Consider the following 57457-nt stretch of genomic DNA (forward strand, 5'->3'; position numbering starts at 1 on the left):
TACTTCGTAACGCCATTCTGCTCCGATTGGCGGTGACGAAGTTAAGACCGGCTGCATGGTAAACGCCATGCGCTATGATGTGCCGGAGGCTTTTTTTCTAGTTGTTTTTTGTTTTTTATCTCCGGCTCCTTTCGGTTCAGCGGCTTGTGCAGGTGCGGCAGCCGGTGTCTCCCGGTTCGGCCTTCTGGTTCTGTCGATGCTGGCTTGCAGAGCGCTTACCAGGTCAATGACATCTTCACGAGGTGGCGCTTTATCAGGAGTGACAGCCGTTTCTTTATTTTCTAGCTTGTCGTTGACTCTTTGCAGCAGCGCCTGTCGGTACGTGTCTTCATATTTCTCAGGCTCAAACTTAGCAGTCAGTTCATCTATTAATGTGATAGCAGTTTGCAGTTCCTTATCGTTTACATTCGATTGATCAGGTACACCTGGGACTTGAGCGGCGCTTCTGACCTCATCGGGATAATGGATAGACTCCATGACGATACAATTTTCATAAACGCGGAGAATCGCCAGCTGCTGCTTTGACCTGATTGTCATATTGGCGATACCGATCTTTCCGGTTGAGCGCAGCGCCTCACGCAGCAGGGTATAGGCCTTCGTCCCATTATCCCCGGGGCCGACAAAGTAGGAGCGGTTAAAATAAATCGGATCAATTTCCTGAAGCTGAACAAAGTCAACAATCTCAACTGCTTTCTCCTCATGCTCCTGTTTTAAGCTTTTTAAATCTTCGTCTGTCAGCACTACATATTTTCCTTTTACATATTCATATCCCTTCACAATTTCATCAGGACTAAGAGTTTTTTCGCAATTTGTGCAAACTTTCTCGTATTTGATTGGTGCGTGATCCTCTTTATGGAGGCTGCGCAGTTTAATATCTTTATCTTCTGTGGCCGCATATAGCTTGATGGGGATGTTTACTAATCCGAAGCTGATCGATCCCTTCCACATTGTATGCATATCGATAAACCCCTTTTTTTCTTTAGTGTGAAGAGAAGGAGTACGATTCATGTGTAGTAACTTATGGGTGAAAAAAAGCCGGCGCTGTTATTGCGACGGCTGTTCAATAATGAATTGTTCGAATTGTTCCGGAGGTATTGGCCTGCTGAAAAAGAAGCCCTGCAAATGGTCGCAGCCTTTTTCAAAAAGAAGCTGCTTTTGAGCTGCATTTTCCACACCTTCGGCAATCACCTGCAAAGACAGCTGATGCCCCATGGCAATAATAGCTCCGGTAATTTGCTCTGATTTAGGATGGGTCTGAATATCGTCAATAAATGATTTGTCAATCTTCAGCCTGTGAATCGGGAAGTCCTTCAAATAGCTAAGAGAGCTGTGACCAGTACCGAAATCGTCAATACTGATTCTGATTCCTAATTCTGTTAGGGATGACAAAACCTTTTTGGAGTGATTGAGATTGTCCATTGTCATGCTTTCCGTCACCTCCACTTCAAGAAGCTGCGGAGGAAGCTGGTACTTATTAAGCGTATCCTTGATGAGGGGAATCAGATCTTTAGATTGAAACTGTCTGGCGGAAATATTAATGGCGACAGAAAGATCATAGCCTTTGTCATGCCAAATCCTTGCCTGCTTGCATGCTTCATCTATAATCCACTTTCCGATATCAATAATAAGTCCCGTTTCTTCTGCAACACCGATGAATTCTCCGGGCGGACGCAGTTGCCCGTCTGGTGTCACAAGGCGTATCAGTGCTTCTGCTCCTGTCATTTTTTGTTTTTTCACACTGAATTGCGGCTGATAATGCAAGACAAATCTATCGTTTTCGATTGCTTCTCTGAGTACCATCTCTTGGTTAAGCTTAACGGTTTCTTTGTTGCCGATTGAAAAAGAATAGTATCTGTATTTGCTTTTGTTTCGTTCTTTAGCCGCATACATCGCCATATCAGCCTTTTTCATCAATTCAAGGCCATCCGTCCCGTCTTTTGGAGATATCGCAATCCCGATACTGACAGATGTGACAAGGGTGTGATCTTGAATTTTGAAAGGTTTTTTGAATTTTTGGATAATTTTTCTTGCTAAAACATCTGCTTCGCCTGTTCCTGTATTGGCGTCTGTTAATATAATAATAAATTCATCACCGCCAAGACGGGCGATAAATCCGTTATCAGGGACTACAGATGACAGGCGTTTAGCTGCAAACTGAAGCAATTGATCACCGACATTATGCCCTAATGCATCGTTAATCACTTTAAACCGGTTTAAGTCAAGAAAGAATACAACAGTGTTATAATGCAAGGAATGCTCGCGATTCAGCACCTTTGTTAGATGAGAGATGGCATGCCTTCTGTTAGGTAAGTCTGTAAGCGAATCATAATGAGCCATTCTATGGATTTCTTTTTCTGCTTTGTACTGCTTCGTCATGTCTTTACAAATGACATAAATGCTGTCTAGTTCCTGATTGACCTCAACAGGTATAAGCGTAATATTTAAGTGAAACTGGCCTTTTTCAGTGATAAGATCGCTATCGCTGTTCATCGCTTGTTTATCTTTTTTAACTTGCTCAAAAAGGCGCTTAACCTTCAGTGATGTGTAATTCCTCCAGTCATGCATGCTGAAGCCAAATTTGCTGATCATTTCCTCACCAGCGTGATTGGAAGATATTATGTCTCCTTCTAATGATAAAATAAAAATTGCATCAATATTGTGGACGATTAAAGACTGAAATCGCTGTTCGTTATCCTTTATGCGTTCGCTCTGTTTAATAAACTTTCGATCTGCATGGGAACTGAATAACAATAACGTTTGGATACAAAAAATAATTAAAGTAACAAAAATTGACCAATGAAACGTTTGCACCTCCATATGGCTTCCGGGCGGAGCCATGTCCTTATGGAAAGTTGCCGCAAGCATCCCTGTGTAGTGCATGCCCGAAATCCCAATGCCCATTACAATTGAACTGACGCCTTTATAGAATATAAGATGCTCAGAATGTTTTTTTACGGCCAAGTCAAAGAATATTTTTAACGAGACGAAAGAGGCTGCAATCGCAATGATAATTGAAACTGTAAATAAAATAGGTTCGTAAATAATCATTACCCGGGAAATGGCAGACATTCCGATATAGTGCATAGAAGCAATAGATGCGCCAAGCACAACTGATCCGGTAAGCAGTCTGTAATATGTAAGAATGTGCCGGCTGACAAAATATAATGACACAAATGATCCCGAAACAGATGCGCCAATGGCTGCCATTAAAGGCATGAATTCATATTCCATCGGCATTTCCATATGGACGGCCATCATCCCTACAAAATGCATTGACCAAATACCGAATCCCATAATAAGTGAGCCGCCGATCAGCCAAATTTTACTTTTTAAGCCTGTATTGATGGTGACTTTCCTTGAAAGTTCAAGGGAAATATACGAGGCGGTACAGGCAATTAGAATAGATAAACATATGAGAGTCGTATTATATGTAACGTGTATTTCCAAATGGAGATTCCCCCCGTATCGTGTGTTCCAGTCTTGTTGACTCTCTTTATTATCGGCTGCTTAACCGCAGAGTTTCAGCCTTCAAAACGATAGAAATACGAGGGAGATCTATTTTTAGTTCAACTGACCGTGAAAAATGTGTTAAAATCATCTTGATGTTTTCCGAAAAGAGAAAAATGTATGATACATAAACATGAAACAAGGGAGTTGGTGGCTATCGAAGAGCTGGTTATGTCATGGATTGAAGCATTTAAAAGCTTATCTTATTTTGGAATATTTCTAGCGCTCAGCATTGAGTTTATTCCGGCCGAAGTCGTCTTGCCGCTTGCGGGCTATTGGGTATCTAAAGGCGATATGACACTTGCTGGCGTTGTTTTGGCAGGATCGCTTGGAGGAGTGGCCGGTCCGCTTACGCTGTATTGGATAGGCCGGTACGGAGGAAGGCCGTTTCTTGAACGTTTTGGGAAGTATCTCTTTATTAAACCTGAAGCGCTTGATAAGTCAGATAATTTTTTCAAAAAACATGGGGGCTTTGTCGCCTTCAGCGGCCGTTTCTTGCCTGGTATCAGGACATTGATTTCCATACCGTGCGGAATTGCAAAAATGAATGTTTGGGTGTTTTCGCTTTATACATTCATTGCTATGCTTCCGATTACATTTGTATATGTTTATCTCGGTGTGAAGCTCGGTGAAAATTGGAAGGCAGTCGGCTCTATTCTTGATCAATATATGCTTCCGATCGGGATAGCGATTTTGGCGCTGTTCCTGCTCTACTTACTGATGAAAAAGAGGAAGAAACGCACGCACTCCGAACAATTATCTGTATTTTTGAAAAATAAACGTTGACAAATCACTGCGCTGCGCATATTATTGACGTATAAAATCATATTTCTTGAAATCCCAAAGGGGAGTAGCGTCCGGAATGTATTCCGGAAACAAAGTCGTCATTTCATGGATTGTATCCATCGGCTTTGTTGGCATGCCTGAATTCATGTCTAGCAAGACCTTTGCCTTATGTCGGCAAAGGTCTTTTTTGCATGGTCCGGCCGGCATAAGATCGGATGAAGAGAAAGAAAACAACTTTTTTGGGAGGGTATCATTTATGGATGCAGCATTATTATTAGAGTATGGTTGGGTTCTTCTCGTCTTGATCGGGCTGGAAGGGATTTTAGCCGCCGATAACGCGCTGGTTATGGCGGTAATGGTAAAACATTTGCCGGAGGAAAAAAGAAAAAAAGCGTTATTTTATGGATTGGCAGGGGCTTTTGTTCTGCGATTTGGCTCTTTATTTGCAATTTCTTTCTTGGTCAACGTATGGCAGGTTCAAGCGATTGGCGCGATCTATTTGCTGTATATCTCAGCAAGCCACTTATTGAAAAGATATGTATTTAAGAAAGAAGACACACATAAAGAGACGAAGCAAAGCGGTTTTTGGCCGACTGTTTTAAAAGTTGAACTGGCAGATATCGCGTTTGCTGTTGATTCCATCTTAGCAGCAGTAGCGCTGGCGGTTACACTTCCTGGGACATCACTCCCGAAGATCGGCGGACTTGACGGAGGACAATTTCTCGTCATTTTGGCCGGCGGTATCATCGGACTGGTGATCATGCGGTTTGCGGCTTCCATGTTTGTGAAGTTATTAAAGGAACGTCCAAGCCTAGAAACAGCAGCCTTTGTGATTGTCGGCTGGGTCGGAGTGAAGCTTGCTTTATATACGCTTGCCCATCGCGACATAGCGGTTGTTTCTGAGCACTTTATCCATTCTGGAACATGGAAGCTGATATTCTGGGGTGTCTTAGCAGCAATCGCGGTTTGCGGCTGGTTTATGTCAGGTGGGAAAAAACAGCCGGAGGGTGCACAAAACGAACAAAAAAACAGCACCCGTGAACGGGCGTAATCTGAAAGACTCTGCTTAAAAGCAGAGTCTTTTTGTGTTTGAAGCGTTTTCATAAGCGAAATAAAATAACATTTTTATAACATCTTTGTTACAAAAAACACGCATAAAACCCCCTTAATTCTTTAGAAAGGCACGAAATCATGTATAGAACGTCAGAATGGTTTGTCATAATTGAGACATTGGAAATCAATATTTCTTTTTCTCCTTTGCGAATCCCTATCAAATTAGCTATCATTAATGAGTAGTTATAGGGAGGAACTGAGGTGAAACCAGTGCTTAGCCTTTTGTTTAAATTGGGAAAAAAGAAGCAAACACTTGAAAAAGCTGTTGAGAGTATACAAAAAGGCAATAAAGATCTGCAAAATGAATTAATACAGCAATATAAGCCATTTATCGCAAAGACGGTTTCATCCGTTTGTAAACGATATATAGATGAAAAAGACGATGAGTTCAGTATTGGACTGATCGCGTTTAATGAAGCTATAGAAAAATATTCACCTGAAAAAGGAAATTCTCTGCTCGCATTTGCTGAGCTTATTATAAAAAGAAAAGTCATTGATTACATTAGAAAAGAAGCCAGAAGCGCACAAAATATAAATATCGATTTACAGGAAGGAGACGATCAGGAGTCATCACAAAGCCTGATTGAAGCCGAGCTTTCCATTGATGAATACCGCCGTCAGATTGAACAGGAGCAGAGGCGGGAGGAAATCCTCTATTTTCAAAAGCAGCTCAAGGATTATGGTTTATCGTTTAAAGAACTGCTTGAAAATTCTCCAAAACACACGGATGCAAGGCAAAACGCCATAAAGGTGGCAATGACGCTTGTTGAACATGAAGAATTGGCCGCTATCCTGTATACAAAGAAGCAGCTTCCGGTCAAACAGCTTGAACAGCTTGTCTCTGTAAGCCGAAAAACGATTGAGAGAAACAGAAAATATATTATTGCGATGTGTATTATCATTACGGGTGATTATATTTATTTAAAAGATTATCTTAAAGGGGTGCTGCACTCATGAGAAGAGGGATTATAGTAGAGAAAAATAAAAAATTCGTCACGTTGCTGACCCCTGACGGACAATTTTTAAAAGCCAAAAATGATCGACACAGCTATGAAATCGGAGAAGAAATCATGCTTCCGAGTGAAACACGCATGGGCAGAAGGGCCAGCTTTTTTGATTTTTTTAAACTGCGCCCTTTCAAAATGGGGATTTTTACGATGACTGCTATTATGCTCTTTATTTTTATAGTTCTCCCCGTTTTTTCTAATAATAAGGCCTATGCGTATATGACAATCGATATCAATCCAAGCGTCGAAATGGCGTTAAACAGCGATTATGAAGTGATTGAACTGACGCCTCTAAACGATGAGGGACAGAAAGTCGTGAATGATATAGATGATTGGGAGAAGACTGATTTTAAAAAGGTGATTGACGATATTATAACCGACTGCAGTGAACACGGGTATGTAAAAAAATCGAAAGAAATATTGATTTCCACTGTTTATGAAAACACAGAAGACAATACATATAAAAAGGCTGTGAAAAAACAGCTGAATGATGTGACTGAAAAATATAAAACGACATACCGCATGGAATCTCTCGAGTCAGATATGCAAACGAGGGAAAAAGCGAAGAAAGAAGGCGTCTCAACAGGCAGCTACATCAAATCAAATGAAAAGAATGACAATAAAGATATAAAAGATGACTCCAGCAAACCATCCGGGGAAGAGGATCAAAAGAGTGATGAAAATGAGGATGAAAACACCGATCAAACTGACACCCAGGACAGCAAGCAAGGAGATAATGAACAGCTGAATGATGCGGATTCCGGAGACCAGAAAGAAGAGAAAGCGGATGACCAGATTGATGATAGTGACAAAGATAAAAAAATAAAGGAATCAGATGAAAACACAAATACCGAAAAAGATGGGGACCATGAGCAAACCCCAATACAAGATCCTCAAGATAAAGGAAATGAAAATAACGGCGCTGACAAGGGCCAAAGCCAATATCACAGGGACTGGAACAATGGTGAACAAGGCAAGAACCGTTCTTCGTCCAGAAGGGATAACGCTTCAGACCGACGTAATCCAAACGGCTACAGCAGTGATAATCATTCAGCTAAAAATGAAGATTCGCCGAGTGCCCCCGGCGAATAAAGACCTGAATTTATTTAGTTGTGCCATTTAATTGTGATTGTGCTTGCTGTACCAGCCGCTTTGTCATTTCTCCGCCTACAGAGCCGTTAGCGCGTGCGACTGTATCAGAACCAAGGTTCACACCGAATTCTTGAGCCACTTCGAGTTTAAATTGGTCTAGTGCCTGCTCCACCCCTGGAACAACGAGTTTATTTCTGCTCGCCATCTTTTTCATCTCCTTTTTCGATAAAGAAATTCTTAACGCGTATTTAGTTTGAAATATACGGGGTTTATTTATGCTGGCAATTGTTGTGGAGAAAAATAAAACCCCGGCCTCTGAGCCGGGGTGGCGCAGACTATAGAATGTCTGCTGTCATTTTATGTGCGGTTGCCTGAATATGGAATGTCAAAATGGAGAGGACTGTAATGGCGATAATCTGTCTGATTTTAAGCCATTGGCTGTCATTCAGTTCTTCAAAACGGTGACGGAGACGCTCTGTCTCCTGTTCGGCGATCTCCTGCAGATTTGATTCTTTCATAGAAGGAGTATCTTGGTGATGGATGGCATCAAGCACATATGCGCAGCTTTCATAATAAGCAATCGGGCTGATGACATCATCAGATCTGTCTGAGATTGTGTTAAAGGCCACTTTTAAAATAGCCCGTATGTGTTCAAAGTCATAAATGGATTTTAAATCACGTACAATTAAAAGAATAACTGCCTGTTCAATTGAGTATTTTTTGCCCAGCTCAGGGTGTCCGATCAGATCTTTGATATCACGCTTTACCCAGTTTTGAATCGCGGTTGACTTTAACGAAGTCAGCTCGCATAAGTTGCCAAGCTCTACGATTTCATTTGTAGACAGACCGTATTCTTTTTTCTGTTTTTTTCGTTCGTATCTTGTAAGAAATTCAGGAATTTCTAGATGATTGGCTGCTTTTTCTGCTGACATGTTCGCTGATTGGACGAGAATGTCGAGCGGGCTATGTTCTCCTTGTCCTTTTAGGGAATAGAGCAGCCGCACCATATCGGTTCGAGAGAGTTTAAAAATGTTCATTGTTCACCTCTTTAAACAATTTGACGCGGATATAGGTCTATGTATAAGTTCAAAATTCAAGCGTCAGCAAATTACATTAACATCATACGTCGAATTCCTTGCATTTTCAAATGGATGTTTTATAATTTAAATATACGGGTTCTTTTGAACTTAAAATAACGGAGGTTGTTATGGCGAAAAGAATTTTTCTGTTTATTCTAACGAATATTTTGGTGCTTACAACAATCGGGATCGTTTTGTCTGTTTTAAGCTCTGTTACAGGAGTCGGGACGTACTTTACAGCTGATGGCGGTATCGATCCAATGGCGCTTCTTGTGTTCAGTTTAGTCGTTGGATTTGTCGGTTCCTTTACGTCTCTTGCGATATCCAGATGGATGGCAAAGACGATGATGGGCGTCAGAGTGCTGAATCCGAAAAAACACTCGCTCAGCTATGAGGAACAGCAATTGGTTGATCGTGTTCACAGATTAAGCCGCTCTGCCGGTTTAACGAAAATGCCGGAAGTCGGGATTTACCGTTCACCTGAAGTAAACGCGTTTGCGACTGGACCGTCAAAACGCCGTTCACTTGTCGCAGTATCGTCAGGGCTGCTGGAGCAGATGGATGACGCAGCAGTTGAAGGTGTGCTTGCCCACGAGGTCGCGCATATCACAAATGGTGATATGGTAACAATGACGCTTTTACAAGGTATCGTTAATACCTTTGTCGTCTTTTTATCGCGTATCGCCGCTTGGATAGCAAGCCGTTTTGTCAAAGAAGATCTAGCGCCGATCGTTCATTTTATTGCAATGATTATTTTTCAGATTGTCTTTTCGATACTTGGCAGCCTGGTTGTGTTTGCGTATTCACGCCATCGTGAATTCCATGCTGACAGGGGAGGAGCGGATCTTGCCGGCAAGGACAAGATGATTCATGCGCTGCGGACGCTTAAAAGCTATTCTTCCCGGATTTTGGAAGACGATCAGACAGCTGTCCAAACGTTAAAGATTAATGGCAAGAAGCGCTCTTCACTTTTCTCTACTCATCCTGATTTAGATGAGCGAATCAGACGGCTGGAAGCTAAATAATACAAACACATTGTTCCTCTGAGAGAATTCTCAGAGGTTTTTTATTTTATCCATTGACTAAAATCATAAAAAAATAAGCAAGTTAAGAAAATGTTTCGTAAAAGCCTTTAAAAATGGACCTAATATCTTTAGAATAATTACCGTACTTAAAAAGAGAGGCAGAAGGATTTTACATGAGATTAAAGTTTGGAAAATTGATACAGGCCTTGTCACCGGCCCAGCTGATCGCATTATATTATTTTCTTGCAGTTACTGTGGCCGTTATATTGCTGAGTTTGCCGGCGGCCCATAAACCGGGGGCGGATTGGACGTTTATTGATGCGCTTTTTACAGCTGTCAGTTCAGTCAGTGTAACGGGGCTGACAGTTGTTGATACAGCTGATACATTCAGCACAATAGGGATTTTTATATTAGCATTTGTTCTGCAATTTGGCGGAATCGGAATTATGACGCTCGGAACGTTCATTTGGCTGATCATGGGAAAACGAATCGGGCTGAAAGAACGGAAGCTGATTATGGTTGATCAAAACCAATCCCAGTTTTCAGGAATTGTCAATCTGATGAAGCAGGTACTGTTTCTGATCTTGTGGATTGAATTTTTTGGCGGGCTGATACTCGGCACATATTTCTTAACCTACTATGACTCCTATCAGGAAGCCTATTTACACGGATTTTTTGCCAGTATCAGTGCAACGACAAACGGCGGATTTGATATTACCGGTAATTCGATGATTCCATTTCGCCACGATTACTTTGTGCAGTTTATTACAATGCTTTTAATTATATTTGGAGCGATTGGATTTCCCGTGCTTGTTGAAGTAAAGGATTTCCTGTTTTCAAAGCATCGGCGTTATCCATTTACGCTTTTTACAAAGATCACGACGATTACGTTCGGCTCACTTGTCTTGTTTGGAGCCATTGGCATCTTTGCCCTGGAAGCAAACCATGCGTTCGCAGGAAAATCATGGCATGATATTTTGTTTTTGTCCCTGTTTCAATCAACGGCAACCCGAAGCGGGGGGCTGGCAACAATCGATATCAGCCAATTATCAGATTCCACACTCTTTTTTATTTGTGCGCTGATGTTTATTGGAGCGTCGCCAAGCTCAGTCGGGGGAGGCATAAGGACAACGACTTTTGCTTTGAACCTTCTTGCGCTGTTTCATTTTGCCCGCGGCAATAAGGCCGTAAAGGTATTCAAACGGGAGCTTCACCCTGCTGACTTGATGAAGTCGCTTGTTGTCACGATGATGGCGATCCTGCTCGTTTTTGGCGCGACACTCATTCTGACCATTACAGAAAAACATTCCCTGCTGGAGCTTTTGTTTGAAGTGTGCTCGGCATTCGGTACAACCGGCCTATCGCTTGGAATTACGGCAGATTTGAGCAGTGTTGGAAAATGCGTCATTATGATTGTCATGTTTATCGGGCGAATCGGCATCTTGACCTTCCTGTATCTGATCGGAAGAAAGGAAATTGAAGCGAATTATCACTATCCGAAGGAAAGAGTGATTATCGGATAGGCAAAACACCGCATATTTTGCGGTGTTTTTTGATTACCAAAAAAAAGATGTGTGCCTCCTGTTCAGTTGGAGAACCTAACTCCGACAGGTGCAATTTACGCTCCTGCATCTTAAAATGTCTGAAAATTGGCGAGGAGGATTCGTATGAAGCGTAAAGCTGAAGTGAATGAAGCCATTAAAAATAACAATACACCTACCGAGAGCATGGACCCCAATTCATATAAGACACAATATCATGACGACCCCAATTTTAGAGGGGCAAACCGCAATTCCAAACAGGGCCAGCAGGGAGGCATGTAATTGTGAAGAAAAACCGTCATAGCAGAGACATGCAAAATCATAAAAAGCCTATGAATAAAAAGGTGCTGGAGGAAGAATTCTCAAGTGAACTCGGGGATTACAATGCCGGAAAGATCATCGAAACGCTGGAAGTCACCAAGCCTGAAAAGAAAAAAGAAAAAAACAAAAAACAACAATAAAAAAGACCTCTTAGGCGGCGTCCCGCTTAAGAGGTGCTTTTTCTATTTTAAATAAGCATTTTTGCCCGTTCCTCTGACAAATTGCAATAAGCTTGTCATCCTCAGCTCAATGAATGGCTGAGCGACTGTCTTAACAAAGTTGCTGGAGAGGACTGATGTCAGGGCTGCTGTTAAAAGCAAGAGGATCACTAAGCTTTGATAGTCAGTAAGCCAATCCTCAAGCCCGACCTGCCGTAATGTCTTAATAATAAACCCGTGAAGCAGATACACGTAAAATGTCCGGGTTCCCCATTTGGTAAAGAAATACCGTTTTTGCGGAACGAGCGCTAAAAAGCTGAAGGTTGCCCCAAAGGCGAGTACATACCAGCCGATTCGGGATAGTCCGCTTACCAGGGTAACGTCTCCAAATGAAGAATACGGTTTTGAACCAAACAGAAAAGAATAGTCAAAATCGATGCCCCAGCAGATGACGAATACTGCGGCAAGCACTCCGAGCGCAATTTGTTTGCCGCGTTTTGATCTCAATAAATCAAAATGATGTTTATTTAAATAAAAACCGACAAGGAACATCGGTAAGAATACGAATGTCCGTGACAAGCTCAGCGTGCTGCTGACAAAGTCCAGATAACCGATCAGCACGGCGATTCCGCAGCTGACAAACAGCGCCCACTGCTTTGAAAGCTTTGAAAAAGGATATAGGAGCAGGTTCCAAAAGAATAAGCTTACAAGAAACCATAACGACCATTGCGGATCAATCGGGTTCACATTTGCCATGCTTTCATCTTGCATAATGTAATAAAAGACGGAATAAATAATTTGGAAAATCAAATACGGAATAATCAGCTTGACCGCCAGCTTTTTTACATATCCCGCCCGTTTAAAGCCTTTCGCGAAATAACCGGATACAAGAATAAATGCAGGCATATGGAATGTGTAAATGAACTTGTAGAGGTAGAGCATAAAATGATTATCATTAATAAAGGAACGAAGGATATGACCGAATACAACAAGGAATATCAATAAAAATTTTGCGTTATCGAAATAACTGTCCCGCGATTTACTCATAGCATCACCTTCTCTTTCATCAGTCACTAAGAGATTATTCCCTGCTGGTACATATTTTAAAATAAAAGATGAAAAAGGAATCTAAAAAAATGCTGATTGTTAGGTCGATGTAAAGTGACGGTAAGGATCGTAGAAAATGTCTTCGTAATGTAATGACGCTGAAATTTTCTGAAATTTATAGGGCAAATGAAGGAAGTTCCCGCATTTTGTAGAAATATTGAGGGATAGGTTTTGAAGAAGGAGTGTACATGCATGGAAACTCTTGGTGTCCAGACAAACTCGGAGCTGCGAGAGGAACTGAATCGCCTCAAAGAAGAAAACGCGCGACTGAAAAAGGAATTGAATCAGCATCAAGTGATTGTCAACAATACGCTCGATGCTATTTTTATTTGTGATAACGAAATGCGGATTGTTCAGGCAAATGAAGCAACAGAAAGGATGCTTCAAGTTGACTCGGAAGATTTGAAAAAGCGTTCTGTTTTGGATTTTTTGTTTTCAATCCCAAAGGATGAACTGAATCTTTCCGTAAAGAAGTTTTTTAAAAAAGGCTTTCTGTGGAAGGAGGTTCCGATCAGGCTTGATTGCGGGGCAACAAAATACATAGAGTTTCTGGCCAAAAGAGGTATTGGTGAGGATTTCTTTTTTGTTGTCATGAGGGACATATCTTCTAAGAAGATTCTGGAGCGGGAATTCTCTATGAATGAACAGCTTTTTAAGGACTTGTTTGACAGAGCAGTTGACGGAATCGTCCTGTTTGATAAAGATGGCGGTTTTATTGATGCAAATTTGTCCTTTTGTAAAAGCTTTGAAATCAATCATAATGAGCTGTCTCATTTATCTTTGTATGAGTTCATAGACAGCGGCTCACGAAAAGATTTCGACAATATCTGGAAGGCGCTCAACCGCAAGGGAAAAGCGAAGGGGGAGCTGCCTGTCAAGCTTCGTTCAGGAGTTCAAAAACTATTTGAATTCACGATTACATCAAACATCATCAGCGGTTTTTATATGTCCATTATGAGGGATATCACAGAGAAGCGGTCTATGGAGCTGCAGCTCTTTAAAAGTGAGGAGCGCTTCAGAGAAATCTTTGAAAATGCAATGGACGCCATCATCATCTGGTCGAATGACGGAAGAATCGTAAAAGCGAATCAATCAGCCTGTAAAATTTTTGAGCTGCCGATGAATTTGCTGTTGAAAAGAAAGCTGTGTGATTTTCTCGTTGACTCGCAGCAGAAATACAGCATAACGAAGAGGAAATACGCAAAATACGGAGAGATCAGAGAAGAGCTGCTGTTTCAAATGGGGAACGGCCAATTCAAAGAGCTTGAATTTACTTCAAAACGGACAATCCTTGAAAATCAGCATTTGACGATCTTAAGAAATGTAAGCGACAGAAAGCGGATGGAAAAGGAGCTTCGGGAAAGCGAGCTGAAATTCAGAAAAGTGTTCAACGGATCAATGGACGGCAATGTATTGTTCGACAATCAATACAGGATCATCGACGCCAACCCGTTAGCAAGCCATATTTTGGGCCTGTCACATGAAGAGATCAAACAGCACAGCCTGTTAGATATTATTTCTGCTTATGAAATAGAAAATTTGGCATCACCGGCAAGGCAGATTAATTTTGATGAAATGGACAACGAAATTCCATTTTTGCTGAGCAGCGGTGATAACAGAAAACTCGAATTCTCATTTAAACGGAATATTATTCAAAATATGAACTTGGCTATCTTTAAAGACGTAACAGAGCGAAAAGAATTGGAGGAGCGCCTGCGCAAATCAGATACCCTTCATGTTGTCGGCGAACTCGCAGCCGGTATTGCTCATGAAATCAGAAATCCGATGACTGCTCTTAAAGGCTTCATTCAGCTTCTGAAAGGGAGTGTCGAGGGAGACTACGCCCTTTACTTCAACGTGATCACCTCAGAACTAAAGCGCATCGAATCCATCATCACCGAATTCTTGATTTTAGCCAAGCCCCAGGCCATTATGTATGAGGAAAAACATGTTACCCAAATTATGAGGGACACGATAGACCTTCTAAATGCGCAAGCCAATCTCAGCAATGTACAAATGCAACTTGATTTAATTGACGACATTCCCCCGATTTACTGTGAACCGAATCAGCTGAAACAGGTTTTTATCAATATATTAAAAAACGCCATCGAAGTGATGCCTGACGGCGGAAATATTTTTGTAACGATAAAGGCATTGGATCAAGATCATGTTCTAATCTCCTTAAAAGACGAGGGAATCGGAATGACAGAAGATAAATTAAAGCGACTTGGTGAACCGTTTTATACGACAAAGGAACGGGGAACTGGACTTGGGCTTATGGTAAGCTATAAAATTATTGAAGAACATCAAGGCGAGATTATGGTAGAAAGTGAAGAAGGGAAGGGCACCGTTTTCCATATTACGCTTCCTGTCAGACAGAATGCTGAAGAAAGAAGGAATGATGAATGAACTACTATACGACAGCCGAAACGCCGCTCGGTGAACTTATCATTGCCGAAGAGGAGGACCGGATCACTCGTCTATTTCTCAGTCAGGAAGATTGGGTGGATTGGAAAGAAACGGTTCAGAATACTGAGCATAAGGAAACACCTAATCTTGCAGAAGCGAAACAACAGCTTCAAGAATATTTCGCAGGCGAAAGGAAGACATTCTCCCTGCCGCTCAGCCAAAAGGGCACTCCTTTTCAGCAAAAAGTGTGGCAAGCGCTGGAGAGGATTCCATATGGCGAATCCCGAAGCTATGCGGATATTGCCGCTGCTGTCGGCAGTCCGAAAGCGGTGCGCGCTGTCGGGCAGGCTAATAAACGTAACGACCTGCCGATTTTTGTCCCGTGCCACAGAGTGATCGGCAAAAACAGTGCGTTAACAGGATACGCCGGAAGCAAAACGGAGATCAAAGCATTTTTGCTAAACATCGAGCGAATCTCCTATAAAGAAAAATAAAACATATGGCACGTTCCCTTTTTTCACGGCCGACATATCATTTTATTAAGTTAAAAAAGTTGGTCTGATGAAAAAGGAGGACAAAGCAATTGAAGCCGAGCCGCTCTGAGAAACTTGCCGTTTTTGCCGAACTGTTTGTGAAACTGCATATCTTATCAAGCGCTCAAAAAGATGAAATCATCAATGTTAACAAAAAGAAACAAAAAAACCGCTGACTCGGCTCCAAATGAGCAAAGTCCAGCGGTTTTTTAATGCACCTTTTCTCCTTTAAACAGCTGTTCAATCTCTTCTTCATAGTTTCCGGTCATAATCCCTTTTTCTGTGATGATTCCTGAAATGAGATCATGAGGTGTAATGTCGAAAGCGGGATTAAAGACAGGCACATTGGATGGAGCGGTCCGAACTCCGGAAATCTGCCTGACTTCCTCGGGATCTCGTTCCTCTATCGGGATATCAGCGCCGCATTTGACCTTTGTATCAAATGTAGATAAAGGTGCGGCGACAAAAAACGGAATATCAAAGGCGTTTGCTAAAATAGCAAGACCGTATGTGCCGATTTTATTTGCCGTATCACCGTTCTTTGCAATTCGGTCGGCTCCGACGATAACAGCGGAAATTTGTTTTTCCTTCATCGTATGGGCGGCCATGCTGTCTGTGATCAGAGTGACATCAATGCCCCCCTGCATCAGCTCCCAAGCAGTAAGGCGTGAACCTTGCAGGACAGGCCTTGTTTCACAGGCATAAATGTGTAATCCCAAATCTTTTTGTTTGGCCAAGTAAAACGGAGCTAGCGCCGTTCCATAGCGGCTTGTCGCGATTGAGCCGGCATTGCAGATCGTCATGATCCTGTCGCCTTTTTTGAAAAGCTGCAGGGCGTTTTGGCCGATCAACCGGCACGTTTCCTCATCCTCGACCTGAATCTGAATGGCTTCATGGACAAGGTTTGTTTTTGCTTCATTTACGGAAATCGCGTTTTCGACCGAATGACTCAGTCTCTCAAGCGCCCATGACAAATTAATGGCGGTAGGCCGTGAGCTGTTTAAATATTGTTTGATGTCTTCCAGTCTGCGGCGGAATTCCGTGACATTGTCTGTTTCAATGTCTTTGGCAGCAAGCGCCAGTCCGAAGGCAGCTGTAATGCCGATCGCCGGAGCGCCCCTTACTTTGAGCGTGACAATCGCATCAAATACATCCTCTTTCGTCGTCAGCTCCAAATATTCCGTCTCATCAGGAAGCTTTTGCTGATTTAAAATGGTAATAGCTGTTTCTTTCCATTCAACAGAACGTGGAACAGCAAATGAATGGGTCATGAATAGATCATTCCTTTACAAGTAACTTAAATAATTCAATAACATCTGTTATCGTTTTGAATTCCGAACGTTTTTCGATAAAGGCTGTGCCGGTTTCGAGCGCCAAGCGTTTTCTGCCGATTCGTTTATCAAACGGCACGATCGTATCCAGGTCAGCTACATGGGCAAGGCCGATCGTGCGTCGTATCAGCTCACAGCCCGCAAATCCGATTGCTTCTTCAAAAATATGGCTGAGCGTATCAGTGAGGTAACCGTCGATGTTGGCGTAAACATCCAGACTGTCCTTCTGCCAGGCTTCACTAAACGTCTCTTCAAACGTTTCCCAGACCTGGTTGACATGTTCATATAACGGCTCTCTGTCAGCCCCGTCACGGCTGAGTGCGTTCAAAAATAAGTTGGCGATAAATTGCCCTACATCAAAGCCGATCGGTCCGTAAAAAGCAAACTCAGGATCAATCACCTTTGTTTCGTGCTCACTTGCGAAAATGCTTCCTGTATGCAAATCACCATGAATCAACGTTTCTGCAGACGTTAAAAATGACTTTTTCAGCTTAGCGGCTTCGATTTTAACGCTGTCATTATTCCAAAGCTTTTCGACAAAAGGACGAAGCTCTTCTTCAAAATCATTTGTGTCATGGTCGAAGAAAGGATCTGTAAAAACAAGTCTTTCCGTAATGTCGCATAGCTCTGGATTTGTAAACTGTTTAACAAGCTGTTTTTTCACCTTAGGTTCAAGCGCGTAATCTGATGAGTAGAAAAGTGTTTTTCCTAAAAATTCACCGATGTGCTGCGACAGATGAGGATAGTTTTCACCCTCAATGAGTCCTTTTCTTGCGATCTTGAGGTGAGAGAGATCCTCCATGACGGTAACCGCCATTTCCGTATCAGAATAAAACACTCTTGGAACCAGGTGAGGCACATGCTCGCCCTGACGGATGAGAGCGCTGCTTTCGATTCTTGCACGGTCGATTGTCAGCGGCCAGCTTTCTCCCACCACTTTTGCATACGGAACCGCCTGTTTAATGATCAATGCTCTGTCATGTTCTTGATCATAAATATGAAAAACGTAATTTAAGTTGCCGTCTCCGATCTCCTGGCATGTCAGCGTGCTTTTGCTTGGAAATAGGCCAAGCTTCACCGCCAACGCCACAGCGGAGCTTTCATTTAACGTTTCGTATAAAGGTGTTTTTGTGACTCCCATCATCATAACCTCCAATTATGTAATTAATTAATATGTGGCCGTAAAAAAGCCTCCTTCTCAGAGAGAAGGAGGCTTAACATCTATGTCCGCCTCTCTTATCTCTCAGATCAGATCTGAATGGAATTAGCACCGTGCCTTAAGAGACCAGCGTCTCGGCGCGAAAAAAATGCGCCCCATTTCACAATGGAATTACGGTCGGTTGCTGTTGGGGTCAAAAGGCCAAATCCCTCGCCCAACTCTCGATAAGAGAATATATTCACTTGTTTGACAATTCTAATTTATCAGTTGATGAACATGGTAACAGGTAATTTAGTTAGTTGTCAATATATTTTTTAATATAAATCTTTTCTGATATCATCGAAAACAGGAATGCTCTCCCGAACTTCTGCGCTTTCTTGAAGGTCGATTTCCGCTCGGACTATGCCTTCTTCCCGGCCGCCTTCAGCAAGTACACGTCCCCATGGATCAATAATCAGGCTATGTCCTGCAAATTCATTATCCGGATTTGAACCGGTACAATTGCAGGCTGCGACAAAGCATTGGTTTTCAATGGCCCGCGCAATAAGCAGGCTTTTCCAATGATCAAGGCGGGGAAGAGGCCATTCCGCAGAAATAAACAGCACGTTGGCGCCTTTTGTCGTATGTTTTCTGATCCATTCCGGAAAACGGATATCGTAACAGATCAATCCAGAGCTTTTGACGCCGTCAAGCTCAAAGTATCCGTCTTCGGAACCGGCTGATAAATACAGATGCTCATCCATCAGCTGAAAAAGATGGGCTTTTCTGTACTCTTTAATGATTTGCCCTTCCTTATCCGCGATGTACATTGTATTATAAACATCAGAATTCTTCCTGACAGCGACCGATCCGGCGACAATATGAACACCATGTTTTTTTGCCGTTTTCTTCAGCCAGCTCTGAGCGGAGCGGCCGTCTTCGTCAGCGAGTTCATCAAGATTGGCCAGATCATATCCGGTCGTCCATAATTCAGGCAGAACAAGAACATCAGCATGTTTGCTTTCTTTTTCGATGAAAAATTCAGCCTTTTTTATATTTTCCGAAGGTTTTCCGTATGAAATATCAAATTGAAGACAAGATATCGTCCATTTCATCTTTTTAACACCCCAAATTTTTCTTTACTTTTTTCATTTAACCATATATGATGATGGACTATCATTTCAAGATTTTTTTAGAAGGTGAGAATAGATGAAATTTGAACAGTCTCATGTATTGAAGGAATTGCCTAAACAATTCTTCGCTTCTCTGGTGCAGAAAGTGAACCGAAAGCTTGCAGAAGGACATGACGTTATCAATCTGGGACAGGGAAATCCAGATCAGCCGACTCCTGAGCATATTGTTGAGGAGATGAAACGAGCTGTCGCTGATCCTGAGAATCATAAATATTCGTCTTTTCGCGGCTCATACCGTCTGAAGTCAGCGGCTGCTGCATTTTACAAAAGAGAATACGGCATTGATCTGGATCCGGAAACCGAAGTCGCTGTATTATTCGGCGGAAAAGCCGGTCTAGTCGAGCTCCCGCAATGCTTGTTGAATCCCGGTGATACGATTTTAGTTCCCGATCCGGGTTATCCTGATTACTGGTCGGGTGTCACACTTGCAAAAGCAAAGATGGAAATGATGCCGCTCGTAAAGGACAGAGCGTTTCTCCCTGATTACAGCAGCATAACCGCTGAAATAAGGGAACAGGCGAAATTGATGTATTTGAATTATCCGAATAATCCGACTGGAGCTGTTGCTACTTCCGAGTTCTTTGAAGATACCGTGCGTTTTGCGGCTGAAAACGGAATCTGCGTCGTTCACGATTTTGCTTACGGCGCTGTAGGATTTGACGGCTGCAAGCCTTTAAGCTTTTTGCAGACTGAAGGTGCGAAGGATATCGGAATTGAAATTTACACGCTGTCAAAAACGTATAATATGGCAGGATGGCGGGTTGGCTTTGCCGTCGGAAACGCTTCGGTCATTGAAGCGATCAATCTTTATCAAGACCATATGTTTGTCAGTCTTTTCAGAGCGACTCAGGAGGCTGCAGCAGAGGCACTGTTAGCCGATCAGACGTGTGTGGCAGAGCAAAATGCCAGGTATGAGAGCAGGAGAAACGCTTGGATCACGGCATGCCGGGAAATCGGCTGGGATGTAACAGCTCCCGCAGGTTCTTTTTTTGCATGGCTGCCTGTGCCTGAAGGCTATACTTCTGAGCAGTTCTCAGATCTTTTGCTGGAAAAAGCGAATGTGGCAGTTGCGGCTGGAAACGGCTTCGGTGAATATGGCGAGGGCTACGTCAGAGTCGGACTTTTAACAAGTGAAGAAAGACTTAAGGAAGCCGCTTATCGAATTGGCAAACTGAACCTGTTTACCCAAAAAAGCATTGACAAGACCTTATAACGATGGGATAATTCAAAATAATTTATAAAATCTATATTTTCTTATCAAGAGCAGGCAGAGGGACGAGCCCGATGAAGCCCGGCAACCGACTTATAAAGCACGGTGCTAATTCTTGCAGCTAGCGGCTGAGAGATAAGATTCGGACGAGAAACGAAACCTCTTTAGACGCGATTGCAGTTTGAAGAGGTTTTTTGATATGGATGAAAATGAAAGGAGCTCTGGCATGAGTGAGTTATTAGCGACATATCTCCTGACCGAACCGGGAGCCGATACAGAGAAGAAAGCAGAACAAATCGCAACAGGATTGACAGTAGGCTCCTGGACTGATCTGCCCCTTGTAAAACAGGAGCAAATGCAAAAGCACAAGGGGCGGGTGATAAAAGTTGAGGAGAGAGAGGGAACTGCTGCATCAGAAAAACAAGCGGTCATCACAATTGCCTATCCTGAAATCAATTTCTCTCAGGATATTCCGGCTTTGCTGACAACAGTGTTTGGCAAGCTGTCCCTGGACGGAAAAATCAAATTAATCGATCTTCACTTCTCTGAAGCATTTAAGCGTGCACTGCCGGGACCGAAGTTTGGCGTATACGGCATCCGGAAGCTGCTGGGAGAGTTTGAGAGACCGCTGTTAATGAGCATATTTAAAGGCGTAATCGGAAGGGACCTGAGTGATATTAAAGAACAGCTCCGGCAGCAGGCGCTTGGCGGAGTTGACTTGATTAAAGACGATGAAATTTTCTTTGAGACTGGTCTAGCGCCTTTTGAAACAAGAATTGCAGAAGGAAAGCAAATATTGAAAGAAACGTATGAACAAACCGGACATAAAACGCTGTATGCGGTGAATTTGACCGGACGTACGGCTGATCTGAAAGACAAAGCGAGACGCGCCGCCGAGTTGGGAGCGGATGCGCTTTTGTTTAATGTCTTCGCTTACGGCTTGGACGTTATGCAAGGCCTTGCGGAAGATCCTGAAATCCCAGTTCCGATTATGGCGCATCCAGCAGTGAGCGGAGCGTTTACGTCTTCTCCGTTTTACGGTTTTTCTCACGCTCTTTTACTCGGAAAATTAAACCGATATTGCGGTGCTGACTTCAGCCTCTTTCCGTCTCCATATGGTTCGGTTGCGCTTCCAAGAGCAGATGCACTGGCGATTCATGAAGAATGTGTGAGAGAGGATGCTTTTAACCAAACATTTGCTGTTCCGTCAGCAGGCATTCATCCCGGCATGGTTCCGCTATTAATGCGTGATTTCGGCATAGACCACATTATTAACGCCGGAGGAGGCGTACATGGACATCCGAACGGTGCCCAAGGCGGGGGGCGAGCGTTCAGAGCCATTATTGATGCGGTCCTAGAGGCCCAGCCGATTGATGAAAAAGCCGAACAATGCAAGGATCTTAAGCTTGCGCTAGATAAATGGGGAAAGGCTGAAGCCGTATGACGACTCGAAAACCTTTTATTATTTGTGATTTTGACGGAACAATCACGATGAACGACAACATTATAAATATCATGAAAACATTTGCTCCCCCAGAGTGGGTGGCATTAAAAGACGGCGTACTTTCCAAAACGCTGTCGATCAAGGAAGGTGTCGGGCGGATGTTCGGCCTTCTGCCCAGCCGTTTAAAAGAAGAGATTACAAGTTTTGTATTGGAAGATGCAAAAATCAGGGAAGGCTTTCGGGAATTTGTAGCATTTATCAATGAGCACGAGATTCCGTTTTATGTCATAAGCGGTGGAATGGACTTTTTTGTATATCCTTTGCTTGAAGGCATTGTGGAGAAAGACCGCATTTATTGCAACCATGCTTCATTTGACAATGACTATATCCATATTGACTGGCCTCATTCCTGCAAGGGCACATGCAGCAATCAATGCGGGTGCTGTAAGCCGTCGGTCATCCATGAACTTTCTGAACCGAACCAATATATCATCATGATCGGTGATTCGGTTACAGATGTGGAGGCAGCAAAGCTGTCTGACCTATGCTTTGCAAGGGATTATTTATTAAACGAATGCCGGGAGCAAAACCTCAATCATCTTCCGTATCAAGATTTTTATGAGATCAGAAAGGAAATTGAGAATGTAAAGGAGGTACAGGAATGGCTGCAAAACAAGAACGCTGGCGAGAGCTCGCTGAAGTAAAACGGGAATTGGCAGAGAGAGATTGGTTTCCGGCGACTAGCGGTAATCTGTCAATTAAGGTTACAGATGAGCCTTTAACATTTCTCGTCACTGCAAGCGGAAAAGATAAACGCAAAGAGACGGTTGAAGATTTTCTGCTGGTCGATCAAAACGGAGAGCCTGCTGAAAGCGGGCATTCTCTGAAACCGTCAGCAGAAACGCTTTTGCATACACATTTGTACAATAAAACCAATGCCGGATGCTGCCTGCATGTCCATACGGTAAACAATAATGTGATTTCAGAGTTATACGGAGACCAAAAGAAAATCACATTCAAAGGCCAGGAAATTATAAAAGCACTCGGCTTGTGGGAAGAGAACGCAGAAGTGACCGTTCCGATTATAGAAAATCCGGCACATATCCCGACGCTAGCGGCACTGTTTGCGGAAGAGATTTCAGAAGATTCAGGAGCTGTTCTGATCCGAAATCATGGTATTACGGCTTGGGGGAAAACAGCATTTGAGGCAAAAAGAGGGCTTGAAGCGTATGAATTTTTGTTCAGCTACCATTTGAAATTGAAAACACTCCAGCATCAGCTGGTTAAATAAAAGGAGGAATTGAAATGGCTACAATTCGAATTCATGATGAGGCAAATACAACGATTGAAAATCAAGAGGAAGTGGCAAGCTTTCTGGACAGTCAAGAGGTTATTTATGAGCAATGGGATATCACGAGGCTTCCGGAACATCTCTCAGAGAAATATGACCTGACAGAAGAAGAAAAACAGCAAATTCTTGATACCTTCGAAACTGAAATTAAAGATATCTCAACCCGCCGCGGCTATAAAGCACAGGATGTTATTTCATTGTCAGACAGCAATCCGAAACTTGATGAACTGCTTGAAAACTTTAAAAGAGAGCATCACCATACAGACGATGAAGTTCGTTTTATTGTAAGCGGACACGGTATTTTTGTCATTCAAGGCAAGGACGGCACGTTTTTTGATGTCCGTTTAAACCCTGGAGATTTAATCTCCGTGCCTGAGAATATCCGCCATTACTTCACGCTTCAGGAGGACCGCAAAGTTGTCGCGGTGAGAATTTTTGTCACAACTGAAGGCTGGGTTCCTATTTATGAAAAAGACAGCGTGAATCAATAAGCGTGAGATAGCCCCGTTCATCGAACGGGGCTTTTTATATTTATTGCAAACGCCACTTTTCATATTGTGACAGTTCTTTTTTAATCAGTGTCCAAATCAAACCTAAAACAGCTGCATCGTCAATGAATCCAAGACCGAGGATTACGTCTGGAATGATATCGAGCGGCATGACGATATACAGGATTGCGGCAGTTAACAGCAAAAGTGTTTTAACCTGTGAACGAGGGTAGTCGCCATTTCGCCAATCGCGAAGCATCTGAAAAAAAGTAGTGATGTGCTGGATACATTTTTTTCGGTTTTTCCTCTTTAAAATCGCTTTTCCGCCTGCCGCTCCGAGCATTATTGCTTTCTTTTTCTTCATTGGGCATACCTCCTGCCTGGCGGCGTGTTTAAGATATTCTTCACCTGGGTATTGTTCTTCTAATCCTATCAATATATCTATTATACCTGAAAAATTAACTTATTTAATGAAAATATGTTTACAAATAAAGTATAATCTGTAATAATGCACAATAACCCAATCAAACTTGTTTCCTATTTCTTAGCGGCGAGGGGTGAAGTGAATGGGCGGTTCTTCTGAACAAGAAAGATTGTTGGTGTCTATTGATGAAAAAAGAAAGTTAATGATAGATGCCGCTAGAAAGCAGGGATTTACAGGGCATGACACGATCAGGCACAGTCAGGAGCTGGATTGTTTAATAAATGAATATCATCAGCTTATGCAAGAAAACGAACATTCCCAAGGGATTCAAGGCCTTGTAAAGAAATTAGGCTTGTGGCCCCGCAGAGATGTTATGCCAGCATATGATGCAAATAAATAGCGGCCTATCAGATGCATATATAAAGAGAGAGCTTTTCGGAAGCGCTCTTTTTTTCTGGAAAAAATTCATATGAAAGAGGGAACTAATGAAGGAACTGGCGATTCTCATTACCGAAATGGTCAATCAATTTCATGATGCTTTTATTTCCTTATGCGGAATATTTGGCATTCATTTAACTGACAAAGAAATGCATTTTTGGGTGATCGGCATTTTTGGCATATTCTTTTTCGGCGTCACTCACGCTGTGTTTACATGGCTTTCTAAATGGAGTATGACAGCCTTGTCCTTTATCTATACTGTTACAGTCATCATTGTCATCGTATTTGCGATTGAGATTCAGCAAAAGGTGACGGGTAGAGGGAATATGGAGTTTTTAGATGCCACGGAAGGTATAAAGGGTTTTTTAGTATTTTTTATGTTTTTTTTGCTTTTGAAAATGCTGTTGCGTTTCATCAAAATCCTTTTTTCTGGAAGACCAGCAAGCAAATCGAATGGCAATGCCCGATCACGAAGATAAAAAACCCTCCTGACATGGTCAGGGGGGCTATGATGCGGATACGGGGAGGGTGATTGTCACCTCTGTGCCTCTTCGCACTTCACTTTCAATATGAATAGAGCCTCCGTACATCAGCACGATCCGTTTACAAACAACAAGGCCGAGACCGGTTCCTTTTTCTTTAGAAGTAACAAAGGGAAGGAAGATGTGATCCAGCATTTCCTGAGAAATCCCTTCACCGTTATCCACAACTTTGATTATGGCTTTTTTATCTAAAGCTCCTAGGGAGATCGTCAGTTTGCCTCCTTCAGGCATTGACTCGAGGCCATTTTTTGCTACATTTAAAATCACTTGTTTAATATGATCTTTTGTACATTTTACGAGTAAGGGCTGCTCGGTTAAATACTGTAATTCGACTTCAACATTGTATAGATTGCCCTCAGAATAAATGATCGGCATAATTTCTCCGATAATGTCCTGAAGTGAGTTCAGCTCCCATTTTTCAGCTGTCGGCTTGCCGAGAACGAGAAACTCACTCACTATTTGATTGATGCGCTTTATCTCCTGTTCGATAATGGAGAAGTAAAGCTGATCTTCCTCACCTTTATATTTCTTTTGCAACAGCTGAATAAAGCCGCTTATCCCGGTGAGGGGGTTACGGATTTCATGGGCTGTGCTGGCAGCAAGCGTCCCGATCAGCTCTAATTTTTGCGCCTCGTTTTCTGAGCGCTCCAGCTGGGTCTGCCGCTTCAGCAAATAATACAGCACGAGAATAAAAAGGATATTCAGCAGAACAATAATACATGAAAGCGGAAGCACAAGGCTTTTCGACAGTTCTTCTATTGTGACCGGGTTCGGATAGACTTTCATATTCCAGCTGATATCATCCAGATATCCGCTGACAGGTTTCTGATCCTCTGCATGAGAGGCTTGTCCGCTCGCAAAAATCATTTTCCCGTCTTGGTTCACAACTTCAATATAAACATCAGGGCTCAGCAAGTTAATGAGATTTTTCAAATAATCAATTTGAATAGCTGCGACAAGATAATCTGTCACATTTCGTTTTGAGTCCAAAACAGGCACACAAATTGTGAAAATTGGCTGACCAGTAATTCTGCTCGAATAACTATCTGAAATGACTGTCTTTTTAGTTTCCTTTGCTTTTGTAAAAAAAGATCTGTCGGCCAGGTTTACTTTCGTTTTTAATTCGGTTGTGCTTGCGGTGACGTCTCCTTTGGCATTGAGAAAATAGAGACCGGAAAATCTCGGCTCTGAATCAAAGGTCTTTTCCAAAATTGACTGCATTTTCTTTATATCAACCGGTCTGTCGATGGCGATGGACAAGGAGGTCATTCTCGCCATTGTTTCTCCGATTAAATAATTGATTTTGTTGCGGTGAAGGTTTAGCAGGACACTTGCTTCTTGTTTATGTTCTGCAGCTATTGTATCTTTTTCTTTTTCATATACGAAAAAGCTGATGACGATTGCCGGAATCACGACCAGTATGATATAAAGTTTGACTCTCCCGCAGGCGCCTTTTAGTATTTTCAATTTGCATCGCTCCAACATACACCTGATTAGAGGTATTATATCATTGTTTCTTCTTCTTTAATAAGAAAAAATAACCAAAAAAATTAGAAAAAGGTGTTGGCAAGCTTACATTTTAAAAAAGAAGAGAAATATTGGAAAGATTTTTATTGACATTTTGGTCTTTGTTTATTAATGTTTCTCTGTAACGGTTTCTAAAAGGATGATTGAGACATGACAGAAAAATCACTGAAGTTATTTATCGTGCTGTCGCGCGCGTATCGGTCTATTAACGATCATATGAATAAGCATATTCATAAGCATGGGCTGAATCCGACTGAATTTGCTGTGCTAGAGCTTTTGTACCATAAAGGCGATCAGCCGCTGCAGCAGATAGGAGATAAAATTCTCTTGGCTAGCGGGAGCATCACATACGTTGTAGATAAGCTGGAGCAAAAAGAACTTCTCATTCGGAAAGCGTCTCCTACAGACAGACGAGTGACATTTGCGCAAATTACTGAAAAAGGCATCGGTCTTTTGAACGATATTTTCCCTGATCACGCTGCTGAAATTGATGAAATGATCAGCGTATTAAGCGAAGAAGAGGTAGAGATGTGCACCGAAATGTTAAAAAGAGTAGGATTAAACGCAAAACAGTTTCATAATAAGTAAAAAAAGGAAGCCTGATATGTCACAAGGCTTCCTTTTTTGCTATTTTTCATTTGTTTCCGCTGCGCCTCTCGGCAAAATGAGAACTTCAACCCGCCGGTTTTTGCTTCGGCCTTCCGCAGTTTTATTGGAAGCCACCGGTTTATACTCGCCATAACCCTTGGCGCTGAACACTTTTGCATCGAGCTTGGGGTTTTCAATCAGGAGCCCCATAAAGTTTACCGCTCTCATGACGCTTAAATGCCAGTTTGATTGGAATTCAGAATTTTTAATTGGCATATTATCAGTATGTCCGCTGATAATGATATTTCTTGGCGGGTTAATCACAAGAAGATTTGAAATCTCTTTTGCAAGCGGCACATCTTCCTTACGGATGGTCGCTTTTCCAGAATCGAAGAAGATGCTGTCTTTAATCGTAATCAGAAGGCCTTCACTAGTCATCTTCGTCTCCAGCTGATGTTCCAGCTTTTTATCTTTGATGAACTTTTCCACCTGGCTCTTCACATTTTCAAGTTCTTCTTGATCAGCTGCTTTTTCTTTTTCTTTCTTGTTTTTCTCTTTCTCTTCTTTTTCCTTTTTCACTTCATCGATGCCGTCTGACTCGTTTTCAGGAGGAGTGACACTGGAGTAGTCCAGTACACCGGTTCCGCCTGTAAAAACTTCATTAAATGATTTTGAGAGCATTTGAAACTTAGCTGCGTCAATCGAGCTGCTCGCGTACAGCACAATAAACAATGCCAGGAGAAGAGTAAGGATGTCGGCGTAAGGAACGAGCCATGATTCATCAACGTGCTCGTCCTCATGCTTCTTCTTCTTTTTTCTCGCCATTTTGCGCCTCTCCTTGTTCTGCAAATTTCAAGCGGTCCTTCGCAGGAAGATACATTAAAAGCTTTTGTTCGATGACTTTCGGTGCTTGTCCTTCTAAAACGGATAAAACACCTTCAATCATGACCTCACGCAGTTTTACTTCCTGTTTTGATTTTCGTTTTAATTTATTTGCGAAAGGATGCCATAACACATACCCTGTAAAGATACCGAGAAGTGTGGCAACAAAGGCAGCACTGATGGCGTGTCCAAGCTCATCTGTGTTATCCATATGAGAGAGAGCGGCAATCAGCCCGATTACAGCGCCGAGTACTCCAAGTGTCGGAGCGTACGTTCCTGCTTGTGTAAAAATAGCGGCTCCTGCTTGGTGCCTGTCCTCCATTGCTTCGACTTCCTCTGTCATAATATCTCTTATAAATTCCGCGCTTTGCCCGTCAACAGCCATGCTGAGCCCGTTTTTCAAGAAAGCATCATCTACATCCTCAATGCTTGCTTCTAAAGCAAGCAGACCTTCGCGGCGTGCAAGCTGAGCCCATTCAGAGAACATAGGAATGAGTTCCTCTATTGTGAGCTGTTTATTTTCCTTAAATAACACTCGAAACAGCGTAGGCACTTTTTTAATTTCTTTTGTTGGGAACGCAATAACGACTGCTGAGATTGTCCCGGCGATAATAATTAAAATGGCAGCGGGGTTTGCAAGGGCGCTGAAACTGACGCCTTTCAGAACCATCCCGACGCTCAATGCCACAAAAGCAAGAATAATACCGATTAACGAAGTTTTATCCATAGTTTTCACCAAATCCTTTTTTACTAGCTTGTCTATGGTTAATATCGGTTTTGGTGCCCGGAACTTTAGGGACATTGTGAATTTGTTCATGAAATATTCAAGGAAGAGGCATAGAAGGGAGAAATAAACAAAAACGGGCTCTCCAAAATTGAAAAGCCCGGGGGTCTACTGAAATTAGCAGCTTGCTTGCAAGCTGTCCTTCAGATGGTATTCATATAATAGTAGAAATACATATTCACTGTATATAAACATGTTCCATCCCTCCTTAAAAAAGTGTAAAGGATGAAGGGAAGTAGCGCTTCAGGAGAAGGGACGGTAATTTCTAAGTCAAGAGTATGAAAGTATAAAAAAAAGCGGCTTCCTAAAAGGAAACCGCTGATTGTTATTTTGCTCGCACTTTGATTTTATCATCTTCTAAAATCACGTGAAAACTTGTGATCTCGCCATTATCAAGCAGCAGATCGGTCATTTCATCCTCAACCCATTCTTGGATGGTTCTTCTAAGCGGACGTGCACCGAATGAAGGGTGGTAGCCCAGCTCAGCGATTTTTTCTTTCGCTTCATCTGTCACATTCAAGCTAATGCCCCGTTCCGCCAATGTTTCTTCAAGTTCTCCAAGAAGAAGGCTGACGATTTTGACAAGATGTTCTTTTTCCAATGAGCGGAACTCAATAATGCTGTCAAAACGGTTGAGGAACTCAGGTTTAAAGAACATGCTCAGTGAATCAATTAATGTTTGTTCTTCGATGACACTGTCATCTGATTGGAAACCGACTTTCGTTTGTTTCTCACCAGCACCCGCATTACTTGTCATGATGATCACAGTGTCTTTGAAGCTTACAGTTCTGCCTTGGCTGTCTGTCAGACGGCCATCTTCCATAATTTGCAGGAACATATGCTGAACGTCTGGGTGTGCTTTTTCAATCTCATCCAGCAACACAATGCTGTAAGGATTGCGGCGCACCTTCTCAGTTAATTGTCCAGCTTCCTCATGGCCGACATATCCAGGCGGTGAACCGATAATTTTAGATACGGCGTGTTTCTCCATGTATTCGCTCATATCGAGTCGGATAATAGCGTCTTTTGTGCCGAATAATTCATCTGCCAGTGTTTTAGAAAGCTCTGTTTTCCCTACGCCGGTAGGACCGACGAAGAGGAAGGAGCCGACTGGTCTGTTTTTGGATTTTAATCCGGCGCGGCTTCGTCTTACCGCTTTTGCCACTTTTTGAACAGCGGCTTCTTGTCCGATCACGCGTTCATGAAGTTTTGCTTCGAGTTCTTTCATTTTCGTTTGTTCGTCTGCCTGCAGTTTGCCGACAGGGATGCCTGTTTTTTGTTCAACAATTTCCTGAATGTGCTCAGCTTCCACAGTGACAGCGGTATGAGCGGAGGAGCTGTTCAGTTTTTTCTCCAATGCGAGTTCTTCATCACGGAGTTTTGCCGCCAGTTCGTAATTTTCTTCTTCCAGGGCTTTTGTTTTTTCGGCTTCAATTGCAGTTAAGCGTTCAGCGGCATCCTCATCATTCAGTTCATCAATTAACAGGTTGGCTTTTGAACCTGCTTCATCTAATAAATCAATTGCTTTATCCGGCAGGTGTCTGTCCTGAATGTAGCGGGATGATAAAGTGACACATGCTTTGATTGCTTCATCACTGAATGTTACGCCATGGTACGCCTCGTATTTGTCTTTAATCCCTTGCAGAATGAGGATAGCCTGTTCAATTGAAGGCTCCTGCACCATGACAGGCTGAAAACGTCTTTCCAGCGCGGCATCTTTTTCGATTTGACGATATTCTTTCAGTGTTGTCGCGCCAATGACTTGCAGTTCGCCTCTGGCTAGGGCCGGTTTGAGAATGTTGCCGGCGTCCATTGATCCTTCTGCAGAGCCTGCGCCGACGAGAAGGTGAATTTCATCAATGAACAGAATGACATTTTTTCGTTCCTTCAGCTCAGTGATCAGCTGTTTCATTCTCTCCTCAAATTGGCCTCTGATCCCTGTGTTTGCAACAAGAGATGCAACATCAAGCAAGTATAGCTCTTTGTTTTTTAGTTTGTTTGGAACATCACCTTCAGCAATTTTTAAAGCGAGCCCTTCAGCGATGGCAGTTTTCCCTACACCCGGCTCACCAATAAGAACCGGATTGTTTTTGTTTCGGCGGTTTAGAATTTCGATCACTCGCGCCACTTCATCATCACGGCCGATGACGGGATCAATGAGACCGGCTTTTGCACCGTTTGTAATATTTTGAGCCAGCTCATCAAGCAACCCTTTTTTTTCGCTTTGTTTTGCTGCGCTCTGTTCTTTCGGCTGGAATGCCTGTTCAAACGGAAATCCGAAAGATTGAGGACCCATACTCATTGAAGGTTTACGGGTCAGTTCGTTATAGCAAGTTTCACAAAGAACCATCTGTTTATGAACGGAATTTATTTGCATGTTAAGGCGAATCGTCGCCTCGTTTTGATGACAATGTTGACAACGCATTTGCCAAAACCTCCTTAATAATTTGATCATCTTTGACCAATGAAAGTGAATAAAAAGGTCTATTGGGTTTGACCTTCTTTGACTATTAGTATACGGCAAACTTAACGGCATTCAAACCAATATGCTCAAAGCAGACTGAATATTTGACTATCTTTGACCAATTGATTTTTAAAAAAGGCCGGTTTGTTTGACCAACTTTGATTAATAGTATACTCTGACTATCTTTGACTTTCAAGTCTTATGCACAAAAATTTTTGATTTGTTACAAAGTAAAACATGTTTTCTTCGTCTTTTCAAGGAACTTGTCTCATAGGTTATAAAAAGGCATATATGGACAAAACTGCGGTTCGTTCGGAGGGAAGAAATGGAACAATCAAAAGGGTCTGCAAGTCAGCTTGCTTTTGTGTATGTCGGCACAGTAGTCGGAGCTGGATTTGCGACTGGGAGGGAAATTGTTGAGTTTTTTCTGAAGTTCGGCTGGTTCGGTTTTTTCGGCATTCTCGTCAGCGGCGGAATGTTTACGTTACTGGGGGCCAAGCTGATGATCATTTCAAAGCGAATCAATGCCAAGTCATATCAAGAAATGAACATATTTTTGTTCGGGGCGACGGCTGGGCGGATTATCAATGTATTTATGCTGTTTGTTCTCCTTGGAGTTACATCTGTTATGCTTTCAGGGGCAGGGGCGCTTTTTGAGGAACAGCTGGGGATGTCCGCTCAGATTGGGATGCTCATTACAATCGGTCTGAGTTTAATTGTGATGACTAGAGGAGTAAAAGGCATTTTCGGTGTCAATGTGTTTGTTGTTCCTCTTTTAATCATCTTTTCAATGATTGTGGTGGCCGACTCTTTTATATTCAGCGAATCACGAAACGCAGCTCAGTGGGTCTGGCCGCATCGCTGGGATTGGCTGTTATCAGCAGTTTCTTACGGGGCTTTAAATTTATCGCTTGCCCAAGCTGTTTTGGTTCCGCTGGCGAATGAAATGTCATCGGAGAAAGTGATAAAAAAAGGCGCTTTAATCGGAGGCACGATGCTGACGATTGTGCTGTCCGCGAGTTTTCTGTCTTTGTCGACTCTTCCGGATGTATTTTTGTATGATATACCGATGGCGCAAGTGGTTTATCTCTTTGCACGATCTGTCCATTTGATTTATTTACTCATTATTTTCGGAGAAGTGTTCACATCAGTTATCGGTAATCTATATGGATTAGAAAAACAAGTGCAAAGCTTTCTTCCAGTGAAAAGCAAATATATCTTTGCAGCCATTATGATCACGGCTTATATTACGAGCCAAATAGGGTACGGCAGGCTTATTTCAACGATTTATCCCTTGTTTGGCTATGTGAGCCTGGCCTTCATAGGCGCTTTGCTTTGCAAAAAAGCTCCTCGGCGGCGCAGTTTATAAATATATATAATGAAACGAACCGTCACTATAGAGCGATAATTGATCTAGGAACCGGGGACTGACTTTTTTATTGTCAAGAAAAACATCATTATGGTAAGATAGCAGAAGTGAAAAAATTGAAGAAAATCCGTGCGATATGCGGGAGAGGTTCTAGCTACACCCTCTATAAAAAACTAAGGACGAGCTGTATCCTTGGATACGGCCTTTTTTATGTTTTTCTAGAGCACCTTCCGAAAAAAGGTGTTTTTTTGCGTGAATTAGCTGTAGCGATGTCTCTCGCCGGCGTTTTTATTGCGGAGAAGGAGAGGAATCATGAAAAAAGAAAAAGCAATTGTCGTATTTAGCGGCGGTCAAGACAGCACAACATGCTTACTGTGGGCCTTAAAAGAATTCGAAGAAGTCGAAACGGTGACTTTTCATTATAATCAGCGACATTCGCAGGAAGTTGAAGTGGCAAAATCCATTGCGGAAAAGCTTGGTGTGAAAAATCATTTGCTTGATATGTCACTTTTAAATCAGCTTGCACCGAATGCCCTGACTAGAAATGATATTGAGATAGAAGTAAAAGACGGCGAACTGCCATCCACATTCGTTCCAGGCCGCAATTTGGTATTCTTATCCTTTGCGTCTATCCTGGCTTACCAAATTGGCGCGCGCCACATTATTACAGGAGTTTGCGAGACAGACTTCAGTGGTTATCCTGACTGCCGTGACGAATTCGTGAAATCTTGCAATGTCACGGTAAATCTGGCAATGGAGAAGCCGTTTGTGATCCACACGCCTCTCATGTGGCTCAATAAGGCGGAAACGTGGAAGCTTGCAGATGAGCTTGGCGCGCTGGATTTTGTGAAAAACAACACGCTGACATGCTATAACGGCATCATCGCAGACGGCTGCGGCGAATGTCCGGCATGTCACCTTCGTTCAAAAGGTTATGAAGAATATATGGTGATGAAAGGAGAGCGTGCATAAATTGTTATCTCAAATTTATCCGCAGGCCCAGCATCCTTATTCGTTTGAACTGAATAAGGACATGCATATCTCAGCCGCTCATTTTATCCCTCGGGAAAGTGCGGGAGCGTGCAGCAGGGTTCACGGGCATACGTATACCGTAAATATAACCGTTGCCGGCGACGAACTTGACGATTCAGGCTTTCTTGTCAATTTCAGCGTACTCAAAAAACTGGTGCACGGAAACTATGATCACACGCTATTAAATGATCATGAAGATTTTTCTCAGGACGACCGGTATTCGCTGCCGACAACTGAAGTCGTGGCGAAAACGATTTATGACAACGTACAGGCTTATTTAGACACTTTGGAGAATAAGCCGACCTGTGTACAGGTGTTTGTCCGTGAAACACCGACAAGCTACTGTGTCTACCGTCCGAAAAAGGGTGGTTTGAATGGCTAAAGGAATTCCTGTATTAGAAATTTTCGGCCCGACGATTCAAGGAGAAGGCATGGTGATCGGACAGAAAACGATGTTCGTCCGGACAGCCGGCTGCGATTATTCCTGCAGCTGGTGTGACTCCGCTTTCACTTGGGACGGGTCTGCTAAAAAAGATATTCGCTGGATGACGGCGGAGGAGATTTTTGCGGAGCTTAAGGACATTGGGGGAGATGCGTTTTCTCATGTGACGATCTCAGGCGGCAACCCGGCTCTGTTAAAACAGCTGGATGCTTTTATTGAACTGCTGAAGGAAAATAACATCCGTGCAGCGCTTGAAACTCAAGGGACCGTTTATCAGGATTGGTTTACGCTGATTGATGACCTGACAATTTCTCCAAAACCGCCAAGCTCAAAAATGGTAACGAACTTTCAAAAGCTTGACCACATTTTAACTTCACTTCAAGAGAATGATAGACAGCATGCTGTCAGCTTGAAGGTTGTCATCTTTAATGATGAAGATCTGGAATTTGCCAAAACTGTGCACAAGCGGTATCCGGGAATCCCGTTTTATTTACAAGTCGGAAATGATGACGTGCATACGACAGATGATCAGTCACTGATTGCACATTTGCTTGGAAAATATGAAGCGCTTGTTGATAAGGTAGCTGTCGATGCGGAGCTGAATCTCGTCAGAGTGCTCCCGCAGCTGCACACCCTGTTATGGGGCAACAAACGCGGAGTATAATAGAAAGGAAGATGAACATGACGACAAGAAAAGAATCAGAATTAGAAGGTGTAACATTGCTAGGCAATCAAGGTACAAATTATTTGTTCGAATATGCACCGGACGTGCTGGAATCCTTCCCTAATAAACATGTAAACCGTGATTACTTTGTAAAATTCAATTGCCCGGAATTCACATCTTTATGTCCTAAAACAGGCCAGCCTGACTTTGCGACAATCTACATCAGCTACATTCCTGATGAAAAAATGGTTGAAAGCAAATCATTAAAGCTGTATCTATTCAGCTTCAGAAACCATGGTGACTTCCACGAGGACTGCATGAATATCATCATGAACGACTTGATTGAATTAATGGACCCGCGCTACATTGAAGTATGGGGCAAATTCACGCCAAGAGGCGGAATTTCCATTGACCCGTACACAAACTACGGAAAACCTGGCACGAAATATGAGAAAATGGCCGAGTACCGCATGATGAATCATGATTTGTATCCGGAGACGATTGATAATCGTTAATTATTCCGTTGTGTGATACGGTGTGTGAAACGAAGTGGAGTCACAGTAAAATCCGAACATGCAGCGTTAATTTTCAGCGGAAATGTGACCTGGTCACACACGAAGTGTTACCCGAAGTGACCGGAGTGTGACCTGAGGTGCAACCTGAACTGTGACTTTTATGCAGTGAAAAATTGATAGTACAGAAGCAGATTAAGGCGTACAATTTGTACGTCTTTTCTTTTTTATCCGAAAGAAAAAATGCCTATCTAGAGATCATAGGCATTAAATATTATTATCAATATCTTCATTTATTTTTTGGCTAAGTTTCTGAACCTTCTCTTTAACATTTGAAACAGCTCTTTTTTGAATTTCATCAATTCTCCTGAATATAGTCGATGACACTTCTTATTAGAACTTCACTTTCAAAATTGAATATCTCATTTATTTCTGACTGTTCTTCATCTGTTAGGTGATGGTATTGAAGTTGTTTAGCATTTACTTCAGCAGCTACATCAATCCTAACTTAGTTGTTCTGGTTGTACAATTTCATATTCACCTTCTGCATACTCTTGCTCCGCATAATAGCCTCCCCATTGACAGAGCTCCTGCAAGATAGGTTTAAGAGATTCTCCAAGTTCAGTGGATGAATATTCAACCTTCGGCGGTACTTGATTATACATCTTTCTGCTCACAAGTCCACTGGCTTCAAGCTCTCTAAGTGTTTGAATCAGCATTTTCTGAGTTATATTTGGGATAATGCGCTTTAATTCACTCGTTCTCTTTGGTCCATTCATTAAAAAGTATAATACAAGGCCTTTCCATTTTCCGCCAATAACTTCCTTTGTCACTTCAAACCCACAGCTAAATTTTTTCATGTCTAAAGCTCTCCATTCCACATTTATTACTTTTTAGTTACTATATCACAAAAAAGTGGGTACTTCCGATAATGTGCTTACTGAAGGATACTATATCTTGTAAGTTGTTCTTCAAGTACTTAAAGGTACTAGACATAAAATAAAATTAATTCTAAAGGAGTGTTAAGTATGGGTAAATTTGAAGGTAAAATAGCGCTTGTAACGGGTGGAACAAGTGGGATTGGTCTTGCTACAGCACAAAAATTTGTAAACGAAGGTGCATATGTTTATATTACGGGACGTAGACAAAACGAACTTGATAAAGCTGTTAACCAAATTGGCAAGAACGTAACCGGTGTTCAAGGTGATATTTCTAAGCTTGAAGACTTAGACAAACTATATGACATTATAAAGCAGGAAAAAGGTAAGTTGGACATTCTTTTTGCTAATGCAGGCATCGGCAACTTCCTTCCATTAGGTGAAATTACTGAAGAGCAGGTTGATAGAACGTTCGACATTAACGTTAAAGGAACCATCTTTACTGTTCAAAAAGCGTTATCACTATTCCCGGACAAAGTAGGTTCTATTATTGTAACGGGCTCTACTGCTGGATCAATTGGCAACCCAGCGTTTAGTGTATATGGAGCATCTAAAGCAGCATTAAGAGCACTAGTTCGCAACTGGATTCTTGACCTAAAAGGTACTGAAATCCGTGTAAATGTGGTTAGTCCAGGAGGTATTCTTACACCTGCCTACGATGAGCTTTTTGGTGATGCACTTGAAGAGGTACTGGAAAATAGCAGAAATACTGTTCCAGCTGGAAAAGTTGGGACACCTGAAGAAGTAGCAAACGCTGTATCTTTCCTTGCTTCAGACGAAAGCAGTTACTTGACGGGTGTTGAATTGTTCGTAGATGGCGGGCTAGCACAGGTATAATTTCACTGCGCAGAGATTACAAATAGTCCCCAAAAAAGGTTAATGGGGATTTACTTGAAGAAGTCGTATAAAAAAGTCGTTTTCCTTAAAGGACAGGGAATTCGACTTTTTTATATTTGAATTTGATTAACGTTGTAAATTCGCATTTTCCTGGGGCTACTACTAAATGACCTGTAAAAAAGATTACACTGTGAATAAATGTACTTAAAGTAACGGGGGCTCTTGACTTTTAATAAAAAATAATATCCCTGTCCTTGTATTCTAATACTTTTAAAAATATTTAAAGGAATCCTTATGTCCTGAATAACCACATAGGAAAATATGTTGTAGGTTGCTTTCTTTTTTTGTGGGGCATCCCACACAAGCTATCTCGTGATCTCACACCTGAACGTTTTTTATAGACTAGTACCGCGACAAGTTATATTACATATACATACCAATAAAGTAGACATTAAAAAGTGAAAGAGAGGATGGAAATGTGTGAAAATTCTTTTCCTTGAGAGTCATCCCATGTGGCTCTATGGTTTACCGAATGGGTTTAGGGAAGCAGGACATACCGTAATGATTTCCGGTCCTGTAAGTCGGGAAAATATAACTGAAATGATAGACGAATTTAAACCAGATTTAATAGTATCTATGGGATGGACACCAGAGCATTCAAGGGAAAAGCAGGCCTGGATTCGCAACGCTACTAAAAAGGTGAATATCCCTCTCGTTTATTGGGCAACTGAAGACCCGCTGCACACTCAAAACTTTACTATCCCGTTAATTAAAAAGATGAAACCGGATTTTGTTTTCACGGTCACGCCTTCTCTGTGTAAAACTTATGAAAGCATGGGGATTAAAGCAGCTCACTTAGACTTTGCATTTCACGAAAGTATACATCACCAGATTAAACCATTAGCGAAATACAGTTGTGATATAGCAGTGGTGGCTAATGCTTACCCTAATTTTCTTGAAGAACATCCGGAAGTGTTCCGTTCGTCCTCTTTAAAAACGCTTATTCGTCCTCTTATACGGAAGGGTATTCGCATTGATTTTTGGGGGAGAAACTGGGAAAAAATGAGTAAATATATAGGAAGAGAAATTCCCCGCAATTGGATCCATGGATACCTTGATTATACTGAAGCATATAAAGTTTACAGTTCAGCAAAAATCATTATCGGTTTGCAAAACTGTGAAAGCCAACTTACACAACGCACCTATGAGATTCTTGGTTCCGGGGGGTTTTTATTGACATCGGATACACCAGCAGTTCGAGGTAAATTCAAACCTGGCCGCGATCTCATCGTTTCTTCCTCCCCAAAAGAAACATTGGAAAAGGTTAAATACTATTTAAATCATGATAGCGAGAGAAAAAAGATTCAGATAAACGGTAAAAAGGCTGTAAAGAATGATTCCTATCGGCATAGAGCCGAGAGAATGCTTGAGGTGCTAAAAAGCAGAGGAATCATAAGAAACTTAGGGGAAACCATTCATTATGTAGATGTTCTCAAAGAAAAATACGTGATCCATCATGTTACTCCCGGTGAAACATTATCAATAATTGCCAGTAAGTATAATGTTTCCCTGCAGCAACTCATGGAGCTTAATCATTTCAAATCAGATCAAATATATGCTGGACAAATCATTAAGATTAGAGAGAAACTGTTTAGAAATATTAATAACAAATTATTCTAAAGGAGAGTAATATGAATGAAGGGGAAAATACCTAAAATAAGAAATCAAGCGAATAAAGTAAAAAGAACGCCTCGTTATATGGAATTTCCCGTGACATACGAAGTATATCATGTGGAATCCGGCGATACATTATGGACGATTGCCAAATCCTTTAAAATTCCGGTACAACAACTTATGAATCTTAATAAGCTTTCTTCAGATAGAATTTATCCTGGACAAATTATAAAGATAAGAGAAAGATAATCTTTGAGGTTTCGGAAGCGAATCAAATTGAAATGACAATCCTCATTTTTTTATTTGTGGGGAACTTGATATTTTTGGGGATGAAGGGGTTATGAGATGTTTCAAATGAGCTATTACTATTCTGGATTAGGATGGGACTTTATTCAACACGTTGATCAAACGAACGGAGTATTAAATGTTGTGTCTCCTGATTTTTTCTATATCAGAAAAGATGGATCATTACTTCTCCGTTCAGCTAATCCCGATGTGATTAAAGCTCTTCATAGAAGAAAATTAAAAGTAGTTCCTTTTCTAAGCAATCATTGGGATCAGGATTTGGGACGATTTGCATTAATGAACCGAGTTCTTTTAGCTAAACAAATTTCTCATGCAATAGAAGAACTGGATTTGGATGGAGTTAATATCGATATAGAAAACCTTACAGAAAAAGATCGGAATCTATTTACAGATTTTATTAGATTAGTAAGGAAAAGTATTCCTAGACATAAAGAAGTATCAGTTGCAGTGGCGGCAAATCCTTTTGGCTGGACGAAGGGCTGGCACGGATCATATGATTACGAGTATTTAGCTAAATATGCAGATTATCTTATGGTTATGGCCTATGATGAAAGCCGCCTTGCTGGGCCTACTGCAAGTGTAGGATGGGTGGAAAAGTCCATTCAATATGTTCTGACCCAAAAAATCTCTCCTCAAAAACTAGTTTTAGGATTGCCATTCTATGGCCGCTGCTGGATGGAAGGCCAATCTGCCTCTCAAGCCATTCCCCTTTACCTTGTTGTTAGTAAAAAGGCATAGCGGGACAATTATTTTTGACACCAAGAGTCAATCTCCAAAAGCTATTTTTACTGTCAATCACGATAAAAAGGGGCCGTTGCCTTCGGGAACATATACATTATGGTTTGAAAATGAACAGTCACTCAGAGCAAAAATAAAACTCGCTCAAAAATATAATCTGAAAGGTCTTGGCAGCTGGAGTCTTGGACAAGAAGATGCGTCAGTCTGGAATACAGTGTTTAAAAATATATAATGATTTATAGTTCAGAACAAAATTCGAAGATAATTGCAATGAATCTCTAAATGGACATACTGAAAGGAGTTTATTACGAGTGCGGGTAAAACAGTGAGGGCATTCCATAGGCCCTTCTCCCAAAATGTTCTACACGAGGCATTACATTGGGCTTGAAATACACATTCAAACTTATGTTATAGTACGCATTTTACGGATGTGTTGAATTTATTCTGCTTCCATGATTTAATCATACACATGCTACTTGATAGCAGGGTTATCGCATTTCATTCAGAATTGTTCAGGATCGATATGGAAGCGCACGACTAACTAGAACTTTAAAAGCATACACTCATATACTTCCTGAATGGATGCTGGTTTATCTAAAAAACATGATGAGAATTGATTGTACGCATGGTGAAGCATGACTTGTTGATAATCGACCATATGGTTTCTCCTTAGAAATGAGGGGGTTTTTACATAAAAAAGACGAGCGAATCCGGGGGGAATTCCACTCGCCGCTTTCTAATGAAAAGACGGGATGCTGGATGGCAGCTCGTCTGTTTTATTATAATTTAACGAACGTATGTTTGTAAAGGTGTCTTTTCGAATGAATTGGTTCATATAACCGTTAAGAACAGATTCATTGTAAACATTCGCTAAGGTATGCTAAGATGCATGGACTATAAAGGAGTGATATGAAGTGAAGACATTGCGGTTAAACAATGTAACGTTAGAAATGGCTGCATATCAAGAGGAGAGCGAGCCGAAGCGAAAAATTGCATTTACCTTAAACGTTACGAGTGAGACTTACCATGATATCGCTGTCCTGTTGTATGAAAAAACGTTTAATGTCGAGGTTCCGGAACGCGATCTTGCCTTCCGGGGGGAAATGACAAATTATTCAACATCATTGACCAACCTGTACGAACCAGGGGCCGTCAGCGAGTTCTATATAGAAATAACGGAAATAGACAAAAACGCCGATTCATGATCGGTGTTTTTTATGTAAAAAAGCTGCCGGCCGGCAGCTTTTGAGAAAGCGAATTTCATATGTAAGGTGTTAAATTGTCCGTCTTGCAGTTTTTTGAATAAATGTGGAAATAAGGAGGTTTTAATAGGAGTCTCTGATGATCTTATAATTTTTATGATTAACAACTGTCAATGAATCTAACTCAAGATCCCGATAGTTATCCATGATCGTCACATCAACGATAACAGAATTCTCATTTACTTTTTCAACAACACCGGTTAATCCGTTTTTAAATTCAATGACATTCCCAACCTTAGCGATTTTCACAAGCTTCCTCTCCTTTAAACATAATAATGCCTTTTGAAAGTATTTTGCAGTATTTTCATTGAGAAGTAAAGCGATAAGGAGTTTTATCTCCCTTATGAATTGTTCTGTCGCTATAAAGATGATATATTGATTTTCGTCAATAGAAAGAAAAGGGGGGAATTTTTGTTGCGTCCCGAAGAAATAACAGAAATGATTGAACAGCTGCGCACCGGCGCCATAAACGAACTGAGAGTCCAGAAAGAGCATTTTCTTGATTTCAGGGCCGTGTTATCTAAACAAGATGATTTTAAACATTTCCGAGGAATTGCCCAGCAAGGCGGAGATGTTATCTTTCAATACTTAGAACAGCCAAGAAGCTGAAGGTTTCTCATACGTGAGAAGCCTTTTTATCATATATGACAGAACACAAGCCTTTTATTACAGCTGTCTGTAACAGGTGTAAATAAAATGTAAAGTACCAAAGATGGATAAACATGTTTTAATTTAACAATATTTATAGAATTTCAGACTGTTTTTTTGCCATTAAGCAGTGAGTCATCCTCTTTATTCCATCCTGATACCTCCTTGGGAGAGTTGGAAAATCTTTTTCCGTGAAAATGAATGGATCTCTTGTTAAGGTTATGAAGTGTTTTTTGGAGCACTTTAAGGAGGAAACTGTATGACAACGAAATTCACTGCTCTGGCTGTTTTTCTTCTTTGTTTCATGCCTGCAGCCAAAATTGAGCATACACAAGCTTCACTACTGAGCGCAAAGAAGACAAAACATGAAGAAGCGAAATGGCTTACACATATAGATCGAAATACGAATGAATCTTTCCCTTCACTGTCTGCTGATAAAGACAAGAAAATAAAACCGATTAAGCTATCAGCACACACTGAAAAGAAAGAGAAAGATAAACCGGACAAAACAAATGATGAGAAAGAAACATATACACAGTCTGAAAAAGAGTTGCTGTCCCGTCTCGTTCACGCAGAGGCCAAAGGAGAATCATATAAAGGCAAGGTCGCTGTAGCAAGCGTTGTACTGAACAGGACGGAGAAAAAAGGTTTTCCTGATACGATAAGAGGAGTTATTTATCAGAAAAACGCCTTTGAACCGGTCGCAAACGGGAGCATTAACCAAAAGCCTGATAAAGAATCGATTGAAGCTGCCGAAGAAGCGCTGTCCTCAAAAAATAGAGAAACAGATGCCATATTCTTTTATAATCCGAAAACAGCGTCAGATAATTGGATTCGTTCAAGAAAAATCGTAGAAAAAATCGGCAGACACGTTTTTGCCGTCTAAGCATAGAAGAGACAATTTGTCTCAGCTGTGCTTTTTTTCATATAAAGAGTAAAAATAAAATAATTTTTGAACTTGTCTCATATGATGTTGGTAGTACAAGAGACAAGGAGAGACATCATGAATCGATTTGTGAAAGGGATCATTCTTTTATCCATTGCCGCCTTTTTCGCTGAATGCCTTGAATTTGTCGTCAATATGATTTTGGCGCGGGAGCTTGGCGAGCATGGGATGGGGCTTTACATGAGTATTTTGCCCACGATCTTTTTAATTATTGTCATCGCGAGCCTGGAACTGCCGATATCCATTTCTAAATTCATTGCCGAGTCAAATCCTAAGCTTCATGAAAGCATGCTGAGGCACGCTTTCAGAATGACAGCCATTTTTACTGCTTTTTCTACTGCCGCCGCTAGTATTGCGCTTCCGTTTATTCCGGTATTTGATACATACCACCCGTTTATTAAAGGGATTGTCATCGGCTTAATTCCTGTTGTCGCCTTTACTTCAATCGCCAGGGGCTACTTTATGGGTGTGCAGAAAATGGGGAAGATCGCAATTGCCAATGTGCTGAAAAAAATCATCCAGCTCTTGTGCTTATTCCTCTTTTTTCAATGGTACTCATTTGAATTGGACATGGCTGTGCTGATTTCCTTGTTTGTTCTAGTCGTGAGTGATGTGGTCGTGCTTGTTTATTTATATTCACAATTTATCATGGCAAGGCGGGCGTTATCCGGCCAGCAGCACATTCATTTGCGCGGAAAGGATGTAAGGAAAAGACTGCTTGCTGTTTCAATTCCTACAACAGGACTGCGTATTTTTCATGCGGTTGTCAATGCAATTGAACCCTTTTTAGTAAAAGGAGCTCTTTTGGCTGCGGGCGTTGCCGGGACAGCGGCGATCGATCAATACGGAATGCTGGCAGGAGTGGCTGTGACGATAGGGTCGTTCCCTGCTTTTATTGCCCATTCGTTAATGGTCGTCATGATACCGAGTATTTCGGAAGCTTATGCACTTTCTCAGTATGACATCGTGTTAAAAAGGCTGAAGCAGTCGATTTTCATTACATTAGGTTACGGTATACCTGCCGTCTGGGTCATGTTCCAGTTTGCGGGACCTCTCACGCATTTGTTTTTTCACTCTCCTGAAGCGCAGTATTACTTGCAGCTGTTGTGGCCTTACTTTCTCTTTCATCTGTTTGTCATGCCGCTGCAGGCGTGCTTAATCGGGATGGGTTTTGTGAAAGAGGCTTTTTATCACAATGTATGGAGCCATATCGTTGCGCTAAGTATGATGTATGTACTGGGATCAATGGAGAATCTGCAAATGCTCGGGATTATCCTTGGAATGAACACTGGCATGATTCTTTTGACGAGCCTGCACTATGCCACGATCTGCAAAGCATTGAAGGTATCTGTATTTCTTACGGGAGGGACCAGAACGCCGCGAATTGAAGGATGATAAAGGAACAGCAGGGGCAAGCTAATTGAAAAGCATGAAAGGAAGATTCCATGTTGACGAAGCGCTTGCTTACTATATACATTATGTTATTAGGGTTGATTGCATGGTTTCCAGGTGCGGCACAAGCTGAGGAAAAACAGCCTGCTGTTCCCGCTGTTTTTCTTATGAAAACGATAGAAGGGGAGGACATCTCGATTCCGAATAAAGGGCAAAAAACAATTCTCCATTTTTGGACGTCATGGTGCCCGCCCTGCAAAAAGGAGCTTCCACAGTTTCAATCGTTTTATGATGCCCATCCATCCGACAGTGTAAAGCTGGTAACGGTGAATTTAGTGAATTCGGAACAAAATCAGCAAGTCGTTGAAGACTTTATTAAAGCAAACAAGCTGACGTTTCCGATTGTCCTTGACTCAAAAGGGGAATTGATGAAGGAGTATCATATCATCACGATCCCAACATCATTTTTGCTGAATGAAAAGGGAGAAATTGAAAAAACAAAAATTGGCCCGATGACAGCGGAACAACTGAAGGAATGGACGGAAGAATAGCTGAGAGCATAGACTCTCAGCTTTTTTCATATAGAGAAGAAGTGAATAAACATTAATGATAATTATTATCAAAAAGAAATTAAAATAATTATAATTGAAATTCTCTTCGTGCGTGCTATAATAAAGGAAGACATCAAGAAATAACTGACGATAAAGCTGCCTTTTGGGCAGCGATTTTGTTTTTATAAGAGAAATGAAGATGATTTACGTTCTCAATTAGAGAGGAGAATTCGATATGAATGAACAAGTTATCGTTCAACGCGACCCGCATGAGCCATTGAAAACAGACAAGAGGGAAAAAAACTGGGCACAGCACGCGGAGCTTATTGCAGCACTTGTATCAGGCGCTCTTATTTTGGCAGGCTGGCTCTTATCCGGATATCAGGTATTATCCATAATACTTTTCTTGCTGGCTTTTGTGATCGGCGGATTTGCTAAAGCGAAGGAAGGAATCGAAGAAACACTCGAATCCAAAACGCTGAATGTAGAACTTTTAATGATTTTCGCTGCCATTGGTTCCGCCTTGATCGGATACTGGGCAGAGGGTGCTATTTTAATATTTATTTTTTCCTTAAGCGGAGCTTTAGAAACATACACGATGAATAAAAGCAGCAGAGATTTAACGTCTTTAATGCAGCTTGAGCCTGAAGAAGCGACATTGATGGTCAATGGTGAAACCAAAAGAGTTCCGGTTTCAGACTTGCAGGCCGGTGATATGATTGTGATCAAACCTGGAGAACGCGTAGCGGCAGACGGTATCATTGAATCGGGCTCGACAAGTCTTGACGAGTCGGCTTTAACAGGTGAATCAATGCCTGTAGAAAAAAACACAGGCGACACTGTATTCACAGGAACGGTGAATCGCAATGGCTCCTTGACAGTCCGTGTCACGAAAGCAAATGAAGATTCGTTATTCAGAAAAATTATCAAACTGGTTGAATCAGCGCAAAATAGTGTTTCACCCGCGCAGGCTTTCATCGAACGATTTGAAAATGCTTATGTGAAAGGTGTGCTAATTGCGGTGGCGCTCCTTTTATTCGTCCCGCACTTTGCGCTGGGCTGGAGCTGGAGTGAAACCTTCTACCGCGCAATGGTGTTTATGGTTGTCGCGTCACCTTGTGCGCTTGTCGCCTCTATTATGCCGGCGGCGCTGTCCCTGATTTCAAATGGCGCCCGCAACGGTATGCTTGTGAAAGGAAGCGTCTTTCTTGAACAGCTGGGCTCAGTGCAAATGATCGCCTTTGATAAAACCGGAACTGTAACAAAAGGCCAGCCTGCCGTAGAGACGATCAGAATAGCAGAAGGATTCAGTGAAGCGGAAGTTCTTGAGGCTGTCTATGCCATCGAAACGCAATCAAGCCATCCGCTCGCCCAAGCCATAACGGCGTACGCTGAAAGCCGCGGCGTGAATCAGTCCGGCTACATATCTATAGAAGAAACCTCAGGGTTTGGCGTTATGGCAGAAGTGTCGGGTGCGAAATGGAAGGTCGGTAAAGCAGGTTTTATCGGCGAGGAAATGGCAGCACAATTTATGAAACAAACAGCATCAGATGTCATTCAAAGCGGTCATACAATTGTATTTGTGAAAAAGGATGATCAAATAGCAGGCTGTATCGCACTGAAGGACCAAATCAGGCCTGAAGCAAAAGAGGTCATGGAAGAACTGAACCGACTTGGGATTAAAACGGCCATGCTGACAGGAGATCACGAAGACACGGCTCAAGCGATTGCCAAGGAAGCCGGCATGACAACTGTCGTGGCAGAATGCCTGCCTGACCAAAAAGTGAATGAAATCAAACGGTTAAAAGAAGAATTCGGAACGATTGCAATGGTGGGTGACGGAATCAATGATGCGCCGGCACTCAAAGCAGCGGATGTCGGCATTGCGATGGGCGGCGGAACAGATGTAGCACTTGAGACCGCTGATATGGTCCTCATGAAAAACGATTTGAAAAAGCTCGTAAACATGTGCCGCTTGTCTCGGAAAATGAACAGGATCATCAAACAAAATATCGTGTTTTCTCTAGCTGTAATCTGCCTGCTGATTTGTGCAAACTTTTTGCAGGTGATGGAATTGCCATTTGGCGTGATTGGTCATGAGGGCAGCACGATTTTGGTCATACTAAACGGTTTAAGACTCCTAAAATAAAACCAGCAGCCCTAATCAGGCTGCTGGCTTTTTATGTATCAAGCTTTCCCTTCATTTTTGTCTTTATCAGATCTTTTCATAACCAGGATGAGAGCGAGGATGCAGCAAAGGAAACCCGCTGCACAGCCTATGATAGAGCTGTAATAATAAAAGCCCACCATCTTCATCCCGATAAAAGGAGCGGAAATTCCCAAAACCGTTAAGAGCATAACTGCTTTTCGTCTGAAAAAATTCATCAGCAAACGGAACAACCCCCCTGCGATTGAACGTTACTGTCAGTATACAGGAAGAGGAGCAGGAAATAAAATGCATTAGAAAATGAAGGCGTCGTGAAAGGCAAACACCGGTAAAACCTGTTACAATGGAAGACAGAACAATGCATTGCAAATGGCAGGGAGGAACAAGAAGTGAATAGAATACAACGCGTCTCTTCATGGCTGAAGGAAGCGGGGCATACTGCCGCATTTATTCATACGAAAGAAAATGTTTTTTACTTAACCGGTTTTTATACAGAGCCGCATGAAAGATTAATGGGGTTATTTATTTTTCAAGAAGAGGAGCCTTTCTTTGTTTGTCCAGGAATGGAAGCAGGACAGGCCCGCAACGCAGGCTGGAATCATGAAATCATTGGCTATGCGGATCACGAAAATCCGTGGGAGCTGATAGAGAAGGCCTTGAAAAAGCGAAATATCAGCATACATACGCTTGCGGTCGAAAAGGATTCAATCTCGCTATCTCGTGCAGAACAGCTGAAGCACGCGACGGGCGGGGCTCAATTTGTTTCAGCAGAAGAAACACTCAATCAATTTCGCCTGATTAAAGATGACAATGAAATTCGTTTGCTGAAAGAGGCGGCAAAGCTTGCGGATTACGGTGTTGAAGTCGGCACAGCCGCTTTGCGTGAAGGCATCAGTGAAGTGGAAGTGCTCGCTCAAATTGAGTATGAGCTGAAGAAAAAAGGAATTCAGGGCATGTCTTTCTCTACAATGGTTTTATTCGGAGAAAAATCAGGCCAGCCACATGGAAATCCTGGTACAGCCACGTTGAAGAAAGGTGATTTTGTATTATTTGATCTCGGTGTTATTCTTGACGGCTATTGCTCTGATATTACAAGAACGTTTGCTTACAAAACCATCAATCCGAAGCAGGAGGCCATTTACGAGACTGTACTTCAAGCGGAAAAAGCCGCGATTGAGGCAAGCAAACCCGGTGTGAGAATCGGAGATCTGGACTTAACCGCCCGCGGAATCATTGAAAAAGCGGGATACGGTGACTATTTTCCTCACCGGCTTGGGCATGGACTCGGAATTTCTGTCCATGAGTATCCATCAATGAGCCAGGCCAACGATACACTGCTGCAGGAAGGCATGGTCTACACGATCGAACCGGGGATTTATGTGCCTGAAATCGGCGGCGTGCGCATTGAGGATGACGTTCACGTAACAAAGGACGGGGCAGTTGCTCTGACCCAATATCCAAAGGAATTAATCATACTGCCGTAATAAGAAATAAAAAAGGACTTTGTTCTCGACATCGTCCTTTTTTATCTGCATTAAATAAAAAAATCATCAAATGTTCGAAAGGGTTTAATTTCATGTTTTTGGTTGAGAGGTTTTACAGCAAGACAGCTGCCACCGAGAACAGTGAGACATAACCCAATTAAAATGAAGAAACCCATGTGATCTTCTCCTTTCAGCTAAAAACACAAAAAGATATCTGGTACGTCCATATCATATTGTATGAAACGCATTCCAGATCAAGGGGATTTAGAAAGAAGGGAATCTATGGCTAATATTAAAGACATTGCAGAGAAAGCCGGTGTCTCTGTTACAACGGTTTCCCGAGTCATAAACAATCATCCATACGTCAGTGAAGACAAACGAAAAAGAGTGTTTGAGGCAATGGAATCATTGGAGTACACGAGAAATATTCACGCTGTACATTTGTCGAAAGGATTTTCAAACATGATTGGTGTTGTCTTGCCGACGGTTAATCTGCCATATTTTGCAGAGCTGATTGCAGGAATAGCCGACGCAGCCGCGGAATCCGGGGTTCACCTCTCTTTATTCCAAACAAACTATGAGGTACAAAAAGAAATCTTTGCGCTGTCCCAATTAAAGCAGCGCCAGGTTGACGGCCTGATTTTTTGCTCAAAGGCGCTTGCTGATGAGAAACTCATGGAATGGGAGGGCCCGATTTTGCTTTGCCAGAATTCAGATATTGCCCGCTTCCCAACCATCAGCATTCCTCACCAAGAAGCATTTCGGAACGGCTTGGACTATTTAATTGCCAAAGGGCACAAAAAAATAGCTATCTGTTTGGCAAGAAAAAAAGGCATGAACAGTCATTTTCGAATCAAAGCCTACAAAGAGGCATTGGAAGAGATCGGCGAGGCATTTCGTGAAGACTGGGTAATTGAGAAAGCGATTACAATCAATGATGGGAAGGCGCTTTTTCATAAATGGAATACGTGGAAGGAAAAGCCGACGGCTATTTTTGTTGCCAATGACCAAGTCTCAGCAGGGCTTTTTCTTGAAGCAAAGAACCAGCGGGTGTCAGTACCGGATGAGCTTGCAATCTTAAGCGTTGATAACCACGAAATCAGCCAAGCGCTTGGGATCACAACGATCGATATTCAGACAAGGGAAATGGGAAAGCAGGCATTTGCCATACTGGAAAAAAGAATTCAAGGACAGCCGATTGAAAGGAAAGTTCTGGATTACCGTCTCGTCGAAAGATCGACTGTTTAGTGAATGCATTGAAAAAAGGTTTGACGTGCATTCTGTTCGTTATGTACGATATGAGGTATTGAATGACAAAGGAGCTGAGGATCGTGAATGGGTCCTTCACAGTGAAAAAGGTACTGAATAATAACGTATTAATTGCTTCTCATCATAAATACAGCGAAGTCGTTTTAATCGGAAAAGGTATTGGTTTCGGAAAAAAACAAGATGATGTCATTGAAGATAAAGGCTACGATAAAATGTTCATTTTAAAAGACGAGAAGGAACAAAAGCAGTTTAAAAAGCTCCTTGACTATGTTGATGAAAAGCTCGTTGATATTTCAAACGATGTCATCTATCACATAAGCAATAGGACTAATCACTCATTAAATGAACATATTCACATTGCGTTGACAGACCATATCGCATTTGCGATCAAAAGGCAGCAGCAGGGATTTGATATGAAAAATCCATTTCTAATGGAGACTCAGTCACTATATCCTGAGGAGTACCAAATTGCCAAAGAAGTCATAGATATGATCAATGAAAAAGCGGGAATCTGCCTTCCGGAAGGGGAGATTGGTTTTATCGCTCTGCATATCCATTCAGCGTTGACAAACCGTCCGCTGTCCGAGGTCAATCAGCACTCTCAGCTCATGGCGCAGCTTGTCGAGGTGATTGAAGACTCATTTCAAATGAAAGTAAATAAGGAAAGTGTCAACTATTTGCGGCTGATCAGGCATATCAGATTTACAATAGAAAGAATTAAAAAAGAAGAACCGACTAAAGAACCAGAAAAATTAATGTTGTTATTGAAAAATGAATATCCGCTATGCTACAATACAGCTTGGAAATTGATTAAAATCTTGCAGCAAACATTGAAGAAACCAGTTCATGAGGCGGAAGCGGTTTATCTGACGCTTCATCTGTACCGATTAACCAATAAAATTTCATAAATTCAGTTTATCCTTATAACGTGTTACTGATTCGATCAGGCATGAGTGATTGAGGGAAAAAAACGGGAAGTTCATTCTCGTTCTTTTGCGCACCCAATTTTGCTCATGCCTTTTTGTTGTGTAAAAGGGCAAATGTAAACGGTTAAACTGGAAGACTTACGCCTGTGAATTCGTTGTCATGATTTTTAGCTGTAAGGTCAGACTAGTAAAAAGAGGAGGTCAATTCTTATGTTTAAAGCATTATTCGGCGTTCTTCAAAAAATTGGGCGTGCGCTTATGCTTCCAGTTGCGATCCTTCCGGCTGCGGGTATTTTGCTTGCGATCGGGAATGCGATGCAAAATAAGGACATGATTCAGGTCCTGCATTTCTTGAGCAATGACAATGTTCAGCTTGTAGCAGGTGTGATGGAAAGCGCTGGGCAGATTGTTTTCGATAACCTTCCGCTTCTTTTCGCAGTAGGTGTAGCCATCGGGCTTGCCAACGGTGATGGAGTTGCAGGGATTGCAGCAATTATCGGTTATCTTGTAATGAATGTATCCATGAGTGCGGTTCTTCTTGCAAACGGAACCATTCCTTCGGATTCAGTTGAAAGAGCCAAGTTCTTTACGGAAAACCATCCTGCATATGTAAACATGCTTGGTATACCTACCTTGGCGACAGGGGTGTTCGGCGGTATTATCGTCGGTGTGTTAGCTGCATTATTGTTTAACAGATTTTACACAATTGAACTGCCGCAATACCTTGGTTTCTTTGCGGGTAAACGTTTCGTTCCAATTGTAACGTCAATTTCTGCACTGATTCTGGGTCTTATTATGTTAGTGATCTGGCCTCCGATCCAGCATGGATTGAATGCCTTTTCAACAGGATTAGTGGAAGCGAATCCAACCCTTGCTGCATTTATCTTCGGGGTGATTGAACGTTCGCTTATCCCATTCGGATTGCACCACATTTTCTATTCGCCGTTCTGGTATGAATTCTTCAGCTATAAGAGTGCAGCAGGAGAAATCATCCGCGGGGATCAGCGTATCTTTATGGCGCAGATTAAAGACGGCGTACAGTTAACGGCAGGTACGTTCATGACAGGTAAATATCCATTTATGATGTTCGGTTTGCCTGCTGCGGCGCTTGCCATTTATCATGAAGCAAAACCGCAAAACAAAAAACTCGTTGCAGGTATTATGGGTTCAGCGGCCTTGACATCCTTCTTAACGGGGATCACAGAGCCATTGGAATTTTCTTTCTTATTCGTTGCTCCAGTCCTGTTTGCGATTCACTGTTTGTTTGCGGGACTTTCATTCATGGTCATGCAGCTGTTGAATGTTAAGATTGGTATGACATTCTCCGGCGGTTTAATTGACTACTTCCTATTCGGTATTTTACCGAACCGGACGGCATGGTGGCTTGTCATCCCTGTTGGCTTAGGGTTAGCGGTCATTTACTACTTCGGATTCCGATTTGCCATCCGCAAATTTAATCTGAAAACACCTGGACGCGAAGATGCTGCGGAAGAAACAGCAGCACCTGGGAAAACAGGTGAAGCAGGGGATCTTCCTTATGAGATTCTGCAGGCAATGGGTGACCAGGAAAACATCAAACACCTTGATGCTTGTATCACTCGTCTGCGTGTGACTGTAAACGATCAGAAAAAGGTTGATAAAGACCGTCTGAAACAGCTTGGCGCTTCCGGAGTACTGGAAGTCGGCAACAACATTCAGGCTATTTTCGGACCGCGTTCTGACGGGTTAAAAACGCAAATGCAAGACATTATTGCGGGACGCAAGCCTAGACCTGAGCCGAAAACATCTGCTCAAGAGGAAGTAGGCCAGCAGGTTGAGGAAGTGATTGCAGAACCGCTGCAAAATGAAATCGGCGAGGAAGTTTTCGTTTCTCCGATTACCGGGGAAATTCACCCGATTACGGATGTTCCTGACCAAGTCTTCTCAGGGAAAATGATGGGTGACGGTTTTGCGATTCTCCCTTCTGAAGGAATTGTCGTATCACCGGTTCGTGGAAAAATTCTCAATGTGTTCCCGACGAAACATGCGATCGGCCTGCAATCCGACGGCGGAAGAGAAATTTTAATCCACTTTGGTATTGATACCGTCAGCCTGAAGGGCGAAGGATTTACGTCTTTCGTATCAGAAGGAGACCGCGTTGAGCCTGGACAAAAACTTCTTGAAGTTGATCTGGATGCAGTCAAACCGAATGTACCATCTCTCATGACACCGATTGTATTTACAAACCTTGCTGAAGGAGAAACAGTCAGCATTAAAGCAAGCGGTTCAGTCAACAGAGAACAAGAAGATATTGTGAAGATTGAAAAATAAGGGTGTTAGTACGCCGTGCTTGTCAGATGACAAGTACGGTTGTATGATATAATATTGTGAAGTAATAAAGCTTTAAGTTAAAAGGAGAATGATAAAAATGGCACAAAAAACATTTAAAGTAACTGCAGATTCTGGAATCCATGCTCGTCCTGCGACAGTTCTTGTACAAACTGCTAGCAAATACGACGCTGACGTTAATTTAGAATATAACGGCAAAACAGTTAACCTTAAATCTATTATGGGTGTTATGTCTTTAGGTATCGCTAAAGGCGCTGAGATCACAATCTCTGCTTCCGGAGCTGACGAAAACGATGCTCTTAACGCTTTAGAAGAAACAATGAAAAGCGAAGGACTCGGCGAGTAATGCAAGAATTAAAAGGGATTGGTGCTTCAGCCGGCATCGCGATTGCAAAAGCATACCGGCTTGAAGAGCCAGATTTAACGGTTGAAAAGAAAAACATCTCTGATTCTGAAGCGGAAGTAAGCCGTTTTGATGAAGCGATTGCACGTTCAAAAGAAGAGCTCGAAAAAATCAAAGAGCACGCTTTGAAAGAACTGGGTCAGGATAAAGCTGATATTTTTTCTGCTCACCTTTTAGTTCTCAGTGACCCTGAGCTTCTGAACCCTGTGAAAGAAAAAATCAGCACTGATTCAGTGAACGCTGAATTCGCTTTAAAAGAAACGTCTTCTATGTTCGTTACCATGTTTGAATCTATGGACAACGAATATATGAAAGAGCGTGCGGCAGATATCCGAGATGTAACAAAACGCGTAACCGGCCACCTGCTTGGCGTCGAAATTCCAAACCCAAGCATGATCTCAGAAGAGGTTATTATTGTAGCTGAAGACTTAACACCGTCTGACACAGCCCAATTAAACCGTGAGTTCGTAAAAGGATTCACTACTGATATCGGCGGACGCACATCTCACTCTGCCATCATGGCACGTTCTCTTGAGATTCCAGCAGTTGTTGGAACGAAAGCGGCTACAGGCACGATCCAAAACGGCGTGACTGTTATCGTTGACGGTATCAATGGCGATGTCATTATTGACCCATCTGCGGAAACTGTAAAAGAGTATGAAGAAAAACATAATGCTTATTTGGCTCAAAAAGCTGAGTGGGCGAAGCTTGTCAATGAACCGACTGTCTCAAAAGACGGACATCATGTAGAGCTTGCAGCGAACATCGGTACTCCTGATGATGTAAAAGGTGTTCTTGAAAACGGCGGAGAAGCAGTTGGCCTTTACCGTACAGAATTCCTTTACATGGGAAGAGATCAGCTGCCTACAGAAGATGAGCAGTTTGATGCTTACAAAACGGTTCTTGAGCGTATGGAAGGAAAATCAGTCGTCGTGCGTACACTTGATATCGGCGGAGACAAAGAGCTTCCTTACCTGCAGCTTCCTAAAGAAATGAACCCGTTCCTGGGATATAGAGCGATTCGTCTTTGCCTTGAAGAGCAAGAAATCTTCAGAACACAGCTTCGCGCGCTGCTTCGTGCAAGTACATACGGAAACTTGAAAATCATGTTCCCTATGATTGCGACAGTTAACGAATTCAAAGAAGCAAAAGCGATCCTTCTGGAAGAGAAAGAAAAGCTCGTAAAAGCGGGACAGGCTGTATCTGACGATATTGAAGTCGGAATGATGGTTGAGATTCCGTCAACTGCAGTCATCGCTGATCAGTTTGCTAAAGAGGTTGATTTCTTCAGTATCGGAACAAACGATTTGATCCAATACACAATGGCAGCTGACCGTATGAATGAACGTGTATCTTACCTGTATCAGCCATACAACCCGGCAATCCTTCGCTTAATTACACTGGTAATTGAAGCAGCACACAAAGAAGGAAAATGGGTTGGCATGTGCGGAGAAATGGCAGGAGACGAGATTGCGATTCCAATCCTTCTCGGCTTAGGCTTAGATGAGTTCTCAATGAGCGCAACGTCTATTCTTCCGGCAAGAACACAGATCAGCAAATTGTCTAAACAAGAAGCTGAGTCATTCAAAGAGAAAATCTTATCTATGAGCACGACAGAAGAAGTTGTCGCGTTCGTAAAAGAAACATTCAAGTAATGTACAAAAACCAGACGGCCTCCGGCCTGTCTGGTTTTTTTCATAAGTAAGCGTATAGAAGGACACAATAACATGGCTAGGAGGGATAGTATGTCAAACCAATTTAACGCAGGAGATACTGTTTATGTGATCTACAGAAATCCGCACGCTGCCAATGTAGCTCACATAAAGGAAGCCGAAATTGTGCACCATCCATACCATGAAGGCGAGCTTTCCCTGTTTATTTATGAAACCTATCATCCGTTCGCAGAGGACGATGCTGTGTTTGCAAGCTATGAAGAAGCTAAATCGCTTTACAAAGAACTCTTTGATATTGATCCGTATGAGTAACAAGGAAATCATTACAACTCATATCCTTTCCGCCTAGTGAGAAAAGTAACGTTAGTAAAGGAAAAGGATGTGGCATCATGCAGAACCCATTTGTTCCGCAGCTTGTATATATAGAACCGAGGGCGCTGGAATACCCGCTAGGCCAAGAATTACAAGAAAAATTTGAGAATATGGGCATTGAAATCAGAGAAACAACATCCCACAATCAGGTGCGTAATATTCCTGGGAAAAATCATCTTCAGCAATATCGCAATGCGAAATCAACTTTAGTTATCGGTGTCCGGAAAACATTAAAGTTTGATTCATCCAAACCCTCGGCTGAATATGCCATTCCGTTTGCAACAGGCTGTATGGGGCATTGTCATTACTGCTACCTGCAAACAACCATGGGATCAAAGCCGTATATCAGAACTTATGTAAACGTCGAAGAGATTTTGGATCAGGCAGATAAGTATATGAAGGAGCGCGCACCAGAGTTCACAAGGTTCGAAGCATCATGTACGTCAGACATTGTAGGAATTGATCATCTGACACACACGCTGAAGCGCGCCATTGAACATTTTGGCCAAAGTGATCTCGGAAAGCTCCGATTTGTAACGAAATTTCATCATGTCGATCACCTATTAGACGCAAAGCATAACGGGAAAACGAGATTCAGATTCAGTATTAATGCCGACTATGTGATTAAAAACTTTGAGCCGGGAACTTCACCTCTTGATAAGCGGATAGAGGCGGCAGTAAAAGTTGCAAAAGCAGGCTACCCGCTAGGCTTTATTGTTGCTCCGATTTATATTCATGAAGGCTGGGAAGAAGGATACAGACATCTGTTTGAAAAGCTTGATGCTGCTTTGCCGCAGGACGTTAGACATGACATAACGTTTGAATTAATTCAACACCGTTTTACAAAACCGGCCAAACGAGTGATAGAGAAAAATTATCCGAAGACGAAGCTCGAATTAGATGAAGAAAAGCGCCGTTATAAATGGGGACGCTACGGGATCGGAAAATATATTTATCAGAAAGATGAAGAGCATGCACTTCGAGAAGCACTTGAATCCTATATTGATACCTTTTTCCCTAACGCGAAAATTGAATATTTTACTTAAACGGGCTGTTGTGATCAACAGCTCTCTTTTTATAAAAAGGATTTTTCCATTCCATCAAAACGCCGTAATTCAATGATTCTTTATCCTCTACATAATTGCTTACTACACGAATAGGTGAACGCCCGCAACGGAGGAGAAAGGAAAGCACAGGGTCGTTTTTCCTGCCTTCCATCACATCTTCAACGTACTGAACAGCGCTGATCTCGTGTGCGTATTTATGATATAAAGGAATGCGGCCGCCGCCGAGAAGGCGCTCCAGTCTCTTATCAACAGTCAGCTCATACATCGTATTCATCAGCCATTTTCCGATTCCAAGCTTTCGATAATGAGGAGAAACAGAAATATCCACTACATATAAAGTATTTCCATAAGGTTCATGGTTTTTAATCGATCCGTTGTCTGTTGCTTGTGCCCATGTATGGTCAGGAGATTCAGGCTCAAATTGTACAATAAGAGCAGCCATGGAACCGATAATTCTGCCATTGATGAGCGCACATAAAGCGCCTTCTGGAAAGGTTTTGATATGGCTGGCAAGCTGGTCCTCTGACCACAGCAATTCCTGGGGAAACGGAGGAGGAAAACATTCTTTTTGAAGAGAAATCAGCCTCTGGATGTCAGTCTCAGTGTAGTTTCTGATGGTCAGAGCCTCAAATTTTCTGCCGTCGTGCACATACATTTGTTTTAGTATGATCATCACTCTCCTTATGTTGTTTCATTATAATGAAAATTGAATTTTCAGTAAATATATTCCGATTTTCTTATAATTTATTTTTTGATTATTCATTTTTCAAACGAAAGGGCCGATATAGAAATTAGGAGGGGATTGGTTTGTTTAAAAAACTTCACATGAAGATTGCTGTTTTTGTTTCGATTATGTTAATCGTCACAGTTGTTCTTTTAATGCTGTCTTCTTATTTGACGCTAAAACCGATGATTACAGAGGATGGGAAAAATACAACTCAAAACGTGACGCAGTCACTTGAACAAAATATTGAA

61 protein-coding genes and 4 riboswitches (2 of these 65 cut by a window edge) are annotated in these 57457 nt (G+C 42.1%); of the genes, 43 read left to right on the forward strand and 18 right to left on the reverse strand.

All coding sequences use genetic code 11. The features are described 5' to 3' along the window. The 3 genes from QF06_RS05715 to QF06_RS05725 form a co-directional block, all read right to left on the reverse strand. A protein-coding gene (locus QF06_RS05715) for a DNA ligase D (RefSeq protein WP_010886495.1) crosses the window boundary here: on the reverse strand, positions 1-69 show its start. 1767 nt of this gene lie to the left of the window's left edge; the window shows 69 of its 1836 coding nt (coding positions 1-69); the start codon lies at positions 67-69; the stop codon falls past the left edge of the window. 3 nt (positions 70-72) lie between these two features. Beyond that, the gene (gene ku / locus QF06_RS05720) at positions 73-957 is read right to left on the reverse strand and encodes a non-homologous end joining protein Ku (RefSeq protein ID WP_003245346.1); all 885 of its coding nucleotides are present in this window, start codon (positions 955-957) and stop codon (positions 73-75) included. A gap of 87 nt (positions 958-1044) precedes the next feature. Next, positions 1045-3447 carry a bifunctional diguanylate cyclase/phosphodiesterase gene (locus QF06_RS05725; protein ID WP_009967094.1) on the reverse strand — a complete coding sequence of 801 codons (2403 nt, stop codon included), beginning with the start codon at positions 3445-3447 and terminating at the stop codon, positions 1045-1047. 180 nt (positions 3448-3627) lie between these two features. On the opposite strand from QF06_RS05725, the gene QF06_RS05730 reads away from it, so the two are divergent. The 4 genes from QF06_RS05730 (at position 3628) to rsgI (ending at position 7505) form a co-directional block, all read left to right on the forward strand. Next, complete coding sequence (locus QF06_RS05730) at positions 3628-4293, forward strand: DedA family protein (RefSeq protein ID WP_009967095.1); 666 nt, start codon at positions 3628-3630, stop codon at positions 4291-4293. A 47-nt stretch (positions 4294-4340) separates the two neighbouring features. Beyond that, positions 4341-4444: riboswitch (yybP-ykoY riboswitch) on the forward strand. Between the two features lie 105 nt (positions 4445-4549). Continuing rightward, complete coding sequence (locus QF06_RS05735; RefSeq protein ID WP_003245669.1) at positions 4550-5344, forward strand: TerC family protein; 795 nt, start codon at positions 4550-4552, stop codon at positions 5342-5344. A gap of 263 nt (positions 5345-5607) precedes the next feature. Continuing rightward, positions 5608-6363, forward strand: coding sequence for an RNA polymerase sigma factor SigI (sigI, locus tag QF06_RS05740; protein WP_003245855.1), 756 nt, complete (start codon positions 5608-5610; stop codon positions 6361-6363). Next, a complete protein-coding gene (rsgI, locus tag QF06_RS05745; protein WP_003244727.1) occupies positions 6360-7505 on the forward strand; it encodes an anti-sigma-I factor RsgI in 1146 nt (381 codons plus the stop codon). The genes sigI and rsgI overlap by 4 nt, the downstream gene beginning before the upstream one ends. A gap of 10 nt (positions 7506-7515) precedes the next feature. On the opposite strand, the gene sspD is transcribed toward rsgI, so the two are convergent. Together sspD and htpK are read right to left on the reverse strand one after the other, a co-directional pair. After that, a complete protein-coding gene (gene sspD / locus QF06_RS05750; RefSeq protein WP_003218568.1) occupies positions 7516-7710 on the reverse strand; it encodes an acid-soluble spore protein SspD in 195 nt (64 codons plus the stop codon). Between the two features lie 130 nt (positions 7711-7840). Next, positions 7841-8542 carry a transcriptional regulator HtpK gene (htpK, locus tag QF06_RS05755; RefSeq protein WP_003245220.1) on the reverse strand — a complete coding sequence of 234 codons (702 nt, stop codon included), beginning with the start codon at positions 8540-8542 and terminating at the stop codon, positions 7841-7843. A gap of 170 nt (positions 8543-8712) precedes the next feature. Between htpK and htpX the strand changes: the two genes are divergently transcribed. The 4 genes from htpX (at position 8713) to QF06_RS21030 (ending at position 11611) form a co-directional block, all read left to right on the forward strand. After that, entirely contained in the window at positions 8713-9609 is an 897-nt protein-coding gene (gene htpX, locus QF06_RS05760) for a protease HtpX (RefSeq protein WP_003245353.1), read from the forward strand. A 173-nt stretch (positions 9610-9782) separates the two neighbouring features. Continuing rightward, on the forward strand, positions 9783-11132 hold the full coding sequence (gene ktrD, locus QF06_RS05765) for a Ktr system potassium transporter KtrD (RefSeq protein WP_003244672.1): 1350 nt from the start codon (positions 9783-9785) through the stop codon (positions 11130-11132). Positions 11133-11276: 144 nt separating this feature from the next. Next, a complete protein-coding gene (locus QF06_RS21025) occupies positions 11277-11432 on the forward strand; it encodes a hypothetical protein (protein ID WP_003232510.1) in 156 nt (51 codons plus the stop codon). A 2-nt stretch (positions 11433-11434) separates the two neighbouring features. Continuing rightward, positions 11435-11611, forward strand: coding sequence for a hypothetical protein (locus tag QF06_RS21030; protein ID WP_003245411.1), 177 nt, complete (start codon positions 11435-11437; stop codon positions 11609-11611). Between the two features lie 42 nt (positions 11612-11653). Here the strand turns inward: QF06_RS21030 and QF06_RS05770 are convergent, their stop codons facing one another. After that, complete coding sequence (locus QF06_RS05770) at positions 11654-12676, reverse strand: acyltransferase family protein (protein WP_003245573.1); 1023 nt, start codon at positions 12674-12676, stop codon at positions 11654-11656. 252 nt (positions 12677-12928) lie between these two features. Here QF06_RS05770 and kinE point away from each other — a divergent pair, with 252 nt between their 5' ends. The 3 genes from kinE to QF06_RS21745 all read left to right on the forward strand — a co-directional run bounded on the left by kinE (position 12929) and on the right by QF06_RS21745 (position 15854). After that, the gene (gene kinE, locus QF06_RS05775; RefSeq protein WP_003232504.1) at positions 12929-15145 is read left to right on the forward strand and encodes a sporulation two-component system sensor histidine kinase KinE; all 2217 of its coding nucleotides are present in this window, start codon (positions 12929-12931) and stop codon (positions 15143-15145) included. After that, positions 15142-15639, forward strand: a complete 498-nt coding sequence (ogt, locus tag QF06_RS05780; protein ID WP_003232502.1) for a methylated-DNA--protein-cysteine methyltransferase — start codon at positions 15142-15144, stop codon at positions 15637-15639. The genes kinE and ogt overlap by 4 nt, the downstream gene beginning before the upstream one ends. 89 nt (positions 15640-15728) lie before the next feature. Continuing rightward, a complete protein-coding gene (locus tag QF06_RS21745; protein ID WP_003232500.1) occupies positions 15729-15854 on the forward strand; it encodes a hypothetical protein in 126 nt (41 codons plus the stop codon). A gap of 33 nt (positions 15855-15887) precedes the next feature. On the opposite strand, the gene mtnA is transcribed toward QF06_RS21745, so the two are convergent. The 3 genes from mtnA to QF06_RS05795 form a co-directional block, all read right to left on the reverse strand. Further along, positions 15888-16949, reverse strand: coding sequence for an S-methyl-5-thioribose-1-phosphate isomerase (gene mtnA, locus QF06_RS05785; protein WP_003232498.1), 1062 nt, complete (start codon positions 16947-16949; stop codon positions 15888-15890). Positions 16950-16956: 7 nt separating this feature from the next. Beyond that, positions 16957-18150 (reverse strand): S-methyl-5-thioribose kinase, encoded by a 1194-nt coding sequence (gene mtnK, locus QF06_RS05790; RefSeq protein WP_003244973.1) that lies wholly within the window; start codon positions 18148-18150, stop codon positions 16957-16959. Between the two features lie 92 nt (positions 18151-18242). Beyond that, positions 18243-18399: riboswitch (SAM riboswitch) on the reverse strand. Positions 18400-18482: 83 nt separating this feature from the next. After that, positions 18483-19262, reverse strand: a complete 780-nt coding sequence (locus QF06_RS05795) for a carbon-nitrogen family hydrolase (protein WP_003232495.1) — start codon at positions 19260-19262, stop codon at positions 18483-18485. Between the two features lie 94 nt (positions 19263-19356). Here QF06_RS05795 and mtnE point away from each other — a divergent pair, with 94 nt between their 5' ends. From mtnE to mtnD, 5 genes are all read left to right on the forward strand, one after another. Then, positions 19357-20553: a methionine-glutamine aminotransferase gene (mtnE, locus tag QF06_RS05800; protein ID WP_003244774.1), complete on the forward strand. Its 1197-nt coding sequence runs from the start codon at positions 19357-19359 to the stop codon at positions 20551-20553. A 38-nt stretch (positions 20554-20591) separates the two neighbouring features. After that, a riboswitch (SAM riboswitch) is annotated at positions 20592-20692 on the forward strand. 84 nt (positions 20693-20776) lie between these two features. Further along, a complete protein-coding gene (gene mtnW / locus QF06_RS05805; RefSeq protein ID WP_003245108.1) occupies positions 20777-21994 on the forward strand; it encodes a 2,3-diketo-5-methylthiopentyl-1-phosphate enolase in 1218 nt (405 codons plus the stop codon). Next, positions 21991-22698 (forward strand): 2-hydroxy-3-keto-5-methylthiopentenyl-1-phosphate phosphatase, encoded by a 708-nt coding sequence (gene mtnX / locus QF06_RS05810; protein WP_003232486.1) that lies wholly within the window; start codon positions 21991-21993, stop codon positions 22696-22698. The genes mtnW and mtnX overlap by 4 nt, the downstream gene beginning before the upstream one ends. Next, the gene (locus tag QF06_RS05815; protein WP_043940108.1) at positions 22656-23285 is read left to right on the forward strand and encodes a methylthioribulose 1-phosphate dehydratase; all 630 of its coding nucleotides are present in this window, start codon (positions 22656-22658) and stop codon (positions 23283-23285) included. The genes mtnX and QF06_RS05815 overlap by 43 nt, the downstream gene beginning before the upstream one ends. A gap of 14 nt (positions 23286-23299) precedes the next feature. Beyond that, positions 23300-23836 carry an acireductone dioxygenase gene (gene mtnD, locus QF06_RS05820; protein ID WP_041850897.1) on the forward strand — a complete coding sequence of 179 codons (537 nt, stop codon included), beginning with the start codon at positions 23300-23302 and terminating at the stop codon, positions 23834-23836. A gap of 40 nt (positions 23837-23876) precedes the next feature. On the opposite strand, the gene QF06_RS05825 is transcribed toward mtnD, so the two are convergent. Continuing rightward, positions 23877-24197, reverse strand: coding sequence for a YkvA family protein (locus tag QF06_RS05825; protein ID WP_003232481.1), 321 nt, complete (start codon positions 24195-24197; stop codon positions 23877-23879). Between the two features lie 202 nt (positions 24198-24399). Here QF06_RS05825 and spo0E point away from each other — a divergent pair, with 202 nt between their 5' ends. Further along, a complete protein-coding gene (gene spo0E, locus QF06_RS05830; RefSeq protein ID WP_003218598.1) occupies positions 24400-24657 on the forward strand; it encodes an aspartyl-phosphate phosphatase Spo0E in 258 nt (85 codons plus the stop codon). Between the two features lie 85 nt (positions 24658-24742). Then, complete coding sequence (locus QF06_RS05835) at positions 24743-25174, forward strand: hypothetical protein (protein WP_003245685.1); 432 nt, start codon at positions 24743-24745, stop codon at positions 25172-25174. Between the two features lie 27 nt (positions 25175-25201). Here the strand turns inward: QF06_RS05835 and kinD are convergent, their stop codons facing one another. Continuing rightward, on the reverse strand, positions 25202-26722 hold the full coding sequence (gene kinD / locus QF06_RS05840) for a sporulation kinase KinD (protein ID WP_015252216.1): 1521 nt from the start codon (positions 26720-26722) through the stop codon (positions 25202-25204). Between the two features lie 192 nt (positions 26723-26914). On the opposite strand from kinD, the gene mhqR reads away from it, so the two are divergent. Beyond that, positions 26915-27352: a MarR family transcriptional regulator MhqR gene (gene mhqR / locus QF06_RS05845; protein WP_003232475.1), complete on the forward strand. Its 438-nt coding sequence runs from the start codon at positions 26915-26917 to the stop codon at positions 27350-27352. Positions 27353-27391: 39 nt separating this feature from the next. Here the strand turns inward: mhqR and motB are convergent, their stop codons facing one another. The 3 genes from motB to clpE all read right to left on the reverse strand — a co-directional run bounded on the left by motB (position 27392) and on the right by clpE (position 31443). After that, positions 27392-28177: a flagellar motor protein MotB gene (gene motB, locus QF06_RS05850; protein WP_003232473.1), complete on the reverse strand. Its 786-nt coding sequence runs from the start codon at positions 28175-28177 to the stop codon at positions 27392-27394. Continuing rightward, positions 28149-28961: a flagellar motor stator protein MotA gene (gene motA, locus QF06_RS05855; RefSeq protein ID WP_003244739.1), complete on the reverse strand. Its 813-nt coding sequence runs from the start codon at positions 28959-28961 to the stop codon at positions 28149-28151. The genes motB and motA overlap by 29 nt, the downstream gene beginning before the upstream one ends. A gap of 382 nt (positions 28962-29343) precedes the next feature. Further along, positions 29344-31443 carry an ATP-dependent protease ATP-binding subunit ClpE gene (gene clpE, locus QF06_RS05860; RefSeq protein ID WP_009967104.1) on the reverse strand — a complete coding sequence of 700 codons (2100 nt, stop codon included), beginning with the start codon at positions 31441-31443 and terminating at the stop codon, positions 29344-29346. 364 nt (positions 31444-31807) lie between these two features. Here clpE and QF06_RS05865 point away from each other — a divergent pair, with 364 nt between their 5' ends. The 5 genes from QF06_RS05865 to queF all read left to right on the forward strand — a co-directional run bounded on the left by QF06_RS05865 (position 31808) and on the right by queF (position 35504). Then, positions 31808-32851 (forward strand): YkvI family membrane protein, encoded by a 1044-nt coding sequence (locus QF06_RS05865; protein ID WP_003244712.1) that lies wholly within the window; start codon positions 31808-31810, stop codon positions 32849-32851. A gap of 138 nt (positions 32852-32989) precedes the next feature. Further along, a riboswitch (PreQ1 riboswitch) is annotated at positions 32990-33034 on the forward strand. A gap of 129 nt (positions 33035-33163) precedes the next feature. Next, complete coding sequence (gene queC, locus QF06_RS05870; RefSeq protein WP_003245417.1) at positions 33164-33823, forward strand: 7-cyano-7-deazaguanine synthase QueC; 660 nt, start codon at positions 33164-33166, stop codon at positions 33821-33823. Beyond that, positions 33816-34265, forward strand: a complete 450-nt coding sequence (gene queD, locus QF06_RS05875; RefSeq protein WP_003232462.1) for a 6-carboxytetrahydropterin synthase QueD — start codon at positions 33816-33818, stop codon at positions 34263-34265. The genes queC and queD overlap by 8 nt, the downstream gene beginning before the upstream one ends. Then, complete coding sequence (gene queE, locus QF06_RS05880) at positions 34258-34989, forward strand: 7-carboxy-7-deazaguanine synthase QueE (RefSeq protein WP_003232460.1); 732 nt, start codon at positions 34258-34260, stop codon at positions 34987-34989. The genes queD and queE overlap by 8 nt, the downstream gene beginning before the upstream one ends. 17 nt (positions 34990-35006) lie before the next feature. After that, positions 35007-35504, forward strand: coding sequence for a preQ(1) synthase (queF, locus tag QF06_RS05885; RefSeq protein WP_003218613.1), 498 nt, complete (start codon positions 35007-35009; stop codon positions 35502-35504). 500 nt (positions 35505-36004) lie between these two features. Here the strand turns inward: queF and QF06_RS05890 are convergent, their stop codons facing one another. Then, positions 36005-36361: a winged helix-turn-helix transcriptional regulator gene (locus tag QF06_RS05890; RefSeq protein WP_003245808.1), complete on the reverse strand. Its 357-nt coding sequence runs from the start codon at positions 36359-36361 to the stop codon at positions 36005-36007. Between the two features lie 168 nt (positions 36362-36529). On the opposite strand from QF06_RS05890, the gene QF06_RS05895 reads away from it, so the two are divergent. The 5 genes from QF06_RS05895 (at position 36530) to QF06_RS05920 (ending at position 41199) form a co-directional block, all read left to right on the forward strand. Beyond that, positions 36530-37276 carry an SDR family NAD(P)-dependent oxidoreductase gene (locus QF06_RS05895; RefSeq protein ID WP_003245309.1) on the forward strand — a complete coding sequence of 249 codons (747 nt, stop codon included), beginning with the start codon at positions 36530-36532 and terminating at the stop codon, positions 37274-37276. A 480-nt stretch (positions 37277-37756) separates the two neighbouring features. Then, positions 37757-38956, forward strand: coding sequence for a spore protein YkvP (gene ykvP, locus QF06_RS05900; protein WP_003245384.1), 1200 nt, complete (start codon positions 37757-37759; stop codon positions 38954-38956). Between the two features lie 15 nt (positions 38957-38971). Beyond that, positions 38972-39199, forward strand: a complete 228-nt coding sequence (locus tag QF06_RS05905; protein WP_017695061.1) for a LysM peptidoglycan-binding domain-containing protein — start codon at positions 38972-38974, stop codon at positions 39197-39199. Between the two features lie 96 nt (positions 39200-39295). Further along, entirely contained in the window at positions 39296-39994 is a 699-nt protein-coding gene (locus tag QF06_RS05910) for a glycosyl hydrolase family 18 protein (RefSeq protein WP_003245851.1), read from the forward strand. Positions 39995-40908: 914 nt separating this feature from the next. Next, positions 40909-41199 (forward strand): YkvR family protein, encoded by a 291-nt coding sequence (locus QF06_RS05920; RefSeq protein ID WP_003245399.1) that lies wholly within the window; start codon positions 40909-40911, stop codon positions 41197-41199. Positions 41200-41319: 120 nt separating this feature from the next. On the opposite strand, the gene QF06_RS05925 is transcribed toward QF06_RS05920, so the two are convergent. Then, positions 41320-41505: a YkvS family protein gene (locus QF06_RS05925; protein WP_003232446.1), complete on the reverse strand. Its 186-nt coding sequence runs from the start codon at positions 41503-41505 to the stop codon at positions 41320-41322. 165 nt (positions 41506-41670) lie between these two features. Between QF06_RS05925 and QF06_RS05930 the strand changes: the two genes are divergently transcribed. The 5 genes from QF06_RS05930 to pfeT all read left to right on the forward strand — a co-directional run bounded on the left by QF06_RS05930 (position 41671) and on the right by pfeT (position 46942). Further along, the gene (locus QF06_RS05930; RefSeq protein ID WP_003218622.1) at positions 41671-41865 is read left to right on the forward strand and encodes a hypothetical protein; all 195 of its coding nucleotides are present in this window, start codon (positions 41671-41673) and stop codon (positions 41863-41865) included. A gap of 298 nt (positions 41866-42163) precedes the next feature. Continuing rightward, a complete protein-coding gene (locus QF06_RS05935; protein WP_003232442.1) occupies positions 42164-42790 on the forward strand; it encodes a cell wall hydrolase in 627 nt (208 codons plus the stop codon). A 117-nt stretch (positions 42791-42907) separates the two neighbouring features. Then, positions 42908-44245 carry a sporulation protein YkvU gene (gene ykvU, locus QF06_RS05940; RefSeq protein WP_003245552.1) on the forward strand — a complete coding sequence of 446 codons (1338 nt, stop codon included), beginning with the start codon at positions 42908-42910 and terminating at the stop codon, positions 44243-44245. A 50-nt stretch (positions 44246-44295) separates the two neighbouring features. Then, entirely contained in the window at positions 44296-44793 is a 498-nt protein-coding gene (gene stoA / locus QF06_RS05945; RefSeq protein ID WP_003245444.1) for a sporulation thiol-disulfide oxidoreductase StoA, read from the forward strand. Positions 44794-45028: 235 nt separating this feature from the next. Continuing rightward, a complete protein-coding gene (pfeT, locus tag QF06_RS05950; RefSeq protein ID WP_043940109.1) occupies positions 45029-46942 on the forward strand; it encodes a metal-transporting ATPase PfeT in 1914 nt (637 codons plus the stop codon). A gap of 38 nt (positions 46943-46980) precedes the next feature. Here the strand turns inward: pfeT and QF06_RS05955 are convergent, their stop codons facing one another. Further along, positions 46981-47184, reverse strand: coding sequence for a hypothetical protein (locus QF06_RS05955; protein ID WP_014476643.1), 204 nt, complete (start codon positions 47182-47184; stop codon positions 46981-46983). A 165-nt stretch (positions 47185-47349) separates the two neighbouring features. Here QF06_RS05955 and papB point away from each other — a divergent pair, with 165 nt between their 5' ends. From papB to splB, 8 genes are all read left to right on the forward strand, one after another. Continuing rightward, positions 47350-48444: a di/tri-peptidase gene (gene papB, locus QF06_RS05960; protein WP_015715797.1), complete on the forward strand. Its 1095-nt coding sequence runs from the start codon at positions 47350-47352 to the stop codon at positions 48442-48444. A 282-nt stretch (positions 48445-48726) separates the two neighbouring features. After that, positions 48727-49692, forward strand: coding sequence for a LacI family DNA-binding transcriptional regulator (locus tag QF06_RS05965; RefSeq protein WP_038827528.1), 966 nt, complete (start codon positions 48727-48729; stop codon positions 49690-49692). Between the two features lie 62 nt (positions 49693-49754). Continuing rightward, a complete protein-coding gene (gene glcT, locus QF06_RS05970) occupies positions 49755-50621 on the forward strand; it encodes a glucose PTS transporter transcription antiterminator GlcT (protein ID WP_003218635.1) in 867 nt (288 codons plus the stop codon). 228 nt (positions 50622-50849) lie between these two features. Next, positions 50850-52949, forward strand: coding sequence for a PTS glucose transporter subunit IIABC (ptsG, locus tag QF06_RS05975; protein ID WP_003244661.1), 2100 nt, complete (start codon positions 50850-50852; stop codon positions 52947-52949). Between the two features lie 97 nt (positions 52950-53046). Next, positions 53047-53313, forward strand: a complete 267-nt coding sequence (locus QF06_RS05980; RefSeq protein ID WP_003154654.1) for a phosphocarrier protein HPr — start codon at positions 53047-53049, stop codon at positions 53311-53313. Then, positions 53313-55025 (forward strand): phosphoenolpyruvate--protein phosphotransferase, encoded by a 1713-nt coding sequence (ptsP, locus tag QF06_RS05985; protein WP_003218638.1) that lies wholly within the window; start codon positions 53313-53315, stop codon positions 55023-55025. The genes QF06_RS05980 and ptsP overlap by 1 nt, the downstream gene beginning before the upstream one ends. 90 nt (positions 55026-55115) lie before the next feature. Then, complete coding sequence (gene splA, locus QF06_RS05990; RefSeq protein ID WP_003218644.1) at positions 55116-55355, forward strand: splAB operon transcriptional regulator SplA; 240 nt, start codon at positions 55116-55118, stop codon at positions 55353-55355. Positions 55356-55432: 77 nt separating this feature from the next. Further along, entirely contained in the window at positions 55433-56461 is a 1029-nt protein-coding gene (splB, locus tag QF06_RS05995) for a spore photoproduct lyase (RefSeq protein ID WP_003232425.1), read from the forward strand. Here splB and QF06_RS06000 read toward each other — a convergent pair. Continuing rightward, entirely contained in the window at positions 56454-57155 is a 702-nt protein-coding gene (locus QF06_RS06000; protein ID WP_041850892.1) for a GNAT family N-acetyltransferase, read from the reverse strand. The two genes, splB and QF06_RS06000, sit on opposite strands and share 8 nt — an antisense overlap. 134 nt (positions 57156-57289) lie before the next feature. Between QF06_RS06000 and mcpC the strand changes: the two genes are divergently transcribed. Continuing rightward, on the forward strand, positions 57290-57457 hold the beginning of the coding sequence (mcpC, locus tag QF06_RS06005) for a methyl-accepting chemotaxis protein McpC (RefSeq protein WP_041850891.1). The gene runs 1800 nt beyond the window's last position; the window shows 168 of its 1968 coding nt (coding positions 1-168); its start codon is at positions 57290-57292; its stop codon lies beyond the right edge, outside the window.

The sequence above is a fragment of the Bacillus sp. YP1 genome (genome assembly GCF_000877815.1).
Lineage (GTDB): Bacteria > Bacillota > Bacilli > Bacillales > Bacillaceae > Bacillus > Bacillus subtilis.

Bases quoted from the DNA above. Each gene is read 5' to 3' on its own strand.
- ku (WP_003245346.1), bottom strand. From the start codon at position 957: ATGCATACAATGTGGAAGGGATCGATCAGCTTCGGATTAGTAAACATC.
- ptsP (WP_003218638.1), top strand. From the start codon at position 53,313: ATGCAAGAATTAAAAGGGATTGGTGCTTCAGCCGGCATCGCGATTGCA.
- QF06_RS05935 (WP_003232442.1), top strand. From the start codon at position 42,164: ATGACAACGAAATTCACTGCTCTGGCTGTTTTTCTTCTTTGTTTCATG.
- spo0E (WP_003218598.1), top strand. From the start codon at position 24,400: ATGGGCGGTTCTTCTGAACAAGAAAGATTGTTGGTGTCTATTGATGAA.
- mhqR (WP_003232475.1), top strand. From the start codon at position 26,915: ATGACAGAAAAATCACTGAAGTTATTTATCGTGCTGTCGCGCGCGTAT.
- QF06_RS05910 (WP_003245851.1), top strand. From the start codon at position 39,296: ATGTTTCAAATGAGCTATTACTATTCTGGATTAGGATGGGACTTTATT.
- QF06_RS05980 (WP_003154654.1), top strand. From the start codon at position 53,047: ATGGCACAAAAAACATTTAAAGTAACTGCAGATTCTGGAATCCATGCT.
- mtnD (WP_041850897.1), top strand. From the start codon at position 23,300: ATGGCTACAATTCGAATTCATGATGAGGCAAATACAACGATTGAAAAT.
- QF06_RS05770 (WP_003245573.1), bottom strand. From the start codon at position 12,676: ATGAGTAAATCGCGGGACAGTTATTTCGATAACGCAAAATTTTTATTG.
- mtnX (WP_003232486.1), top strand. From the start codon at position 21,991: ATGACGACTCGAAAACCTTTTATTATTTGTGATTTTGACGGAACAATC.
- queE (WP_003232460.1), top strand. From the start codon at position 34,258: ATGGCTAAAGGAATTCCTGTATTAGAAATTTTCGGCCCGACGATTCAA.
- queF (WP_003218613.1), top strand. From the start codon at position 35,007: ATGACGACAAGAAAAGAATCAGAATTAGAAGGTGTAACATTGCTAGGC.
- QF06_RS05825 (WP_003232481.1), bottom strand. From the start codon at position 24,197: ATGAAGAAAAAGAAAGCAATAATGCTCGGAGCGGCAGGCGGAAAAGCG.
- queC (WP_003245417.1), top strand. From the start codon at position 33,164: ATGAAAAAAGAAAAAGCAATTGTCGTATTTAGCGGCGGTCAAGACAGC.
- ktrD (WP_003244672.1), top strand. From the start codon at position 9,783: ATGAGATTAAAGTTTGGAAAATTGATACAGGCCTTGTCACCGGCCCAG.
- motA (WP_003244739.1), bottom strand. From the start codon at position 28,961: ATGGATAAAACTTCGTTAATCGGTATTATTCTTGCTTTTGTGGCATTG.
- QF06_RS05730 (WP_009967095.1), top strand. From the start codon at position 3,628: ATGATACATAAACATGAAACAAGGGAGTTGGTGGCTATCGAAGAGCTG.
- glcT (WP_003218635.1), top strand. From the start codon at position 49,755: ATGACAAAGGAGCTGAGGATCGTGAATGGGTCCTTCACAGTGAAAAAG.
- kinD (WP_015252216.1), bottom strand. From the start codon at position 26,722: ATGTTGGAGCGATGCAAATTGAAAATACTAAAAGGCGCCTGCGGGAGA.
- stoA (WP_003245444.1), top strand. From the start codon at position 44,296: ATGTTGACGAAGCGCTTGCTTACTATATACATTATGTTATTAGGGTTG.
- sspD (WP_003218568.1), bottom strand. From the start codon at position 7,710: ATGGCGAGCAGAAATAAACTCGTTGTTCCAGGGGTGGAGCAGGCACTA.
- clpE (WP_009967104.1), bottom strand. From the start codon at position 31,443: ATGCGTTGTCAACATTGTCATCAAAACGAGGCGACGATTCGCCTTAAC.
- mtnA (WP_003232498.1), bottom strand. From the start codon at position 16,949: ATGACCCATTCATTTGCTGTTCCACGTTCTGTTGAATGGAAAGAAACA.
- mtnK (WP_003244973.1), bottom strand. From the start codon at position 18,150: ATGGGAGTCACAAAAACACCTTTATACGAAACGTTAAATGAAAGCTCC.
- rsgI (WP_003244727.1), top strand. From the start codon at position 6,360: ATGAGAAGAGGGATTATAGTAGAGAAAAATAAAAAATTCGTCACGTTG.
- mtnW (WP_003245108.1), top strand. From the start codon at position 20,777: ATGAGTGAGTTATTAGCGACATATCTCCTGACCGAACCGGGAGCCGAT.
- QF06_RS05905 (WP_017695061.1), top strand. From the start codon at position 38,972: ATGAAGGGGAAAATACCTAAAATAAGAAATCAAGCGAATAAAGTAAAA.
- QF06_RS21025 (WP_003232510.1), top strand. From the start codon at position 11,277: ATGAAGCGTAAAGCTGAAGTGAATGAAGCCATTAAAAATAACAATACA.
- QF06_RS06000 (WP_041850892.1), bottom strand. From the start codon at position 57,155: ATGATCATACTAAAACAAATGTATGTGCACGACGGCAGAAAATTTGAG.
- kinE (WP_003232504.1), top strand. From the start codon at position 12,929: ATGGAAACTCTTGGTGTCCAGACAAACTCGGAGCTGCGAGAGGAACTG.
- pfeT (WP_043940109.1), top strand. From the start codon at position 45,029: ATGAATGAACAAGTTATCGTTCAACGCGACCCGCATGAGCCATTGAAA.
- QF06_RS05815 (WP_043940108.1), top strand. From the start codon at position 22,656: ATGGCTGCAAAACAAGAACGCTGGCGAGAGCTCGCTGAAGTAAAACGG.
- ykvU (WP_003245552.1), top strand. From the start codon at position 42,908: ATGAATCGATTTGTGAAAGGGATCATTCTTTTATCCATTGCCGCCTTT.
- ogt (WP_003232502.1), top strand. From the start codon at position 15,142: ATGAACTACTATACGACAGCCGAAACGCCGCTCGGTGAACTTATCATT.
- QF06_RS05795 (WP_003232495.1), bottom strand. From the start codon at position 19,262: ATGAAATGGACGATATCTTGTCTTCAATTTGATATTTCATACGGAAAA.
- htpK (WP_003245220.1), bottom strand. From the start codon at position 8,542: ATGAACATTTTTAAACTCTCTCGAACCGATATGGTGCGGCTGCTCTAT.
- htpX (WP_003245353.1), top strand. From the start codon at position 8,713: ATGGCGAAAAGAATTTTTCTGTTTATTCTAACGAATATTTTGGTGCTT.
- QF06_RS05835 (WP_003245685.1), top strand. From the start codon at position 24,743: ATGAAGGAACTGGCGATTCTCATTACCGAAATGGTCAATCAATTTCAT.
- mtnE (WP_003244774.1), top strand. From the start codon at position 19,357: ATGAAATTTGAACAGTCTCATGTATTGAAGGAATTGCCTAAACAATTC.
- ptsG (WP_003244661.1), top strand. From the start codon at position 50,850: ATGTTTAAAGCATTATTCGGCGTTCTTCAAAAAATTGGGCGTGCGCTT.
- QF06_RS05895 (WP_003245309.1), top strand. From the start codon at position 36,530: ATGGGTAAATTTGAAGGTAAAATAGCGCTTGTAACGGGTGGAACAAGT.
- QF06_RS05735 (WP_003245669.1), top strand. From the start codon at position 4,550: ATGGATGCAGCATTATTATTAGAGTATGGTTGGGTTCTTCTCGTCTTG.
- QF06_RS05965 (WP_038827528.1), top strand. From the start codon at position 48,727: ATGGCTAATATTAAAGACATTGCAGAGAAAGCCGGTGTCTCTGTTACA.
- QF06_RS05865 (WP_003244712.1), top strand. From the start codon at position 31,808: ATGGAACAATCAAAAGGGTCTGCAAGTCAGCTTGCTTTTGTGTATGTC.
- splA (WP_003218644.1), top strand. From the start codon at position 55,116: ATGTCAAACCAATTTAACGCAGGAGATACTGTTTATGTGATCTACAGA.
- QF06_RS05890 (WP_003245808.1), bottom strand. From the start codon at position 36,361: ATGAAAAAATTTAGCTGTGGGTTTGAAGTGACAAAGGAAGTTATTGGC.
- motB (WP_003232473.1), bottom strand. From the start codon at position 28,177: ATGGCGAGAAAAAAGAAGAAGAAGCATGAGGACGAGCACGTTGATGAA.
- splB (WP_003232425.1), top strand. From the start codon at position 55,433: ATGCAGAACCCATTTGTTCCGCAGCTTGTATATATAGAACCGAGGGCG.